Source organism: Stenotrophomonas sp. TWI1151 (genome assembly GCF_039673135.1).
GTDB lineage: Bacteria > Pseudomonadota > Gammaproteobacteria > Xanthomonadales > Xanthomonadaceae > Stenotrophomonas.
The window spans coordinates 113,418-159,054 of sequence record NZ_JBDJLA010000009.1 but is presented as its reverse complement, the minus strand read 5'-3'; the positions used below and the strand labels follow the sequence as shown (position 1 = coordinate 159,054).

General features: G+C 65.3%; 42 protein-coding genes and 1 pseudogene (1 of these 43 running past the window's edge). 19 read left to right on the top strand and 24 right to left on the bottom strand.

Annotation, left to right across the window (positions count from 1 at the left end):
• Window positions 1-186 precede the first annotated feature (186 nt).
• Window positions 187-1,296 (bottom strand): LPS export ABC transporter permease LptG, encoded by a 1,110-nt coding sequence (gene lptG / locus ABE422_RS12650; protein WP_313209226.1) that lies wholly within the window; start codon window positions 1,294-1,296, stop codon window positions 187-189.
• Window positions 1,293-2,372: an LPS export ABC transporter permease LptF gene (gene lptF, locus ABE422_RS12645; protein ID WP_313209225.1), complete on the bottom strand. Its 1,080-nt coding sequence runs from the start codon at window positions 2,370-2,372 to the stop codon at window positions 1,293-1,295. The genes lptG and lptF overlap by 4 nt, the downstream gene beginning before the upstream one ends.
• Before the next feature lie 104 nt (window positions 2,373-2,476).
• Here lptF and ABE422_RS12640 point away from each other — a divergent pair, with 104 nt between their 5' ends.
• The 5 genes from ABE422_RS12640 to ABE422_RS12620 all read left to right on the top strand — a co-directional run bounded on the left by ABE422_RS12640 (window position 2,477) and on the right by ABE422_RS12620 (window position 8,541).
• Window positions 2,477-3,955 carry a leucyl aminopeptidase gene (locus ABE422_RS12640; protein ID WP_346483091.1) on the top strand — a complete coding sequence of 493 codons (1,479 nt, stop codon included), beginning with the start codon at window positions 2,477-2,479 and terminating at the stop codon, window positions 3,953-3,955.
• An 85-nt stretch (window positions 3,956-4,040) separates the two neighbouring features.
• The gene (locus ABE422_RS12635) at window positions 4,041-4,466 is read left to right on the top strand and encodes a DNA polymerase III subunit chi (RefSeq protein WP_019182556.1); all 426 of its coding nucleotides are present in this window, start codon (window positions 4,041-4,043) and stop codon (window positions 4,464-4,466) included.
• Between the two features lie 45 nt (window positions 4,467-4,511).
• Window positions 4,512-4,718, top strand: coding sequence for a YqaE/Pmp3 family membrane protein (locus tag ABE422_RS12630; RefSeq protein ID WP_313209222.1), 207 nt, complete (start codon window positions 4,512-4,514; stop codon window positions 4,716-4,718).
• A 43-nt stretch (window positions 4,719-4,761) separates the two neighbouring features.
• Window positions 4,762-7,530, top strand: a complete 2,769-nt coding sequence (locus ABE422_RS12625; RefSeq protein ID WP_346483090.1) for a valine--tRNA ligase — start codon at window positions 4,762-4,764, stop codon at window positions 7,528-7,530.
• Between the two features lie 186 nt (window positions 7,531-7,716).
• A complete protein-coding gene (locus tag ABE422_RS12620) occupies window positions 7,717-8,541 on the top strand; it encodes a DMT family transporter (protein WP_284128387.1) in 825 nt (274 codons plus the stop codon).
• Window positions 8,542-8,639: 98 nt separating this feature from the next.
• Here the strand turns inward: ABE422_RS12620 and rimI are convergent, their stop codons facing one another.
• Genes rimI through pssA form a run of 3 tightly spaced genes read right to left on the bottom strand, consistent with a single transcriptional unit; the run spans window position 8,640 to window position 10,404 of the window.
• The gene (rimI, locus tag ABE422_RS12615) at window positions 8,640-9,137 is read right to left on the bottom strand and encodes a ribosomal protein S18-alanine N-acetyltransferase (RefSeq protein WP_121042847.1); all 498 of its coding nucleotides are present in this window, start codon (window positions 9,135-9,137) and stop codon (window positions 8,640-8,642) included.
• Window positions 9,134-9,628, bottom strand: coding sequence for a hypothetical protein (locus ABE422_RS12610; RefSeq protein ID WP_346483089.1), 495 nt, complete (start codon window positions 9,626-9,628; stop codon window positions 9,134-9,136). Before ABE422_RS12610 ends, rimI begins: the two co-directional genes overlap by 4 nt.
• Window positions 9,625-10,404 (bottom strand): CDP-diacylglycerol--serine O-phosphatidyltransferase, encoded by a 780-nt coding sequence (gene pssA / locus ABE422_RS12605; RefSeq protein WP_284128389.1) that lies wholly within the window; start codon window positions 10,402-10,404, stop codon window positions 9,625-9,627. The genes ABE422_RS12610 and pssA overlap by 4 nt, the downstream gene beginning before the upstream one ends.
• A 72-nt stretch (window positions 10,405-10,476) precedes the next feature.
• Here pssA and ABE422_RS12600 point away from each other — a divergent pair, with 72 nt between their 5' ends.
• From ABE422_RS12600 to ABE422_RS12590, 3 genes and pseudogenes are all read left to right on the top strand, one after another.
• Entirely contained in the window at window positions 10,477-10,851 is a 375-nt protein-coding gene (locus ABE422_RS12600; RefSeq protein WP_284128390.1) for a DUF4124 domain-containing protein, read from the top strand.
• Window positions 10,852-10,949: 98 nt separating this feature from the next.
• A complete protein-coding gene (locus ABE422_RS12595; protein ID WP_346483088.1) occupies window positions 10,950-12,641 on the top strand; it encodes a proline--tRNA ligase in 1,692 nt (563 codons plus the stop codon).
• 152 nt (window positions 12,642-12,793) lie between these two features.
• Window positions 12,794-13,168: pseudogene (locus tag ABE422_RS12590) on the top strand (H-NS histone family protein); the annotation flags it as partial.
• 90 nt (window positions 13,169-13,258) lie between these two features.
• On the opposite strand, the gene ABE422_RS12585 reads toward ABE422_RS12590, so the two are convergent.
• Window positions 13,259-14,518 carry a threonine/serine exporter family protein gene (locus ABE422_RS12585; RefSeq protein WP_088432072.1) on the bottom strand — a complete coding sequence of 420 codons (1,260 nt, stop codon included), beginning with the start codon at window positions 14,516-14,518 and terminating at the stop codon, window positions 13,259-13,261.
• A 160-nt stretch (window positions 14,519-14,678) separates the two neighbouring features.
• Between ABE422_RS12585 and ABE422_RS12580 the strand changes: the two genes are divergently transcribed.
• The 4 genes from ABE422_RS12580 to ABE422_RS12565 are packed head-to-tail and all read left to right on the top strand — an operon-like array spanning window position 14,679 to window position 18,211.
• A complete protein-coding gene (locus ABE422_RS12580; protein WP_070426576.1) occupies window positions 14,679-15,791 on the top strand; it encodes an ABC transporter permease in 1,113 nt (370 codons plus the stop codon).
• Between the two features lie 3 nt (window positions 15,792-15,794).
• Entirely contained in the window at window positions 15,795-16,625 is an 831-nt protein-coding gene (locus ABE422_RS12575; RefSeq protein WP_346483087.1) for an ABC transporter ATP-binding protein, read from the top strand.
• 3 nt (window positions 16,626-16,628) lie between these two features.
• Window positions 16,629-17,555: an MlaD family protein gene (locus ABE422_RS12570; protein WP_121042588.1), complete on the top strand. Its 927-nt coding sequence runs from the start codon at window positions 16,629-16,631 to the stop codon at window positions 17,553-17,555.
• Entirely contained in the window at window positions 17,552-18,211 is a 660-nt protein-coding gene (locus ABE422_RS12565; RefSeq protein ID WP_284128394.1) for an ABC-type transport auxiliary lipoprotein family protein, read from the top strand. The genes ABE422_RS12570 and ABE422_RS12565 overlap by 4 nt, the downstream gene beginning before the upstream one ends.
• Here the strand turns inward: ABE422_RS12565 and ABE422_RS12560 are convergent.
• From ABE422_RS12560 to ABE422_RS12550, 3 genes are read right to left on the bottom strand one after another with little or no spacing between them, the layout of a single operon-like run.
• Complete coding sequence (locus tag ABE422_RS12560; protein WP_346466146.1) at window positions 18,189-18,779, bottom strand: alpha-ketoglutarate-dependent dioxygenase AlkB; 591 nt, start codon at window positions 18,777-18,779, stop codon at window positions 18,189-18,191. The genes ABE422_RS12565 and ABE422_RS12560 overlap by 23 nt on opposite strands.
• Before the next feature lie 59 nt (window positions 18,780-18,838).
• Window positions 18,839-19,471 (bottom strand): CoA transferase subunit B, encoded by a 633-nt coding sequence (locus ABE422_RS12555; protein ID WP_346462895.1) that lies wholly within the window; start codon window positions 19,469-19,471, stop codon window positions 18,839-18,841.
• A 1-nt stretch (window position 19,472) separates the two neighbouring features.
• The gene (locus ABE422_RS12550) at window positions 19,473-20,207 is read right to left on the bottom strand and encodes a CoA transferase subunit A (RefSeq protein WP_284128398.1); all 735 of its coding nucleotides are present in this window, start codon (window positions 20,205-20,207) and stop codon (window positions 19,473-19,475) included.
• Window positions 20,208-20,367: 160 nt separating this feature from the next.
• On the opposite strand from ABE422_RS12550, the gene ABE422_RS12545 reads away from it, so the two are divergent.
• Complete coding sequence (locus ABE422_RS12545; protein WP_346483086.1) at window positions 20,368-21,717, top strand: phosphomannomutase; 1,350 nt, start codon at window positions 20,368-20,370, stop codon at window positions 21,715-21,717.
• A gap of 16 nt (window positions 21,718-21,733) precedes the next feature.
• Window positions 21,734-23,137, top strand: coding sequence for a mannose-1-phosphate guanylyltransferase/mannose-6-phosphate isomerase (locus ABE422_RS12540; RefSeq protein WP_346483085.1), 1,404 nt, complete (start codon window positions 21,734-21,736; stop codon window positions 23,135-23,137).
• A gap of 138 nt (window positions 23,138-23,275) precedes the next feature.
• Here the strand turns inward: ABE422_RS12540 and rfbD are convergent, their stop codons facing one another.
• The 4 genes from rfbD to rfbB are packed head-to-tail and all read right to left on the bottom strand — an operon-like array spanning window position 23,276 to window position 26,677.
• A complete protein-coding gene (rfbD, locus tag ABE422_RS12535) occupies window positions 23,276-24,166 on the bottom strand; it encodes a dTDP-4-dehydrorhamnose reductase (protein WP_346483084.1) in 891 nt (296 codons plus the stop codon).
• On the bottom strand, window positions 24,163-24,720 hold the full coding sequence (rfbC, locus tag ABE422_RS12530; RefSeq protein WP_019182577.1) for a dTDP-4-dehydrorhamnose 3,5-epimerase: 558 nt from the start codon (window positions 24,718-24,720) through the stop codon (window positions 24,163-24,165). The genes rfbD and rfbC overlap by 4 nt, the downstream gene beginning before the upstream one ends.
• Entirely contained in the window at window positions 24,717-25,604 is an 888-nt protein-coding gene (gene rfbA, locus ABE422_RS12525; RefSeq protein WP_313209212.1) for a glucose-1-phosphate thymidylyltransferase RfbA, read from the bottom strand. The genes rfbC and rfbA overlap by 4 nt, the downstream gene beginning before the upstream one ends.
• Window positions 25,605-25,621: 17 nt before the next feature.
• On the bottom strand, window positions 25,622-26,677 hold the full coding sequence (gene rfbB / locus ABE422_RS12520; protein WP_070471673.1) for a dTDP-glucose 4,6-dehydratase: 1,056 nt from the start codon (window positions 26,675-26,677) through the stop codon (window positions 25,622-25,624).
• 260 nt (window positions 26,678-26,937) lie between these two features.
• On the opposite strand from rfbB, the gene ABE422_RS12515 reads away from it, so the two are divergent.
• From ABE422_RS12515 to ABE422_RS12500, 4 genes are all read left to right on the top strand, one after another.
• Window positions 26,938-27,684: an electron transfer flavoprotein subunit beta/FixA family protein gene (locus tag ABE422_RS12515; protein ID WP_121042567.1), complete on the top strand. Its 747-nt coding sequence runs from the start codon at window positions 26,938-26,940 to the stop codon at window positions 27,682-27,684.
• Window positions 27,684-28,625, top strand: a complete 942-nt coding sequence (locus ABE422_RS12510; protein ID WP_346466142.1) for an electron transfer flavoprotein subunit alpha/FixB family protein — start codon at window positions 27,684-27,686, stop codon at window positions 28,623-28,625. Before ABE422_RS12515 ends, ABE422_RS12510 begins: the two co-directional genes overlap by 1 nt.
• 178 nt (window positions 28,626-28,803) lie before the next feature.
• The gene (locus ABE422_RS12505; RefSeq protein ID WP_346483083.1) at window positions 28,804-29,499 is read left to right on the top strand and encodes an NAD-dependent epimerase/dehydratase family protein; all 696 of its coding nucleotides are present in this window, start codon (window positions 28,804-28,806) and stop codon (window positions 29,497-29,499) included.
• Entirely contained in the window at window positions 29,489-30,445 is a 957-nt protein-coding gene (locus tag ABE422_RS12500) for a glycosyltransferase family 2 protein (RefSeq protein WP_346481403.1), read from the top strand. Before ABE422_RS12505 ends, ABE422_RS12500 begins: the two co-directional genes overlap by 11 nt.
• A gap of 97 nt (window positions 30,446-30,542) precedes the next feature.
• Here ABE422_RS12500 and ABE422_RS12495 read toward each other — a convergent pair whose 3' ends face one another.
• From ABE422_RS12495 to ABE422_RS12445, 11 genes are all read right to left on the bottom strand, one after another.
• On the bottom strand, window positions 30,543-31,379 hold the full coding sequence (locus tag ABE422_RS12495) for a glycosyltransferase family A protein (RefSeq protein ID WP_346481402.1): 837 nt from the start codon (window positions 31,377-31,379) through the stop codon (window positions 30,543-30,545).
• Entirely contained in the window at window positions 31,379-31,846 is a 468-nt protein-coding gene (locus ABE422_RS12490; protein WP_346481401.1) for a GtrA family protein, read from the bottom strand. The genes ABE422_RS12495 and ABE422_RS12490 overlap by 1 nt, the downstream gene beginning before the upstream one ends.
• On the bottom strand, window positions 31,843-34,032 hold the full coding sequence (locus tag ABE422_RS12485) for a hypothetical protein (protein WP_346483082.1): 2,190 nt from the start codon (window positions 34,030-34,032) through the stop codon (window positions 31,843-31,845). The genes ABE422_RS12490 and ABE422_RS12485 overlap by 4 nt, the downstream gene beginning before the upstream one ends.
• A 95-nt stretch (window positions 34,033-34,127) precedes the next feature.
• Window positions 34,128-37,628: a class I SAM-dependent methyltransferase gene (locus ABE422_RS12480; RefSeq protein ID WP_346483081.1), complete on the bottom strand. Its 3,501-nt coding sequence runs from the start codon at window positions 37,626-37,628 to the stop codon at window positions 34,128-34,130.
• Between the two features lie 192 nt (window positions 37,629-37,820).
• Window positions 37,821-39,188 (bottom strand): ABC transporter ATP-binding protein, encoded by a 1,368-nt coding sequence (locus ABE422_RS12475; protein WP_346462906.1) that lies wholly within the window; start codon window positions 39,186-39,188, stop codon window positions 37,821-37,823.
• The gene (locus tag ABE422_RS12470; RefSeq protein ID WP_319206731.1) at window positions 39,178-39,972 is read right to left on the bottom strand and encodes an ABC transporter permease; all 795 of its coding nucleotides are present in this window, start codon (window positions 39,970-39,972) and stop codon (window positions 39,178-39,180) included. The genes ABE422_RS12475 and ABE422_RS12470 overlap by 11 nt, the downstream gene beginning before the upstream one ends.
• Window position 39,973: 1 nt before the next feature.
• Window positions 39,974-41,167: a cystathionine gamma-synthase gene (locus ABE422_RS12465; protein ID WP_346462907.1), complete on the bottom strand. Its 1,194-nt coding sequence runs from the start codon at window positions 41,165-41,167 to the stop codon at window positions 39,974-39,976.
• A 119-nt stretch (window positions 41,168-41,286) separates the two neighbouring features.
• Window positions 41,287-42,657: a pyridoxal-phosphate dependent enzyme gene (locus ABE422_RS12460; RefSeq protein WP_102788976.1), complete on the bottom strand. Its 1,371-nt coding sequence runs from the start codon at window positions 42,655-42,657 to the stop codon at window positions 41,287-41,289.
• Between the two features lie 153 nt (window positions 42,658-42,810).
• The gene (locus ABE422_RS12455) at window positions 42,811-43,029 is read right to left on the bottom strand and encodes a YdcH family protein (RefSeq protein ID WP_019182593.1); all 219 of its coding nucleotides are present in this window, start codon (window positions 43,027-43,029) and stop codon (window positions 42,811-42,813) included.
• 364 nt (window positions 43,030-43,393) lie between these two features.
• A complete protein-coding gene (locus ABE422_RS12450; RefSeq protein WP_167390370.1) occupies window positions 43,394-44,275 on the bottom strand; it encodes a hypothetical protein in 882 nt (293 codons plus the stop codon).
• 14 nt (window positions 44,276-44,289) lie between these two features.
• A complete protein-coding gene (locus ABE422_RS12445) occupies window positions 44,290-44,673 on the bottom strand; it encodes a DUF4398 domain-containing protein (RefSeq protein ID WP_167390367.1) in 384 nt (127 codons plus the stop codon).
• A gap of 98 nt (window positions 44,674-44,771) precedes the next feature.
• On the opposite strand from ABE422_RS12445, the gene ABE422_RS12440 reads away from it, so the two are divergent.
• On the top strand, window positions 44,772-45,637 hold the 5' portion of the coding sequence (locus tag ABE422_RS12440; RefSeq protein ID WP_313212083.1) for a PilT/PilU family type 4a pilus ATPase. The gene runs 268 nt beyond the window's last position; 866 of the gene's 1,134 nt are visible here — the first part of the coding sequence; it begins with the start codon at window positions 44,772-44,774; its stop codon lies beyond the right edge, outside the window.

Here is a 45,637-nt window from a genome sequence, read left to right as displayed (position 1 = left end):
GGCCGGGACCGTGTGATGCCAAGGATGGCAGCACACGAGCCTACATGGACGTACTTGCGGCGGGTCCCGGAATGGCGAGCCCGTCGCGCCTAGCTCGAGAGCACATGGTGGCCGCTTCGGCTTCGGCTTCGGCTTCGGCTTCGGCTTCGATTCTGGACTTTGGCGTATGGCGTTTGAGCAGAAAAATCAGCCCGACTTCCGTCGGAACAACAACCCGGACACCACCATCATCACGATCGGCGGCAACGCATACGCAATCCGGTAATCGAACTTCAACGCACCGGCCATGCGCCCGAAGAACAACTGCAACAACCAGAAGCCCAGCGCGAACAGAATGCCCAGGAACAACCGCTTGCCCATACCGCCACTGCGCAGCGAACCGAACGCGAACGGCACCGCCGCCAGGCACAACGCCAACACATTGATCGGATAGAACCAACGGCTCCAGTACACATCCTCGTAATCGCGCGCATCCAACCCATTGCGCTTGCGGTACTCGATGCTGGTACGCAGATCCATCGCCGTCAGATTGCGTGGCTTGGAGATACCACTGGCCAGCGCCGCCGCATCCAGGCGTGAATTCCACGGCTCGGATTCGGCCGTCTCCCGCGTTGCCGAACGCTCACCGAACGTGTCGCGGCGGACCTTGTTCAATACCCAGCCATCGGCGCCATGTTCGGCGGTGGTGGCGTAGGTCAGCGAGGCCAGGCGGCCGTCGTCGGCGATCTTGTACAGGCGCACATCGTGCAGGATCAGCCGCGTGCCCCCGCCGGCCTGCAACTGCTCGTCGCCGCTCTGGGCGTTGAGGAAGGTGTCGCCTTCGCGCGCCCACACGCCCGAATAGCGGGCCGCGCTCAGGCTGCTGCCCCACTTGGCGCTGATCTTGATGTCGTCGGCCTTGCTCTGGCCCCACGGGCCCAGCGTTTCGCCGCTGAACACCATCACCGCGGTCATCAGCGACAGCGCGATCGCCACCGAGACGCTCAGCCGCTTGCGCGACAGGCCCAGCGCGCGCAGTGCAGTGAGTTCGGAGGTGGCAGCCAGCTGGCCCAGGCCCATCAGCGCGCCGATCACGGCGGCGGTCGGGAAGAAGGTATAGGCGCGGCGGGGCACGGTGTAGAGCACCCAGGCGGCCGCGTGACCGAGGGTGTAGCTGCCCTTGCCGACGTCCTTGAACTCGCCGGAGAAGGCCATCACCACGTCCAGGCCGACCAGCACCGCCCAGGTCAGCAGGACAGTGCCGAACACGGCGCGGCCCAGGTACAGATCAAACCGCATCGGGCGCAACACGTTCATGCGGTCCTCCGGGGACGCGACAGTTTGCCGTCGCGGAAATACATCCACAGGGCGAGGGCCAGCAACGGCAGCGTCAGCCACCACAGGCCCGCCACGGCGGGAATCTTGCCATCGGCGATCCAGCGGGTGCCGATGAACATCAGGTTCATGCCCACCATATAGGCCAGGAAGGCCAGCATCATCCGGCCGTAGCGCTGCTGGCGCGGCGAGCTGCGGGCCAGCGGCAGGGTCATCAGGGCGAAGGCCAGCGCGATCAGCGGCGGGGCGATGCGCGAGTGCAGCTGCGCCTGGGCCTCGGGGCGCTCATCGCCGAACAGCTGGGTGGTGCGCAGCAGTTCGGGGTCGTCGTCCTTGCGGGTCTCGGCGCCGTCAGGCATGGCCACGTCGTTGCGGGCGAAGGTCATCAGCTTGTAGTCCAGCGCACCGTTGGCCGGGCCTTCCACCTGGTGGCCGTCATCCAGCTCCAGATAGCGTTGCTTGGCGCCCTCGAAGTACATCCGGCCGTGATCGGCGGAGATCACTTCGATGCGGTCCTCCTTCTGGCGCTGCAGGAAGACCTTGCCCAGCTGGGTGCCGTCCGGGGAGACCGAAGACAGGTAAACCACGCCGCCATTGGGCAGGGAGGTGAACTTGCCCGCCTCCAGGCCCGCCATGACCACGCTGCGGTTGGCCTCGTCGATCATTGTCTCGCCGGTGCGGTCGGCCCAGGGGCCCAGCCACAGCGAGCACAGCCCGATCAGGCCGACCACCGGCACCACCAGCATCAGCAGGGGACGCAGCAGGCGCTTGGGGCCGACGCCGATGGCGGTGATGACCGCCATTTCCGAGTCCCGGTAGAGCCGGGCCGTGGCCAGCAGCAGGCCCAGCATCAGCGCCAGCGGCAGGATCAGCGGCATATAGACGATGAACTGCAGGCCCAGCTGTGAGAACAGCAGGCGGGCAGGCAGGCGGCCGTCGGCGATGTTGCCGAGGATGTCCACCAGGACACCACCGACGCTCACCACCAGCAACACGATCAGGGTGGCCAGGAAACTCTGGACGAAATCACGCAGGAGATAGCGATCGAGCTTCGACATGGGGCGGTGGTTTAAACTCTCGGATTCGTTCGCGGTGCTGCCCAGTCTACTGACGGGACGTAAACAGCTCGCGATTGTACGGATTTGCCAACGGAATCTGATCAATGGCCCTGGAATTCACCCTGAACCACGCAGCACCGGCCTCGGCCGAGTGCGATTGCGTCATCGTCGGCGCCTATGCCGACCAGACCCTGAGCCCGGCGGCACAGGCCCTGGACACCGCGTCCGGTGGCCGCCTGTCGGCCCTGATCGCCCGCGGCGACGTGGGCGGCAAGACCGGTAACACGACCCTGCTGCACGATCTGCCCGGCGTCACCGCCGCACGCGTGCTGGTGGTCGGGCTGGGCGAACCGGCCAAATTCGGCGTGCCGCAGTACCTCAAGGCGGTCGGCGATGCCAGCCGCGCCCTGAAGAGCGGGGTCAACCACCACGCGCTGTTCACCCTGACCGAGATCGAGGTCAAGGGCCGCGATGCCGCCTGGAACATCCGCCAGGCCATCATCACCGCCGACCACGCCGCCTACCGCTACAGCGCCACGCTGGGCAAGAAGAAGGCCGACGAACCGGGCCTGACCACGCTGGCCATCGCCGGCACCGACCCCCAGGCGCTGGCCCAGGGCCAGGCCATCGCCGCCGGCGTGCAGTACGCCCGCGAGCTGGGCAACCTGCCGCCGAACGTCTGCACCCCGGCCTACCTGGCCGAGTCCTCGGTCGCGTTCGCGCAGGCGCATGAAGGCGCCGAAGCGGAGGTACTGGACGAACAGCAGATGGAAGCGCTGGGCATGGGCTCGCTGCTGGCCGTGGCCCGTGGCTCGGCCAACCGCCCGCACCTGGTGGTGCTGAAGTGGAACAACGGCGGCGACGCCAAGCCCTACGTGCTGGTCGGCAAGGGCATCACCTTCGATACCGGTGGCGTCAACCTGAAGACCCAGGGCGGCATCGAAGAGATGAAGTACGACATGTGCGGTGGCGCCAACGTCATCGGCACCTTCGTCGCGGCCGTCACGGCCAAGCTGCCGCTGAACCTGGTGGTGGTGGTGCCGGCGGTCGAGAACGCCATCGACGGCAATGCCTACCGCCCCTCGGACGTGATCACCTCGATGTCGGGCAAGACCATCGAAGTGGGCAACACCGACGCCGAAGGCCGCCTGATCCTGTGCGACGCGCTGACCTACGCGCAGCGCTTCGAGCCGGCCGCGCTGATCGACGTGGCTACCCTGACCGGTGCCTGCCTGGTCGCGCTGGGCCACCAGACCGCTGGCCTGATGACCAAGCACGACGACCTGGCCAACGAGCTGCTGGCCGCCGGTGAGCACGTGTTCGACCGCGCCTGGCGCCTGCCGCTGTGGGACGAGTACCAGCCCATGCTGGATTCCAGCTTCGCCGATATCTACAACATTGGCGGCCGCTGGGCCGGTGCGATCACCGCGGGCTGTTTCCTGTCGCGCTTCGCCGAAGGCCAGCGCTGGGCCCATCTGGACATCGCCGGCGTGGCCAGCGACGAAGGCAAGCGCGGCATGGCCACCGGCCGCCCGGTCGGCCTGCTGAGCCAGTGGCTGCTGGACCAGGTCGCCCGCGCCTGATGCCCTGCCCGATCGCGGCCGCCTGCGGGTGGCCGCGGTCCCGCCCGGCCTGGCGCCGGGTTCTCCCTCCGCTCCAGGCCCTGCCATGTCCCGTGCTGATTTCTACCTGATCGCCAAGCCCCGCTTCCTGACCGAGCCATTGCGCCTGGTCTGCGAACTGGCCCGCAAGGCCAATGACGCCGGGCTGTTCACCCTGGTGCTGGCACGCGACCAGGCCCAGGCCGAAGAGCTGGACGAGCTGCTGTGGGCGTTCGACAACGATGCCTACATCCCGCACCAGATCGCCGGCGAAGACATGGACGAGGAAGAGGCGCTGGTGCTGATCGCCGTGCCCGGCACCGAGGCCCCGGCCCGGCCGCTGGTGATCAACCTGCGCGACGATCCCTATCTGGCAGCCTGCGACCGCGTGCTGGAAGTGGTACCGGCCGACCCCGAAGCGCGCGAACCGCTGCGCGAGCGCTGGCGCCAGTACAAGGCGCTGGGCTTTGACCTGAACAAGTACGACATGTAACCCGCGCGGCGCCCGTCCGGTCGCCGCCGCCCCCGGAGACCCTTGATGCGCCTGTTGATCGCCCTGATCTTTCCCTGGTTCGCCTTCTTCACCATCGGCCGCCCGATCACAGGCATCCTCAACGTCTCGAAGGTAGAGCCGACTGTCAGTCGGCTGTCCTTGTCTGGCTGGCTGCCCGCCGCGATCTGGGCCGCCTACGCGGTCTCACAGTTCCATACCGACCAGAAGATCCGCCGCGCCTTCGGGCGCTGAGCTTCCGGCACCCCCACTTTCCGTATTCGATCCTGGTTCCCGCATGACCCAACTCGCCTCCAGCTACGACCCGAAAACCTTTGAAACCGCGCTGTACGACGCGTGGGAGAAGGCCGGCCATTTCAAGCCGTCCGGCAAGGGCGAGCCGTACACCATCCTGCTGCCGCCGCCGAACGTGACCGGCACGCTGCACATGGGCCATGCCTTCCAGCAGACCCTGATGGATGCGCTGGTGCGCTACCACCGCATGCGCGGCTACGACACGTTGTGGCAGGTGGGCACCGACCACGCCGGCATCGCCACCGAGATGGTGGTGTCGCGCAACCTGGCCCTGGCCAACACCGGCGAGACCCGCGATTCGCTGGGCCGCGACGGCTTCATCGAGAAGGTGTGGGAGTGGAAGGCGCAGTCCGGTGACACCATCGAGCGCCAGATGCGCCGTCTGGGCACCTCCAGCGACTGGTCGCGCAGCACCTTCACCATGGACCCGCAGCCGTCCGAAGCGGTGGTCGAGGCGTTTGTGCGCTGGCACGAGCAGGGCCTGATCTACCGTGGCCAGCGCCTGGTCAACTGGGATCCGGTGCTGAAGACCGCCATCTCCGATCTGGAAGTGGAGAGCGTGGAGGAAGACGGCTTCCTGTGGTCGATCAGCTACCCGCTGGCCGATGGCAGCGGCACCCTGACCGTGGCCACCACCCGCCCGGAAACCATGCTCGGCGATACCGCCGTGATGGTGCACCCGGAAGACGAGCGCTATGCGCACCTGATCGGCAAAATGGTGAAGCTGCCGCTGACCGACCGCGAGATCCCGGTGATCGCCGATGATTACGTCGACCGCGAGTTCGGTACCGGTGTGGTCAAGGTCACCCCCGCGCACGATTTCAACGATTACCAGGTCGGCCTGCGCCACAACCTGCCGATGATCAACCTGTTCACCCCGGTGGCGGCGATCAACGACAACGCCCCGGAGAAGTACCGCGGGCTGGACCGTTACGAGGCGCGCAAGGTGATCCTGGCCGAGCTGGAAGACCTGGGCATCCTGATCGAGACCCGTGCACACAAGCTGCAGGTGCCGCGTGGCGATCGCACCCAGCAGGTGATCGAGCCGTACCTGACCGACCAGTGGTTCGTGAAGATGGACGTGCTGGCCAAGCGCGGCCTGGAGCTGGTCGAGAACGGCAGCATCCAGTTCGTCCCGGCCAACTGGATCAACACCTACCGCCACTGGATGGAGAACATCCAGGACTGGTGCATCAGCCGCCAGCTGTGGTGGGGGCACCGTATCCCGGCGTGGTTCGACGACGCGGGCAACTGCTATGTCGGCCGCGACGAAGCCGAAGCACGCGCGAAGAACAATCTTGCCGCCGATGTCGCCCTGCACCAGGACAGCGACGTGCTGGAGACCTGGTTCTCCTCGCAGCTGTGGCCGTTCTCCACGCTGGGCTGGCCGAACGAGCAGGCGATGGACGCGCGCGGTTTCGAGCGCTACCTGCCGTCGTCGGTGCTGATCACCGGGTTCGACATCATCTTCTTCTGGGTGGCCCGCATGATCATGGCCACCGACAGCTTCACCGGGAAGATTCCGTTCAAGGACGTCTACATCACCGGCCTGATCCGCGATGCGCAGGGCCAGAAGATGTCCAAGTCCAAGGGCAACGTGCTCGACCCGCTGGACATCATCGATGGCATCTCCATCGAGGACCTGGTCGCCAAGCGCACCACCGGCCTGATGAAGCCCAAGGACGCGCCGAAGATCGAGAAGGCGACCCGCCGCGAATTCCCCGAGGGCATCATCGCCCACGGTGCCGATGCGCTGCGCTTCACCATCGCCGCGCTGGCCACCCACGGCCGCGATATCAAGTTCGACATGAACCGCGCCGAGGGCTACAAGAACTTCTGCAACAAGCTGTGGAACGCCAGCCGCTTCACCCTGATGAACACCGAGGGCAGCAGCTTCACCGGCGTGCCGCAGCCGCGTACCGATGCCGAGCGCTGGATTCTGGCACGCCTGGCCGCGGTCTCGGCCGAAGCGCAGACGCATTACGCCAACTACCGCTTCGATCTGCTGGCGCAGTGCCTGTACGAATTCGCCTGGAACGAGTTCTGCGATTGGTTCCTGGAACTGACCAAGCCGGCCCTCAACGGTGCCGACGCCGATGACGCCAACAGCACCCGCCACACCCTGCTGTACGTGCTCGAAGCGCTGCTGCGCCTGCTGCACCCGCTGACCCCGTTCGTCACCGAGCAGCTGTGGCGCCAGGTCGCCCCGCGCCTGGGCATCACCGACGACACCATCTCGCTGCGTCCGTACCCGACCGCCGAGGAGTTCGCGGGTGATTTCGCCCGCGCCGAAGCCGACGTGGAATGGCTGAAGTCGATGGTCAACGCGCTGCGCCGCGTGCGCAGCGAGTTGAACGTGCCGCCGTCCAAGCTGGTGCCGCTGCTGCTGCAGGGTGGCAACGACGACGACCGCGCGCGCATGACCCGTTTCACCTCGTCGCTGTCGTTCCTGCTCAAGCTGGAGCGCATCGAATGGCTGGCCAACGGCAGCGACACGCCGCCGGCCGCCGCTGCGATCGTGGGCGATCTCACCCTGCTGGTGCCGCTGGAGGGCCTGGTCGATCTGGGCGCCGAACGCGCGCGCCTGGACAAGGAAATCGCCCGGGTGGAATCGGAGAAGGAAAAGAGCGAGACCAAGCTGGCCAAGTTCACCGACAAGGTGCCCGCGGCCGTGGTCGAGCAGGAGCGCGTGCGCCTGGTCGAATGGACCGCCCAGCTGGATGGCCTGCGCTCGCAGCGCGCGAAGCTGTAAGCGCACGGGTAGAGCCACGCCATGCGTGGCTGCCTTCCGGGGCGGGATGGCGTGCAGCCACCCATGGGGTGGCTCTACCCTGGGCCGATAACGTAGGTAGGGCCCGCCCGCGCGGTTACGGGCCCGATGGCTGCCCATCTGCGGCATGATGCGGGTTCGTCCACGGATTGAATGACCGCCGACACGATGTCGCTGTCCCTCTTCTGCATCGTGCTGTTCGCCGCCCTGCTGCATGCCAGCTGGAACGCGATCGTCAAACGCGGCACCGACACGCTGCTGACCACGATCCTGGTCACCGGCTCGGCGGCGGTGATCGCCGCGATCGCGCTGCCGTTCATGCCCACACCCGCCGCGCAGAGCTGGCCATGGCTGGCGACCTCGACCCTGCTCCAGGTCGGGTATTACGTCCTCGTCGCACGTACCTACCAATTGACCGACATGAGCGCGTCCTACCCGCTGATGCGCGGCTGCGCGCCGATCCTGGTGGCGCTGATCAGCACGCTGTTTCTGGGCGAGCGCCTGGCGTGGATCGCGTGGAGCGGAATCGCGCTGATCTGCCTGGGCATCCTGTGCATGACCCGCGGCACCTCGCGCCAGCATCTGTGGCTGCCGTTGCTCAATGCCGGCGTCATCGCCACCTACACCTTGGTCGATGCCTGGGGCGCGCGCCACTCGGGCGCCGCGGTGAGTTACACCCTGTGGCTGTTCCTGCTCTCCGGCCTGCCCCTGCCCCTGTGGGCGCTGTGCACCCGCGCCGGCGCGCTGCGTGACTATGCCCGCCGCAACTGGGCCTACGGCATCGTGGGCGGGTTCGGGACACTGATCTCCTACGGCCTGGCGCTGTGGGCCATGACCGTCGCGCCGGTTGCGATGATCGCCGCGCTGCGCGAAACCTCGATCCTGTTCGGCATCCTGATCTCGGCCTGGATCCTGCACGAACGGGTCACCCGCCAGCGCTGGATCGCCGCCGGCCTGATCGTGCTCGGGGCAGTGGTGCTGCGGATCACGTAGAGCCACCCCATGGGTGGCTGCGCCTGTCTCCGACAGCCACACCCCGTACGGGCCGGATCGAACAGCAGCCACCCATGGGGTGGCTCTACATCGGGACGTCAGAGCGGCGGCATCACCTGGATGTCGTCGTCGACCAGCTCGATCGCCATCACCAGCGCATCCTCGCGCCCGTCGCGGGCGGGGTAATAGCGCGGCCGGCGGCCGATCTCATTGAACCCTTCGCTGTGGTACAGGGCCACGGCCGAGGTATTGGACGGGCGCACTTCCAGGAACACGCGGTGCGCGCCATGGTCGCGTGCCAGCTTCACCAGCGCGCGCAGCAGGTAGCGGCCGTGGCCACGGGACTGGCACAGCGGGTCCACACAGATGTTGAGGATATGGGCTTCATCGGCGGCGATGCTGAGCAGGCCATAGCCCATCAGCAGGCCGTCCTCTTCCATCGCCAGGCCGGGATAACCGGCACGCAGGCAGTCCTGGAAGATGCCACGGGTCCACGGATACGGGTAACCGCGCACCTCGATGGCCATCACCGCATTGAGGTCGCTTTCGCGCAGCGCGCGCAGCGACAACGGCCGCGGCGAGCTCACCGCACTCACGACCGGCCCCGTTTGCGCAGGGCGCGCAGCTGCGGCCACAACGCGCGCTTGGCGGCGGCGCTGCTGCGCAGTTCATCCAGGTTCCAGCTGGCCATCAAGGCCTGGGTGTCCGGCTCGGCCGGGTTGCAGCCGGAGGCGCGTAGCAGGGCGATCTGCAGGCGATCGGGCATCCGCACCGCGGCGCGGCGGCCTCCGCCTGCGCGTGCCGGCGTGGCCGCCGGAACGGGCGGCGGCGCGCCTTCTTCGACCGTGCGCGGCGCGCTTCGGCGCACCGGTGCGGGCGCATCCACCGCCGGTGCCGGCCGCGACTGGCGCACGGGCACGGGCACGGGCACGGACGACTGTGCGAGCGGCGCCGCGCTGAGCTGCACATCAGGTACGGCAGCGGCCTCCGGCTCGACACTGCCGTCGACGAACACCGTATAGCCCATCGCCTGCAGCCAGGACTGCTGCGCCGGCGACCACAATGGCGGCAGCGCCTGCCCGCTCACGCGTTCGGCTCGACCGTCTTGCGGGTGCGCTGCCACGCCCAGTAGCACGGGCCGGACAAGGCATACACCACGCCTACCGCGAACAGCACGCGCGGCAGATCGATGACCATGATCGCGATGGCGATCGGCACCAGGGCCAGCGCCAGGAACGGCACGCGATCGGCGCGCGGTCCTTTCTCGCCACTGCCCTTGAAGCTCCAGAAGCGAATCCGGCTCACCATCAGCAGCGCCGCCACCAGGGTCACGCCCAGCGCGACATAGCGCAGCTGGTTGCCGTCCCAGCCGAGGTTGCCATCGGCGAAGGCCCAGACGAAGGACATCATCAGGCCCGCGGCGGCCGGGCTGGCCAGGCCGATGAACCAGCGTTTATCGACCACGCTGACCTGGGTATTGAAACGGGCCAGGCGCAGCGCGGCGCAGGCGGCATACAGGAAGGCGACCGCCCAGCCGACGCGGCCCATCACCGGGTCGTCGAACTTCAGCCAGGACAGCGACCAGTGGTACATCACCAGGGCCGGGGCCATGCCGAAGCTGACCAGATCGGCCAGCGAGTCGTACTGCACGCCGAATTCGCTGCTGGTGCCGGTCAGGCGGGCCACGCGGCCGTCCAGGCCGTCCATGACCGCCGCGACAAACACCGCGACCGCGGCATTCACGAAGTCGCCGTTGGCCGCGGCGATGATCGCGTAGAAGCCGGCGAACAGGCCTGCGGTGGTGAACAGGTTGGGCAGCAGGTAAATGCTGCGCGAGCGCGGCGGGGGTTTCATCTGATCCATGCGGCCAGTTTAGCTTGCCAGCACCGGCCCGGGGTGCTGCAATCGCGGTTCTGCCCCGTTCCCGGAGTTGCCATGCGTGCCCTGTCCCGTCTGAGCGGCCTGCTGCTGCTCGCCAGCGCCACGGCCAGCGCCGGCACTGTCTACAAGTGGAAAGATGCCAACGGCGTCACCCAGTATTCGGAGAAGCCACCGGCCGGGCAGAAGTACGAGGCCCGCCAGGTCGAGAACCGGGACCCGCTCCCGCGCGAGACCGCCGCCGCCCCGGCCGAGAACAAGGCCTGCACCGACGCCCGCGGCAATCTCACCCTGCTCAACGGGCCGGGCAAGGTCATGCAGGACGCCGATGGCGACGGCACGGCCGATACCGCCCTGACCGACGAGCAGCGCAGCGCCCAGAAGACCCTGGCCGAGGCCGCCATCCAGGCCTACTGCACCCCCAAGGCCTGAGCCACCGGCCCCGTCGAGGCGGCCAAAACCAACCGCAACACCCATCGCGGCGGCCGGACTGGCAGAATATCGGCTTCTGCCGTTCAGCGAAGCCGACGATGCGCCTCTCCCAGTTCCACCTGCACACCACCAAGGAAACCCCCAGCGACGCGGAGCTGACCAGCCACCGCTTGATGCTGCGCGCGGGCATGATCCGCAAGCTGGCCTCGGGGCTGTACACCTGGTCGCCGCTGGGCCTGCGCGTGCTGCGCAAGGTCGAGCGCATCGTGCGTGAGGAAATGGAGCGGGCCGGCGCGGTGGAATTCCAGATTCCGACCATCCAGCCCAAGGAACTGTGGGAAGCCACCGGCCGCTGGGAAAAGTTCGGCCCGCAGCTGCTGAAGCTCAAGGATCGCAAGGAGCAGGTGTTCTGCTACAGCCCGACCGCGGAAGAGGCTGCCGCTGACTTCGCGCGCCAGGAGCTGTCCAGCTACAAGCAGCTGCCGGTCAATTTCTTCCAGATCCAGACCAAGTTCCGCGATGAGATCCGCCCGCGCTTCGGCGTGATGCGCTCGCGCGAATTCCTGATGAAGGATGCCTATTCCTTCCACCTGCACGATGCGTGCCTGGTGCGCGAATACGAAAACATGAAGTCGGCCTACAGCCGCATCTTCACCCGCCTGGGCCTGGATTTCCGCATGGTGCAGGCCGACTCCGGCGCGATCGGTGGCGACGCCTCGCAGGAATTCCACGTGATCGCCGAGTCGGGCGAAGACGCGCTGGTGTTTTCCACCGGCTCGGATTACGCGGCCAACATGGAAGCGGCCATCGCCGCGGCCCCGGGCGAGCGCCCGGCCGCCAGCGAAGCGCTGCGCAGGATCGATACGCCCACGCAGAAGACCTGCGAAGCCGTCGCCGCCCTGCTCGGCCTGGGCCTGGAGCGCACCGTCAAGTCGGTCGCGATCATGAGCGAGGCCGGCTTCGTGCTGGCGCTGGTGCGCGGCGATCACGACGTCAATGAAATCAAGCTGGGCAAGGTCGAGGGTCTGCAGGGCTACCGCATGGCCAGCGAGGCGGAGATCGCCACGCATCTGGGCAGCGAGCCGGGCTTCCTCGGCCCGCTCAATCCGGCCCAGCCGATCCGCATCGTGGCCGACCGCGACGTCGCCGCGCTGGCCGATTTCGTCATCGGTGCCAACGAAGCCGGTGTCCATATCGCCGGCGTCAACTGGGGCCGCGACCTGCCCGAACCGGAAGTGGCGGACATCCGCAACGCCAAGGCCGGTGATCGTGCCGCCGATGGCGGTGAACTCAAGATCGCGCGCGGCATCGAAGTCGGCCATGTGTTCCAGCTCGGCCGCCAGTATGCGCAGGCGTTGAATGCGACCGTGCTTGACGAAAACGGCAAGGCTGCGGTGTTGGCGATGGGCTGCTACGGCATCGGCATTTCGCGCATCGTGGCGGCGGCGATCGAACAGAATCACGACGATGCCGGCATTATCTGGCCGGACGCGATGGCGCCGTGGCAGGTCGTGGTCTGCATGATCAATCCGAAGCAGGACGAGACCGTGTCGTCCACCGCCGCCGAGCTGCTTGCGCAGCTGCAGGCCGCCGGCCTGGATGTGGCGCTGGATGACCGCGGCCTGCGCCCGGGCGCGATGTTCGCCGACATGGAACTGATCGGTGTCCCGCACCGGATCGTGGTGTCCGAACGCGGCGTCGCCGCCGGCACGTTCGAGTACCGCGCGCGCAGTGCCGCCGAAGCGGAGGTCCTCGACAAGGACGCGCTGCTGGCAAAATTGACGAAGTAATGACAAAGGCCGGGTGAATAACCCGGCCTTTTCAATGGCGGACCCGGTTTCAATAACTCCGGTTTGTTTGTGTATTTCGCAAAAGAGAATGTATGCTGTTTCCGACGCCAAGGACCGGCTCACCCTGTCCTTAATATATTGCGGAGTAGTAGATGAGTATCGACCTGAGCGGCCTGTCCGCCAAAGAGCTGGGCGCGCTGATCAAGAACGCCAAGAAGCAGCAGACCATCGTGGCCAAGCGTCCGGCGATCACCAAGGTCCGCGCACAGCTGACCAAGCTGGCCAAGGCCCAGGGCTATTCGGTGGAAGAACTGTTCGGCGGTGCCGCCCCGGCCGCACGTGGCCGTGCCGCGAGCAAGGCCACCAAGGCCCCGGCCAAGGCCGTGCGCAAGCTCGGCAAGGTCGCTCCGAAGTATCGCAACCCGGCCAACCCGAAGGAAACCTGGACCGGCCGTGGCAAGCAGCCGCGCTGGCTGGCTGCGCATACTGCCAAGGGCAAGAAGGTTGAAGAGTTCCTGATCAAGAAGTAAGCCGGTCAGTCACTGCTGCACATGAAAACGCCGGCCTCGCGCCGGCGTTTTCGTACCCGTTGATGGCGCGCGCGGTGACCGGAAGGGTCAAAGATTCTTGCGCGCCGGGATCAGCAGATTGCCGAACAGCAGGCCGGCCACCAGCGCCATCACCACGTTGAGCACGGTCATCAGCACGGTCTGGCCGGCGCTCATGTCCTGCTGCTGGACCAGCGTCAGCACGCCGCGCAGGCTGGTACTGCCGGGCACGAGCATGATGATGCCGGGCAGGCGGATGATCGCGCCCGGGCGCTGCGCCAGCCGGCCAAACAGATTGCCGGCGGCGGTCAGCAGCATCGCGGACATGAAAATGCCGGCCGGAATGCCCCACGCCTGGCCCGCGAATTTGGAGATCGCATAGCCGGCGACGGCCGCCGCCATCACCCAGGGGAAATCGCGGCGGTTGGCCTTGAACAACATCGCGAACGCGAACGCGGCCAGCAGCAGCGCGCCCCACTCGACCCAATCGGCCTGCGGCCGCGAGGCGCGCACCAGCGGTTCCAGCCCGACGATGCCGGACAGGGTCACCGCGATCACCGCGCCCACCGTCAGTTTCAGGATCGTGGTCACCGCACCGGCAAACCGCGCCGTGCCGGAGACCCAGTGCTGGCTGGCCAGCTCATTGACCGCATTGGTCAGCGACATCCCGGGCAGCAGCACCACCAGCGAGGCGATGATCACCGTGTTGAGGTTGAGCGCCCCGATGAAGGAGGCCACCAGCGTCGCCACCGAGCCGGCCAGCAGGGCCGCCAACGCTTCGTTGGCTTCGCGCGTGGCCGGGCGGCGGTCGGTATACATGCCCATGACGCCGATCAGCAGACCGATCACGCCGGCGGTGGCGATATCCAGCCACGGCAGTTTCCACAGGCCGGCCACGCCCGCTGCGCCCAGGCTGTAGGAAAGAATGGTGCGGATCTTGCCCCAGCGGCCGGGATCCTTGTCCAGCTGGCGCAGCGCGGTGTGCCCCTGCGCGATGCTCATGGTGCCGTTGGCCACCGCATCGGTGATCTGGTCGGCGATGCTGAGTTTATGCAGGTCGTTCTCGCCCGGCGCCAGCCGGATCACGCGGGTGATGTCCGACGAACCGATCGCCTTGGTCGGGTCGCTGAAACTCAGGATCAGGCCGGTCGGGTTCGACCACGGCTCGCAATCCAGGTCCAGCCGCTGCGCCAGCGCGACCACGGCGGCTTCCAGCCGCTGCGCGGTAGTGCCATAGCTGTGCAGGCGCCCGGCCATTTCCGAAACGAAGGCCACGCGCTGTGCGTAGGTGGCCGGTGGTGCAACGATGGTGGGGGCGTCGGCAGACATGCGCCGTAGTATTACCCGAACACGCCCCGGCCTGAAGAATCCCGGTGGCATCGCATCGCGGCATGACGCCCCCGGTGTTGCCGAGCAACGCGTTCAGCCCGGTCCGGCGCATACGCGAGCCATGCACCCGGACAGGTTATGCTGCGCGCAGGACGCCTACATGACCTCAGACCAAGCCCCCCATCTCGAGCAGGATGCCCAAGACCCCGGTCTGATCCGGTTGTCTGGTCATTGGACTTTACGCACCGCGCTGGACGCGGCCGAGGTGCTGCGCGGCCTTCCGGAGAAGGTGACCGGTCTGGACGCCAGCGGGATCACCCTGCTCGACTCGGCCGGCGTGCTGCAGCTGCTGCGCGTGGCCCACCGCGCCGATCTCGGCGAGGACGCGGTGACGTTCCGCGAGGAGCATCGTGCGCTGGTCTCCACCATCGAGGAAGTCGCCGACGACCGGCCCAAGGCCAAGCGCGACTTCGGCGTGCTGGCCGCACTGGAACGGCTGGGTGTCAGCGTGCACGGCATGGGCCACAACATCGTGGCGCTGGCCAGCTTCCTCGGCGAGAACCTGGTCAAGGGCGCGCGCCTGATCAAGGAACCGCGCCGTTTCCGGCTCACCGCCACCGTCGCCCAGATGGAACAGGTCGGCCTGGATGCGGTGCCGCTGGTGGCACTGCTGTCGTATCTGGTGGGTGCGGTGATCGCCTTCCTCGGCTCCACGATCCTGCGCGACTTCGGCGCCGAGATCTACGTGGTCGAACTGGTCAGCATCGCCTTCCTGCGCGAGTTCGCCGTGTTGTTGACCGCGATCGTGCTGGCCGGCCGCACCGCCAGTGCGTTCACCGCGCAGATCGGTGCGATGAAGGCGCGCGAAGAAATCGACGCGATGAAGACGCTGGGCCTGGACCCGGTCGATCTGCTGGTGCTGCCGCGGCTGATCGCCCTGCTGATCACCCTGCCGCTGCTGACCTTCATCGCGATGGTCGCCGGCCTGGCCGGTGGCATCACCGTGGGTGCGTTCGATCTGGATATCCCGCCGCAGATGTATATCGCGCGGATGCACGACACCATGGAAGTGCGCAACATGCTGGTGGGCCTGTCCAAGGCGCCGGTGTTCGCGCTGGTGATCGGCCTGATCGGCTGCCTGGAAGGCCTGAAGGTGGAAGGCACCGCGCAGTCGGTCGGCGAGCGCACCACCTCCAGCGTGGTGCAGGCCATTTCGCTGGTGATCATCCTCGACGCGTTCGCCGCGCTGTGGTTCATGAAGATGGGCTGGTAACCGATGATCACCGACACCGCGCCGGCCCCTGACCGCGACGCTGCCGCCAGCGATGACGGCGAATTGCTGATCCGCGTGCGCGGGCTGACCAACCGTTTCGGTGCGCAGGTGGTACACGACGGGCTGGACCTGGATGTGCGTCGCGGCGAGATCCTCGGCGTGGTCGGCGGCTCGGGCACCGGCAAATCGGTGTTGATGCGCAGCATCCTCGGCCTGCGCACGCCTGACGATGGTCAGATCGAGGTGCTCGGCGTCGATGCCCGCTCCAGCGACCCGGCCAACCGCCTGCATATCGAACGCAATACCGGCGTGCTGTTCCAGGATGGTGCGCTGTTCTCCTCGCTGACCGTGGGCGAGAACGTGCAGGTGCCGTTGAAGGAACATCACGGCGAGCTGCCCGAGCGCTGGCATTACGAACTGGCCCTGCTCAAGGTGAAGCTGGCCGGCCTGCCCGCCGATGCGATCAACAAGCTGCCCTCGCAGCTGTCCGGTGGCATGCGCAAGCGCGCCGGCCTGGCCCGGGCGCTGGCGCTGGATCCACCGCTGCTGTTCCTGGACGAACCCACCGCCGGGCTGGACCCGATCGGCGCGGCCGCCTTCGACCGCCTGATCAAGACCCTGCAGGAAGCGCTGGGGCTGACTGTCTTCCTGATCACACATGATCTGGACACGCTGTATGCGATCTGTGACCGGGTGGCGGTGTTGGCCGACAAGAAGGTCGTCGCCAATGCCCCGCTGCACGAGATCGAACAACTGGACCACCCGTGGATCCAGGAGTACTTCCACGGACCGCGCGCGCGTGCTGCGCGCGATGCAAAGCACGAGAGCGAGTAAGCCATGGAAACCAAAGCCAATTACGTCCTGATCGGCGCCTTCACCCTGGTGGTGGGACTGGCGCTGCTGGCCTTCGGCCTGTGGGCCGCCAAGTACTCCTCCGACCGCACCTGGACGGAATACCGCGTGGTGTTCCGCGAGGCGGTCACCGGCCTGTCGGTGGGCAGCCCGGTGCAGTACAACGGCATCGCGGTCGGCTCGATCACCGAGTTGAACCTGGTCCCGGACGATCCGCGCCAGGTGGTCGCGCGGATCCGGCTGAACTCCAATACGCCGGTCAAGACCGACACCCGCGCCAAACTGGCGATCACCAGCCTGACCGGTCCGTCGATCATCCAGCTCAGTGGCGGCACGCCGCAGTCCGCCGCGCTGACCGCGGTCAACAAGGACCCGGCCCCGATCATCCCGACCACGCCGTCGGCGCTGCAGAACATCACCGACGTGGCCAACCGCATCGTCGAGCGCATGGACCAGGTGCTGAGCGACCGCAACGTGGCCAGCATCAACGCGACCCTGGCCAACCTGGAAACCATCAGCGGCGGCCTGGCCGACCGTGACCAGGGCACCCAGGCGCTGCTGCTCAGCGCGCGCGATGCCGCACGCAGCCTGGACGTCACCCTCAAGAGCACCAACGGCACCATCCAGCGCCTGGACAAGAATCTGGTGCAGCAGCTGCCACCGATCCTGGACAAACTGGAAACCACGCTGAGCAAGCTGGACTCCGCCGCCGGCAACGCCGACTCGATCCTTGGCGAGAACCGCGCCGCGATCAACAGCTTCGCCAACGATGGCCTGGCCCAGCTGGGCCCGACGCTGACCGAGCTGCGCGGCCTGATCCGCGACCTGCGCCGGGTCAGCGACCGCCTGGACAACAACCCGGCACGTTATCTGCTCGGCCGCGACGCACCCAAGGAGTTCGAACCCAAATGAGCCGCCCGACCTTGTTCCGGCCTCTGCTGCCGATCGCCCTGATCGCCGCGCTTGGCGGCTGCTCGCTGCTGGGCAGCAACGAGCGCAGCGCGGTGACCATCTATTCGCCCGTGGTCCGCATCCAGGCCGACCCGAGCTGGCCGACCGTCGATTGGCAGCTGGTGCTGGTCAAGCCCAGCGCCGCGCGCGTGGTCGACAGCCCGCGCATCAACGTGCGCCCGACCCCCTCCGAACTGGAGGTCTACAAGGGCGTGAGCTGGGCCCAGCCGGCCACCGACATGCTCGATGACGCGCTGGTGCGCGGTTTCGAGGATTCCGGCCGCATCAACGGGGTGGCCCGGGTCACCACCGGCATCCGGGCCGACTACAAACTGGCCATGGACGTGCGCCGCTTCGAAGCCGACTACCGCGGCCAGGCTACGCCGACCGCGCTGATCGAAGTCAACGCCAAGCTGATCCACGTGATCGACCAGCGCGTGGTCGCCGACCGCACCTTCCGCCAGGAAAACCCGGTCGGCAGCACCGACGTCGCCCAGGTCACCGCCGCGCTGGAACAGGGGCTGCAGACACTGACCACGAACGTGGTGGGCTGGACGCTGGTGACCGGCGAGCAGGATCACGCCCGCAGCGCGGTCACCCCTGCCCGGGTGCGTTGATCCAGCGGAACGTGAGATTCAGGCGCTCGGCCAGCGGCCGGGCGCTCTTCGGCAGCGAATGCTGGTAATGGCGCTGGGTCTGCCCGCCCATCACCAGCAGATCGCCATGGTCCAGCAGGACCTCGGCCTTCTTCGCATGGTCGTCCCGGCGCCGCAGCAGGAACCGCCGCGCCGCGCCCAGACTCAATGACGCGATCACCGGTGCCGGCCCCAGTTCGGGCTCGTTGTCGCTGTGCCAGCCCATCCCATCATCGCCATCGCGGTAGCGGTTGAGCAGCACGCTGTTGAACGCATGGCCACAGCAGGCCGCCAGCTGATCGCGCAGCGGCAGCAGTGCCGGATGCCAGGGCTGCGGCACGAATTCGGTACCGGAATAGCGGTAGCGCGCGGCCGGGTCGCCCATCCAGCAGCTCAGGCGCGGGGAATCGACCTGGCGGCCGAACATCCGGATCGTGTGCACCTCCCATGGGACGTCGTCGCGGAGCGTGCGCTGGAGGGTGTCGGCGGTGTCGCGGGAGAGCCAGTGACGGTGCCAACTCACTTCAGCGTCGCGCAGATGCAGGTCCATGGCCTTCCTCAGGAGCCAGCGTGGTGCCCGTTGAACGGACACCACGGCAGCGATGGCAATCAGGCTTGGACGAAGGCCACGCCGGTCTTTTCCTTCAACTCATCCATACCCACGCCCGGGGCCGCCTCGACCAGCACCAGGCCCGTGTCAGTGACATCGAACACGGCAAGGTCGGTGATGATGCGGTCCACCACGCCGACACCGGTCAGCGGCAGATTGCACTCGGGCAGAATCTTGTGCTCGCCGCTTTTGGCGGTGTGCTCCATCAGCACCACCACGCGCTGCACGCCGGCGACCAGATCCATCGCCCCGCCCATGCCCTTGACCATCTTGCCCGGCACCATCCAGTTCGCGAGGTCGCCCTTGTCGGTCACCTGCATCGCGCCGAGGATGGCCAGGTTGATGTGGCCGCCTCGGATCATCGCGAAGCTGTCGTGGCTGCCGAAGTAGCTCGCACCGGCGCGTGCGGTCACCGTCTGCTTGCCGGCGTTGATCAGGTCGGCGTCGACCTCGGCCTCGGTCGGGAACGGGCCGATGCCGAGCAGGCCATTTTCGGACTGCAGCCAGACATCCACACCGTCGGGAATGTGGTTGGCGACCAGGGTCGGCAGGCCAATGCCCAGGTTCACGTAGGCACCGTCGGTCAGTTCGCGCGCGGCGCGCTGTGCCATTTCATCGCGGGTCCAGGCCATCTCAGTTCGCCTCCTGGCGCACGGTACGCTGTTCGATACGCTTCTCGGGGTGCGGGTTGTGCACGATGCGGTGCACGTAGATGCCCGGCAGATGCACCTGGTCCGGGTCGATGCTGCCCACCGGCACCACCTCTTCCACTTCCACGATGCACAGCTTGCCGGCCATCGCGCAGGCCGGGTTGAAGTTGCGCGCGGTCTTGCGGAACACCAGGTTGCCGGCCTCGTCGGCCTTCCACGCCTTGACCAGCGCGACGTCGGCGCGCAGCGCGGTCTCCATCACGTAGTGCTTGCCATCGAATTCGCGGGTTTCCTTGCCCTCGGCCACCACCGTGCCGTAGCCGGTTGCGGTGAAGAAGGCCGGGATGCCGGCACCGCCGGCACGCAGGCGCTCGGCCAGGGTGCCCTGCGGGTTGAACTCCAGCTCCAGCTCACCGGCCAGGTACTGGCGCTCGAATTCCTTGTTCTCGCCCACGTAGGACGAGATCATTTTCCGGATCTGGCGGGTCGCCAGCAGCTGGCCGAGGCCAAAGCCATCCACGCCCGCATTGTTGGAGATCACGGTCAGATCCTTGGCACCGGAATCACGCAGCGCGGCGATCAGGGCCTCGGGAATACCGCACAGACCGAACCCGCCGACCGCCAGGGTCTGGCCATCGGCGATGGCGCCTTGCAGCGCTTCAGCCGCACTGGCGTACTGCTTTCCACGTCGCCCGGCGTTGTCTGGGGACTTGCTCATCTACGCCCTCACCTCGTTGATGTAAGCGGCCATTGTAGCCATTGCCCGGGGCTTTCCCTGCCCCCGGGGTCCGGCATTGACCCGGCCCGCCCCGGTGAAAACGATTCCCATACACGGCAGCGGCTAAACTAGTGCGCTGACTGTCAGAAGGACTGAATAGATGACGCTCCCCGCATTCAAGGCGTACGACATCCGCGGCCGGGTTCCGGATGAACTGAACGAAGATCTGGCCCGTCGCATCGGCGTGGCCCTGGCGGCGCAGCTGTCGCCCGGCACGGTGGTGGTTGGCCACGATGTCCGCCTCACCAGCGGGGCCCTGCAGGATGCGCTGGCAGCCGGCCTGCGCGGCGCCGGCCGCGAGGTGCTCGACATCGGGCTGTGCGGAACCGAGGAAGTCTATTTCCAGGTGGACCACCTGAAGGCGGCCGGCGGGGTCATGGTCACCGCCAGCCATAATCCGATGGATTACAACGGCATGAAGCTGGTCAAGGAGCAGGCCCGCCCGATCAGCTCCGATACCGGCCTGTTCGCGATCTCCGATGCGGTCGAGGCCGACCAGGCCCCCGCCACCGAGCCGAGCGCCGGCCTGCAGTCGCATCCGGACAAGAGCGCCTACATCGCGCACCTGCTGAGCTACATCGAGCCCAAGGCCCTCAAGCCCTTGAAGCTGGTCGTCAATGCCGGCAACGGCGGCGCCGGCACGATCGTGGATCTGCTCGCCCCGCACCTGCCGCTGGAGTTCATCCGCATCTGCCACGAGCCCGATGGCAGCTTCCCGAATGGCATCCCCAATCCGCTGCTGCCGGAAAACCGCGAGCTCACCGCGCAGGCCGTGCGCGAGCATGGCGCGGACTTCGGCATCGCCTGGGATGGCGACTTCGACCGCTGCTTCTTCTTCGACCATAACGGCCGCTTCATCGAAGGCTATTACCTGGTCGGTCTGCTTGCCCAGGCGATCCTCGCGCGCCAGCCCGGCGGCAAGATCGTGCACGACCCGCGCCTGACCTGGAACACGGTGGAAATGGTCGAGGAAGCCGGTGGCCAGCCGGTGCTGTGCAAGAGCGGCCACGCGTTCATCAAGGAAAAGATGCGCTCGGAAAATGCCGTCTACGGCGGCGAGATGAGTGCGCACCATTATTTCCGCGAGTTCGCCTACGCCGATTCCGGCATGATCCCGTGGCTGCTGATCGCCGCGCTGGTGTCCGAGTCCGGCCGTTCGCTGGCCGATCTGGTCGAAGCGCGCATGCAGAAGTTCCCGTGCAGCGGCGAGATCAATTTCAAGGTCGCCGATGCCAAGCGCTCCGTCGCCCGCGTGATGGAGCATTACGCCGCGCAGGCGCCGGCACTGGACCACACCGATGGCATCAGCGCCGATTTCGGCGAGTGGCGCTTCAACCTGCGCAGTTCCAACACCGAGCCGCTGCTGCGGCTGAATGTTGAAACCCGCGGCGACGCAGCGCTGCTGCGCGCACGCACCGATGAAATTTCCCAATTGCTCAAGGACGCCTGAGGCGAGTACCCCCACCATGCAGAACCTTCTTCCCGTCATCCTTTCCGGCGGCTCCGGCACCCGCCTGTGGCCACTGTCGCGCGAGTCCTACCCCAAGCAGTTCCTGGCATTGGCCGGCGAACAGACCATGCTGCAGGCCACCTGGCAGCGTGTGGCAGCGATCGCCGGCCGCGCGCCGCTGATCGTCGCCAACGAGGAGCACCGCTTCGTCGCCGCCGAGCAGCTGCAGCAGCTGGGCGTGCAGCCGCAGGCAATCCTGCTGGAGCCGATTGGCCGCAACACCGCCCCGGCGATCGCGGTGGCCGCGCTGGAAGCGACCCGCGACGGTGATGATGCGCTGCTGCTGGTGCTGCCGTCGGACCATGTAATCGCCGACGAACAGGCGTTCCGCGCTGCCGTACTGCGTGCGGTACCGGCAGCGGAGTCCGGCAAGCTGGTGACGTTCGGCATCGTGCCGACCGGCCCGGAAACGGGCTACGGCTATATCAAGGCCGCCTCCGGCGGTGATGTACGCGCCGTGGATCGGTTTGTCGAGAAGCCGGATGCGGAAACCGCCAGCGCGTACGTGCAGTCGGGCGAGTATTTCTGGAACAGCGGCATGTTCCTGTTCAAGGCCTCGCGCTTCCTGGCCGAGCTGGAGACGTTCAATCCCGCCATGCTGGCCGGCAGCCGCACCGCCTGGCAGCAGGCGCGCCGCGACAGCGATTTCACCCGCCTGGACAAAGACGCCTTCGCCGCCGTGCCGTCGGATTCCATCGACTACGCGGTGATGGAAAAGACCGCCGACGCCGTGATCGTGCCGCTGGATGCCGGCTGGAACGACGTCGGTTCGTGGACCGCGCTGCGTGACGTGTCCGAACAGGATGGCGAGGGCAACGCGCACCACGGCGACGTGATCGCGATCGACTGCCGCAACACCTTCGCCTACGGCGAGCGCCTGATCGCGCTGGTCGGCCTGGATGACGTGATCGTGGTCGAGACCGATGATGCGGTCATGGTCGGCAAGAGCGACCGCATGCAAGAGATCAAGCAGGTGGTCGCCCGGATCAAGGCCGATGGCCGTCCCGAAGCGACCTGGCACCGCAAGGTATACCGCCCGTGGGGCGCCTACGACTCGATCGACAATGGCGCCCGCTTCCAGGTCAAGCGCATCACGGTCAAGCCGGGCGCAACGCTGAGCCTGCAGATGCACCACCACCGCGCCGAACACTGGATCGTGGTCAGCGGTACCGCCGAAGTCACGCGTGGGGAAGAAGTGCTGCTGCTCACCGAGAACCAGAGCACGTACATCCCGCTGGGCGTGACCCATCGCCTGAAGAACCCGGGCAAGTTGCCGCTGGAGCTGATCGAAGTGCAGTCCGGCAGCTATCTGGGCGAGGACGATATCGTGCGGTTCGAGGACACGTACGGGCGTACCTGATCGACGCCAGACAGATAAACAGAAAACCCGGCCAAGGCCGGGTTTTTTTTATTGCGGGTAGAGCCACGCCATGCGTGGCTGCCCTGCCTGGAATCCTGACACCACGTCAGCCACGCATGGCGTGGCTCTACGCCTGGGTCAGCAGTCCGCGATGACCCGCTTCAGACCGTCCTGCCAGCGTGGCAGCACGACGCCGAAGTCCTGCTCCAGCTTCGCCACATCCAGGTGCGAATAGGCGGGGCGCTTGGCCGGCGTCGGGTACTCGGCCGTGGTGATCGCCTCGACGTTCGGTGCCCGCGGCAGCACGCCTGTTGCTACCGCGTCCGCAAAGATCGCTTCGGCAAAGCCGTGCCAGCTGGTCTCGCCTTTGGCGGTCAGATGCCACGTGCCCGACAGCGCGCCGTCGTGCTGCAGCGCCTGCGCGGTCACATCGGCAATCAACGCTGCCGGCGTCGGCGTACCAATCTGATCCGCCACCACGCGCAGTACGTCGCGCTCCGCCCCCACCCGCAGCATCGTGCGCAGGAAGTTGGCGCTGTGGGAAGCGTATACCCACGCGGTGCGGAAGATCAGGTGGCGTCCACCGGCCGCACGGATGGCTTGCTCACCGGCCAGCTTGCTGGCGCCATACACGCCCAGCGGGGCGGTCGCATCGTCTTCCCGGTACGGGCGCGTGCCCTGCCCGTCGAACACGTAATCGGTGGAGTAATGCACCAACGGGACGCCGGCCTGCGCGCACCAGTGCGCCAGTACACCGGGGGCTTCGGCGTTCGCACGGAAAGCCGCCTCCCGGTCGTCCTCGGCCCGGTCCACCGCGGTGTAGGCGGCGGCATTGACCACCAGCGCCGGCCGGACGCGGTCCAGCAGTGCGGTTAGCGAGGCGGGCTGGTCGAAGTCGGCCACCTCGCACGCGCTGCCGTCGGGCAGCGCGCCACTGCGGGTGGTCGCCACGATCGTACCCAGCGGGGCCAGTGCGCGTCGCAGTTCCTGGCCAAGCTGGCCATTGGCCCCCAGCAGCAGGATCGTCACGGCTGGTAGACCGGCAGGCGGTCCTCGGCGATGTCCTTCAGGAACGGCGCAGACTCGTCCTTGGCCGACAGCGTGGGTGCGCTGATCGGCCAGTCGACGGCTATGTCGGCATCGTTCCAGCGGACGCCGGCGTCGAAGTCCTTCAGGTACACCTCGGTGCAGAGGTAGCTGAAAATCGCCCGTTCGGACAGCACGGCGAAACCATGCGCGAAGCCTTCCGGAATCCAGAACTGCTTCTTGTTCTCCGCGCTCAGCACCACGGCGGCCCACTGGCCGAAGGTCGGCGAGCCACGACGGATATCCACCGCCACGTCGTAGACTTCGCCTTCAAGCACGCTGACCAGCTTGCCCTGCGGCCGCGGCCACTGATAGTGCAGGCCGCGCAGCACGCCCTTGGACGAGCTGGAGACGTTGCTCTGTACGAATTTCGTCGGCAGTCCATGCTCACCGAAGCGGGCCGCATTCCAGGTCTCGAAGAAGAAGCCGCGCTCGTCGCCGAACACGGCCGGCTCGATCACCACGCAACCCGGCAGCTTGGTTTCGACAATCTTCACGGCACCACTCCTCGCACAGCCAGCTTATGGAGATATTGGCCATAGCCGTTTTTGATCAACGGGGCGGCAAGCGCCTCCAGCTGTTCAGCGGTGATCCAACCCTGGCCGAACGCAATTTCTTCCGGGCAGCAGACCTGCAAGCCCTGGCGGGTCTGGATCGTCTCGATGAAGTTGGAGGCTTCCAGCAGCGACTGGTGCGTACCGGTATCCAGCCACGCGTAGCCACGGCCGAGCGGCTCCAGATGCAGCGCGCCCTCGTCCAGGTAACGCTGATTGAGGTCGGTGATTTCCAGCTCACCGCGGGGCGACGGCTTGAGTTCGGCCGCGTAGTCGCTGGCCTTGCCATCGTAGAAGTACAGGCCGGTCACCGCGTAGTTGGAACGGGGCTCGGCAGGCTTCTCGACCAGACCGACAACCTTGCCGTCCTTGTCGAACTCGGCCACGCCATAGCGCTCGGGGTCGTTGACCCAGTATCCGAACACCGTGGCACCACTGTCGCGCGCATCAGCCCGCTTCAGCACGTCGGTCAGACCGTGGCCGTGGAAGACGTTGTCGCCGAGCACCAGGCAGCTCGGCTTGCCGTCAAGGAACTCACGGCCGATCAGGTAAGCCTGCGCCAGCCCGTCGGGACTCGGCTGGGCGGCGTACTGGATGTCCATGCCCCACTGCGACCCATCGCCCAGGAGCTGCTGGAACAAGGCCTGCTCGTGCGGCGTGTTGATGATCAGTACTTCACGGATCCCCGCCAGCATCAGCACGCTGAGCGGGTAATAGATCATCGGCTTGTCGTACACCGGTAACAGCTGCTTGCTGACGCCTTTGGTGATCGGATACAGCCGCGTGCCGGAACCGCCGGCCAGGATGATGCCTTTGCGTTGAGTCATTGGATGTCTTCCTTGATTCAGGCTACGGTGCCGATGCGCTGCAAACGGTAACTGCCGTCAAGCACGCCGTTGACCCAGTCCTGGTTGTCCAGGTACCAGTCCACTGTGAAGCCGATGCCTTGCTCGAAGGTGTACTTCGGCTCCCAGCCCAGTTGGTCCTTCAACTTGGAGGCGTCGATCGCGTAGCGGCGGTCATGCCCCGGTCGATCGGCGACGTAAGTGATCTGGCTGCTGCGCGGCTGGCCATCCTCGCGGGGGCGTCGCGCATCGAGCAGCGCGCAGATGGCGTGCACCACTTCGATGTTCTCTTTTTCGGAGTTGCCGCCGACGTTGTAGGTCTCGCCAACCTGGCCCTTGGCCAGCACGGTGCGGATCGCTTCGCAGTGGTCGCTGACGAACAGCCAGTCGCGCACCTGCTTGCCATCGCCGTAGACCGGCAGCGGTTCGCCGGCCAGGGCCTTGGCGATCACCAGCGGGATCAGCTTCTCGGGGAAGTGGTACGGGCCGTAGTTGTTGGAGCAGTTGGTGGTCAGCACCGGCAGCCCGTAGGTGTGGTGGAACGCGCGCACCAGATGGTCCGAGGCCGCCTTGGACGCCGAGTACGGCGAGTTGGGCGCATACGGGGTGGTCTCGCTGAACTTGCCGGTCTCGCCGAGGGTGCCGTAGACCTCATCGGTGGAGACGTGCAGGAAGCGGAACGCCTGGCCCTTGTCGGCCGGCAGTGCCTTCCAGTAGTCGCGCACCGCTTCCAGCAGCGCCAGGGTGCCGACCACGTTGGTCTGGATGAACGCGCCCGGGCCGTCGATGGAACGGTCCACGTGGCTTTCGGCGGCGAAGTTCAGCACCGCGTCGGGCTGGTGCTCGGCCAGCAGCCGCGAGACCAATGCACCATCGCCGATATCGCCCTCGACGAAGACGTGGTCGGGGTTTCCAGCAAGCGATGAAAGCGTCTTCAGATTTCCCGCGTAGGTCAGCGCATCAAGGTTGATGACGCGCACCCCTTTGGCGACCGCCTCGAGGACAAAGTTACCGCCAATGAATCCGGCTCCGCCGGTGACAAGCCATGTGGGCACTACCCGTTCTCCTGTTCGGTATCCATGCTGAGGCGCACTTTACGGCCACCTGATTAGCTGCACAGGATACAACGCGACGTTGATTTCGACCCGTTTCGAGTTAAACGGACCCTTACGGATGCCGCAGTGCACCATAAAGTCGCCCCACCATACGCATTCGCATGGTAGGCCCGGGCCAGTTAGAATCGCTGTCCCACCCCCGAACCGGTTGCTAGTCAAAGAACCGGACGTTCTCCCGTTATTGAAGGATCCAGCACCAGATGAAAATCCTCGTCGCGTACAAGCGCGTGGTGGACTACAACGTCCGCATTCAGGTCAAGCCGGACGGTTCCGGCGTGGTCACCGACGGCGTCAAGCTGTCCCCCAACCCGTTCGATGAAATCGCGCTGGAAGAAGCGCTGCGCCTGCGCGACAAGGGCATCGCCACCGAGGTCGTGGTCGCCACGATCGCACCGGCCGATGCCCAGGCGCACCTGCGCAACGGCCTGGCCATGGGCGCCAACCGCGCCATCCATGTCGTGACCGACCAGGCGATCCAGCCGCTGACCGCTGCCCGCACCCTGCTCAAGCTGGTCGAGAAGGAACAGCCGGACCTGGTGATCCTGGGCAAGCAGGCCATCGACGACGACGCCAACCAGACCGGCCAGATGCTGGCCACGCTGTGGGGCCGCCCGCAGGCGACCTTCGCGAGCAAGCTGGACATTGCCGACGGCAAGGCCACGGTCACCCGTGAAGTCGACGCCGGCCTGGAAACGCTGGAAGTCGACCTGCCGGCCGTGGTCACCACGGACCTGCGCCTGAACGAGCCGCGCTTCATCAAGCTGCCCGACATCATGAAGGCCAAGGCGAAGCCGTTGGAAACCCTGCAGCTGGCCGACCTCGGCGTGGACGCCGCCGATACCTTCAAGACCACCCAGTACGCCGCGCCGGTCAAGCGCAGCAAGGGCGTGATGGTCAAGGACGCGGCCGAACTGGTCGCCGCACTCAAGCAGAAGGGGTTGCTGTAATGACCAAGATCCTCGTTGTCGCTGAACACCACGACGGCAAGCTCAACGCCGCCACCGCCAAGACCGTAAGTGCGGCCGCCGCGATCAGCGGCGCCAGCATCGACGTGCTGGTGCTGGCCGCGGATCCGGCCGCCGTAGCCGCCGAGGCCGCGCAGCTGGCGGGCGTGGCCAAGGTACTGACCGTGGCCAACGCCGCCAACGCGCAGGCGCTCGCCCAGGTGCTGGCCCCGCAGATCGCGAAGCTGGCCACCGGCTACACCCACGTGTTCGGCCCCTCGACCACCTTCGGCAAAGACCTGATGCCGTGCGTGGCCGCCCTGCTGGGCGTCAACCAGGTCTCGGACCTGATGACCGTCGAAGGCAGCCACAGCTTCAAGCGCCCGATCTATGCGGGCAACGCCATCATCACCGTCGAAGTGCCGGCCGACCAGATCGTGGTCGCCACCGTGCGCGCTGCCTCGTGGCCGGAAGCAGCCAAGGGCGGCAGCGCCAGCGTGGAAGCGGCCAGCGTCGATGCGACCCTGCCGAGCCACACCCGCTTCATCGGCCTCGCCGCCGGTGCCACCGACCGCCCGGACCTGCAGAGCGCCAAGCGTGTAGTGTCCGGCGGCCGTGGCGTGGGTTCGGAAGAGAACTTCAAGGTGATCTTCCAGCTGGCCGACAAGCTCGGTGCCGCGGTCGGTGCCTCCCGCGCCGCCGTGGACGCCGGCTATGTGCCGAGCGACCTGCAGGTCGGCCAGACCGGCAAGATCATCTCGCCGGAGCTGTACGTGGCCGTCGGCATCAGCGGTGCCATCCAGCACCTGACCGGCATCAAGGACGCGGGCACCATCGTGGCGATCAACAAGGACCCGGATTCGCCGATCTTCGAGATCGCCGATATCGGCCTGGTGGGGGATCTGTTCACCCTGCTGCCGGAGCTGGAAGCGGCGCTGGGCTGAGCCCGACCCGCAGGGCGTGATGGCCTCGGCCCTCACGCCCTGCCTCTTTCCGCGGGCCGTCCAGGCCGCGTAAGGTAAGCCCCCCGGGTGGCCGCAGCGCTGCCACCGGCCGCCCAGCATGGACGTGATTCGATATGCCCGTACCTTTCCGCCACTGCCTACCGAACGGGGACCTGCGATGATCGTCGGTTCGGGACTGGTGGCGCGTGCATTCGCGCCCCTGTTCGCAGACGACGCCAGAACCGTCATTTTCGCCTCCGGGGTGTCCAACTCCAGCGAAACAGACCCGGCCGCCTTCGCACGCGAGCGTGCAATGCTGGCGCAGTACCTGGCCGGCGACATCACCCGGCTGGTCTATTTCGGCAGCTGCAATGTGGTCAACCCGCTGCAGGACTCGCCCTATTTCCGGCACAAACGTGCCATGGAAGCGCTGGTCGCCGCGCATCCGGCCGGTATCGTGCTGCGGCTTCCACAGGTGGTCGGGCATACCCGCAATCCGAACACGCTCACCAACTTCCTGCGAGACCGCATCCTGGCTGGCGATCCGCTGACCGTCTGGACACGCGCCTGCCGCAATCTGATCGATATCGACGACGTCGTCCGCATCGCCGCGCAGCTGCTCTCCGGCGCTGGGCCGGTGCCCAAGGTGGCCTCGATCGCTTCCCCATGGTCGCTGCCGATGACGGAGATCGTCGGCCTGTTCGAATCCGTGCTTGGACGCCGCGCGCAGATCATCGCGGTGGACCGGGGCGAGGAGATGCTGATTGATACCGCGCTGGTCGAGCGCACGGCGCGCGACATCGGGCTGGATTTTGGTCCAGACTACCCTCTCCGCGTGATCCACAAGTACTACGGCCAGCCCCATGAATCCTGAAATCTCCGTCGTCATACCTGTCTATGGCAGCGCCGGCATCCTGCCGAACCTGGTGGCCAGACTGGAGGAGACACTGTTCCCGGCGTTTGGGGACGGCGGCTTTGAAGTCATTCTGGTGCATGACGCCGGCCCCGATGACGCCTGGTCCGTCATCGTGCAGCAGGCCCAGGCACGCCCTTGGCTGCGTGGCTTGGATCTACGACGAAACGCAGGGCAGCACAATGCGATCATGGCGGGACTGGGCATAGCGCGCGGCCGATACATCGTGACGATGGACGACGACCTCCAGCACGATCCTGCCGACATTCCTCGGATCGTCGCCAAACTACGTGAAGGCGCAGACCTGTGCTACGCGCAGTTCCCGGAAAAGCAGCACGCTCTATGGAAGCGGCTCGGCAGCCGCTTCAACGACATGGTTGCCGCGCGCCTGCTCAAGAAGCCAAAGGGCCTGTACCTCTCTCCGTTTCGGGGATTCGTCCGCGAACTCGGTGAAGAGGCGCGGAGGTACAACGGTCCTTTCGTCTACCTTGATGGACTGCTGATCCAAAGCACCAGCCACAAACGCATCGCAACCGTCATCGCGCAGCATCATGCACGCGGGGATGGGCAGTCCGGTTACAGCCTGAGCAAGTCCATCTCGCTGTGGTTGCAGATGGCCACCAGCTTCTCGATCGTTCCGCTGAGGTTTGTATCCCTCGCAGGTATCGTGGCCTCGTGCATCGCCTTTCTGCTTGCGATCGTCGTCCTGTGGCAGAAACTGCACTCCCCTCAGGTTGCTGTCGGGTGGCCCTCGCTGATCATCACCATCCTCTTCATGGGTGGTCTGCAGTTGTTGGCGTTGGGTGCGATTGGCGAGTACACCGGCAGAATCCTGCTGAACATCAATAATCGCCCTCAGTACATCATTGGCGAAACCGCCAATGTGGATGACGCGCCGGAGAGCTGACCGCGCTGACGTTGCCGGCGGAACGTCGTCACTGCGCCCCTGGAGACCAAGCAGGTCATCCGCTCATGCCTCAGGGGCTTCCCTCGGGCAGCCGGCCTCAGCCGGCCTGCATTCGGCGACCCAGCCAGACATAGGTCAAGCGGCGCGCATGGGCCATCAAGCGAGCCTTGAGATTCCCCACGCGAAGCGTCAGGCCTGGCAACAAAGTGGGATCTGCCGCAGCCAACGCGTTGTGGAATGCGATAGCCTGATTCGCCTGTTCATGCATCAGACGCACGCTCCACTGCCCGGCGTTGATCCTGAAGCTGGCCAGGCTTTCGCGTAACGCCACCATGTCTCCCTGCAGCATCACGCTGGTGTAGCTTGCCTGATCGATGAGGTAGGGGTGACTGTTGTCCCATCCGCTGGCAGGCAGCAGCTCGCGCCGGAACATCACGCACCCGGGCTCGCCGAACAGATTTGTTCCGGCCATTACTGAAGCGCGCACGGCGTCACGGCCCGAGACCAGGCCATTGAGCGTGCCGAGCCCCCGGGCACCGATCACCACCTTTCCCTGCGCGTCGATGAGATCTCGCTTACAGGCGACGAACACCGCAGAAGGGTGGGCATCAAGCGCGGCGACCTGCTTGCTGAGCGCATCCGGTGCGATGAGGTCGTCACCACACACCAGCTTCAACAGCTCACCACGTGCGGCCTGCGTTACCCGGTCCCAGTTGGCCTTGGCACCGCCGCCTGGCGGGGTCGGTGACAGAACACGTACGCGCGGGTGCTCGGCATACTGCGCCAACAGTGTCTCGGTTCCATCAGCGGATGAATGATCGGCAATGACCAGTTCGTAATCCTGATAGTCCTGCGCCAGGATTGAATCCAGGGTCTGCTGCAGGTAGTCCGCATTCTTGTAGGCAGGTACAACGACCGACACTCGAGGAGTCATCAACGTTCCTCCTTGGAACCAGGCTCCGGGCGTCGCCGGAACGAGAAATACTTGTGACCGACATAATTGAAGATCACCACGACCACCGTGATGAGGATCTGTGTCGGAATGGGGGGCAGACCCAGCACATCCGCGAGGAGTGCCAGGGCTGCCATGTTGATCATCAGACTGCCGAGGTTGACACTGGCGAAGCGGGCGAAGTCACGCCAAGCATGACCCGATACCCGGAACACCAAACGGCGATAGACGAAAAACACCAGCACCAGCGACACAACCCATGCGATCACCAGGCTGGTCACGGAAGGAACGCCGGGGCCAAACAGCAGCACCAAGCCCGCGAACAACGCCGTGCTGAACGCTGTATTTGCTCCACCGACGATCAGGAAGAGGACGCGCTGATCCTTGAAGAAGCGTTGCAGTGGACCGGGAGCGCCCGATCCAGCAAGCGGCGAGCGCTCACCGTTCACTGCTGTCCACCCACGGGCAGCCCGGCAAAGTAATCGGCAAAGCCGGCAGGTCGGCGGATGATGACGCTATGCTTCCCCGCCGCCGGCAATGCGAATGCAGTCTGGAAGCCATTCACGGCCACCCCTGGTCGAACGTCGCCATCGACGATGGCATACCACCTGCCGTCGCTGTCTTCGTTCAACACCAGCAAGGCGGGACCACTGGTCTCCACCATCGCCTGCAACATCACAGCCGAGTTATGCCAGGCAGCGACCGGACGGGCCGAGAATCTCCCTTCGCCGAGCGTCGTCTGCCCTACCCCCAGTCTCTCCACCGCCCTGGGGGTGGCATAGATGTGATCGACCTGAGCGCCGTCCGCTGCCTGAAGCGATGCAGAAGGCGAAGGGACGACCGCCAGGCCACCCTCCGCAAGGAAGAGACGAGGCAGCGCTGCGGGATCGTCGCGGAGCGCGTAGCGATCATCAATGGCGAGCGCGCCCTCGGTCCCTGCCGCAACCACCGTGTAACGGACGCCATACAACCGGGCCACCGCGGGCTTGGGGAAGTAAAGCAGTTCGAACTTTGAACGCCGCTGTGGATTCAAGTCCCCGCGGATCCCCCGGGCTCCGAGATTGGCCAGCTGGTGGCCAAGGATTTTGAAATCAGGCAGCGTCTCGCTGACGGCGACGCGGTAGTTCTCCGGACTCTCCAGGGCTGCGAACACCGTCGCCATCGAATGCCGTTGTTCTATCCGTTCGCCCCGCACGATCATCGATTGCCCCAGGCTCGGCGTCTTGGCAACGACAATCGGTACTGCAGCCGAGACAATGACAACCAAGCTCAGCAGCGCCTTGTTGACCGCGACACCTCTGCTGGCCGACCACCACAGCAGCGCAGCGCCCAGCAACACGGGGATTATCTGCCAATAGAACTCGCCACTGACCAACACACCCAGCAAGGCCATGACGACAATGGTCGCTGCCGCGATCTCGGGCCACCAGATCCACTGACGCTGCTGCTTGCGGCGGATCAACGAGACAAGCCGCTGCAGACACAGCGCACCCACCGGAAGAGCCAGCATGACGACGTACAGCGACCACCAGTTTACTTCGCGCACCTTGTTGGCAATCGGCAACAGATACAGCAGCCAGCCGAACGCAGCAAAGCAGAAGATGGCACTGATTGCGATTGATGCAAGCAAGGCAGTCATCAGCGGCCTCGTCCTGAACAACCATGGATAGGACAGACAGGCCAGTGCAATGGGAGCGCCCAGATAAAGGTTGCCCACCACCATGCTGTACTGATGAGCGAATGCGAAGGGTGCAAAAACAGCCTTCCACCCCAGCCCATGGGCCGTCAACGCGGACAGGGGCAGCTTGTCCTTTCCGCTGATGTCCCGACCATCACCCAGCCACCGGATCGAATCGCTATGGAAGTCCATCACCCCGGACAGGTAGGGGTAACAAGCGACGACGATCACCGCCGCGGCCAACGCAAGTGACGCATAGATGGGACGAAGGTGGACGTGAGCTTTCTGCCAGCCCCGCTGCCTCAGCACGACAACGCTGTAAACCGCTCCGACAATTGCCGAGCCAACGAATGCCAGCACCAGATTCTGCGCTGGCTGTGCATAGATAAGAAGCGTCACCGAGGCCGCAAGGCCGATGGCCGCCACGGGCGCCCAACCTCGCTGGTAGATCCGCGCCTGGAAGAACAGTATCCACGGCAACCATGCCAGTGAAGCCGAAATGGGCGGCCACACTCCAACGCTCTGGAACGCAGGCAGGAAAGGAGCGACGAGGCCGACGGAGATTGCCAGCAGCTGCCGCAGGCCCAGGCAACGCCCGAGCAGATAGCTGCCGACGCCGTAGATTCCCATGTGGAGAAAGAAAACCAGCTTCAGGCGATCCAGCGTATCCAGAATCGTTGAATCACTGCCCAGCCAGTTGAAATACAACGGATACAAGGGATGAAAACTCGGGCTGCCCCAGTACGACAAGCCTGCAACCAGACCGGAGTCGTACATGCCGGCAAACAGCCCGTGCTCACCTATCGATCGGCTGATGTCGAAGTACATCGGTACAAGCACGTCGTCGGCGTCCGGACCATGCAGGATCGCGATGCCCGAGAACCTTGCGACAGCAACCACCAGTACGATCACCGCCACCGTCGCCGCACCCATGAGGTTGCGCGTCGCCTTGTTCATGCCATTTTTTACTCCTGTCACATCAATTCCTGACTAATCGTCAGCCATCACAGCGCGACGTCGCATACCCCGGCCAGCCAATGCGCCCAGAATGGCTACAAGCGCGGCTCGATGGCTGCGGACAGTACACGCCAAAGAGCGTCGTGCGAGTAGAAGCTCCGGATGAACATCCGTTCTGCATCAGAGACCTGCTGCCAAGCCTCGTCATCGCGCAGCAGTTTGACAATATGGGCGGCCATTTCCTCAGCCGCATCACCTACCGGCATGAAAGAAGACGCAGCGCCGAGGCCCTGCATGCCGATCGAGGTGGTGACACAGGGGAGACCATGCTGCAGGCTTTCCAGCACTTTCCCCTTCACACCACCGCCGAAACGCAGCGGGGCCACCGCGACGCGTGCGTGCTGGTATCGCTGGGTTAGGACCTGATCGCTGACGTAACCGGTGACTTCGATATGCGCCGATGCCATCGCCAGGACCTCCGGCCGCGGATTGGAGCCGACCAGGCTCAACCGGACGCCGGGGACCTCACGGTGGACCAGCGGAAGGACCTCGCGAACGAACCACAACGCCGCATCGACGTTGGGCGCGTGAGCGAAACCGGCAACAAAGAGGATGCCCTCGCGGCCCTCCGGCCCGGCCATATCAGCCTCGGGCACAGGGTCATACGCGTACAGCGGAATGGTCTCCGCACGGATGTCGACACCCGGCTCATGCTCGGCCAGCCAACGGCGGACGTGGGCCGTTTCATCAGTGGATGGATACAGCACCACGTCTGCCTGCTTCCACAGACCGTGTTCAAAATCACGGAAGCGGCGAGTCTCTTCTTCGAGTTCACGATCCGGATGCAGCGCCAGCTGCTGCTGCATGCGCAGGTGATGGATATCGTGCCCGTAGTAGACAACCTTCGCACGGCTGTGCCGGCGTACGCTGCCCACCAGGTCGGCGGAGATATGCGGCCGGTTCAGCACCACCGCATCAAGGTAGTTGCCGTGTTCGGTCAGCCATGCGTCGAAGCGACCGACGTACTCCGAGCCGCACAGCACCTCAACGCCGAGCTGTTGCAGCGGCGGGGTATAGATCGGGTCCTGGTACGCATTGGCGGGCCAGAACGACACCTGGCACCCTTGGCGGACGAGGGTCTCGATCACCTGCCAGGTCGCCCGTGATCCCGCATCGCGGTCCGGCTGCGGTACGTAATGGTCCACGACCAGCACGTGTCGGCGGTTGCGGGAGCGGTCGCGCGCCAGGAACACATCCTGGGCGTTCGGGAACTGTTCGTCGCGCAGCGTGTTTTCCCAGCGTGCCAGGAACTTCTCGCGGTTGATCGCCTGGAACGCCTTCACGCCGGTCGTTTCATCGGTGCCGCTGGACAGACCTTCGTAATGGACGACAACCGATGCCGGCTGGAGATAGACCTTCAATCCCTGTTCGCGGATCCGGAAGGCAAGATCGGTATCTTCATAGTAGGCCGGTACATAGCGCTCATCGAAGCCACCCAGCGTCCGGAACAAGGTCGCCGGCAGCATGATCGACGCACCCGAGACGTAGTCGACTTCCTTCAGGTAGGAATACGCCGATCTGCCGGGAACATCCAGACGGCCGAAATTCCAGGCACTGCCGTCGGCCCAGACAATGCCACCGGCCTCCTGCAGCCGCCCGTCCGGATAGACGAGTTTGGAGCCGACCATGCCGGCGTCCGGATGGGTCCGGAAGACCTGCACCAGTGCGTCCAGCCAGCCAGGCGTCACTTCGGTGTCGTTGTTGAGAAGGTAAATGAACTCGCCCTTGGCCAAGGTCAAGGACTGATTGCATGACAGCAGGAAGCCGAGGTTCGTCGGGTTATCGTGGAACCGCAGGCCCGGAATCCGGGCGAGCTTCTTGATGTCCTGATCGCCGGAAGCATCCTCCAGGACCAGCACCTCGAAGGAAACATCCGCACCGGCACGGGCGATCGATGCGATGCAGGCCAGGCTCTGTTCGTAGTTGCCGTAGGTGGGGATGACGATGCTGACCACCGGCGCCTCGACTGACTCGAAGCGGAGCTGCGAAAGAATCGTATCGGGGTCGTTGCGCACCTGCTCAAGCGCCAGACCTTCCACCGGCACGACCACCGCATCACGGCGGCGCATCAGGAACCGCTTGACCGTCGGGACCAGGGGCGCGAGCAGGCTATGCCTGGCAAGGCCGCTGGCACGCAGCGAACTGAAAACGGCAGCGGTGTCCCCCCGGACCACCCGCGAGAAGAAACGCAGTGGCCGGGTCACCTTCCAGGACTTGGACTGCAGCAGGCTGTTGGTGAAGGCCTGCAGCGACGAGAGTTCGCCGCGATAGCGTTGAACGACATCGGCCAGTTCCTGCTCACGCCGCTTCGGTGTGCCGTCGGACACATGGGCGGCAAGCGCGCTCCCCCCGGCCCTCGCCATCAGTTGTTCGATGTCTAGATGGCGCTGCTGCAGATCATTCTGGGCGTGGCCCAGCAGCTCGGACAGCTCCGCCTCGAGCTGCAGCTTCGTCTCCCAGAGCATTGCAATCGCGGCCTCGAGACGACGGGCGCGCGCATGCTCTGTAGTCAAATCAGCTCGGGCCTTTGAGACCTCCTCGTCAAGCTCTCGAGTGCGCTGCAGATGCTGCTGCAGATGCCGGTATTCTCGTTCCGTCGCCAGCGCAGTCGAATCTGCCGCGCTGCGAACGATCTCATCCAGTTCGAGAGCCCAGCGCGTCCGCTCTTTGAACTCACTCTCCAATCTCGCGTAATCGGCCCTGGCACGCGCCAGGTCTTCCTCCAGCGACAACGCCCAACGATACATATCCTGCTTTGCGGCAGTCAGCTCACGTGCTGCTGCCAGAGCTTCGTCGGCCACGACCGTTGCCGTGCAAGACGCCCCCAGCCGTGAGAAAGCTCCTTGCACCCGCTCTTCAGCGTCGGAGGTATGGGCGCAAGCGAACAACGCCGACATTGAGTCACCGATGTCCTCACCAACAGCGATCACGCCCAGTCCGTTGCCGTGGAGGAACTCGAAGCTCGGGTAGCGCTCGCGCAGTGGTGCGAAGAACGCCTGCACACCGAAACCTTCCGTGTGTACATTGGTATCGTGGAAGATCACCACGCCTCGGCGCGACATCTTCGGGAGCCAAGTGGTGAAATCGTGCTTCACCGCATCGAACGTATGCAGACCATCGATGTGAAGCAGGTCGACCGACCCGTCGGGAACTTCATCCAACGCCTGGTCGAAGGTCATTCGCAGCAACGTGGAGAAGTCTCCATAACTGCGTTCGTTGCGTTCCACCACACTCTGATAGATGGAATCGTCATAGAAACCGGCTTGGGAATCCCCCTCCCACGTGTCTACGGCATAGCAACGCGTCTGTCGCTTGAGCGCTTTGACTGCCTGGCAGAAGGCGAAGTAAGAGATACCGCGGTGCGAGCCCAGCTCGACGACCGAACGCGGCTGGTGAGCCTCGATCAGCCAGAAGGCGAACGGTACATGTTCCAGCCAGCCGGAAGTCTCCAGGAACTCCGGCACCATGAACATAGCCCCATGCCGGAATACCGAGATGGTGGGATCGATCCCCACGGCCGTATTTTCGTCGCTCACCGAAACCATCAATTCATTCCCTCTAGTATTTTCACGCCGCGCACTGATTGATTTGATCATCCAACCCGGGGTCTCAAGGAGGACTTCAATCGCGTCTGTAGCAGATATATCGAATCGTGCGCTGAAGCGCGCCGTGCAATAGCAGTAGCAGTAGCAGTAGCAGTAGCAGTAGCAGTAGCAGTAGCATTAACGCTAGGCGACGCCCTCACTTTCCAAAGTAATGGAGAGCATCGGCAGGCCAACCAGGCCGAACCGCATGGTCTCATCTGTCGCGCGGAACTCGAGCGCATCGTGAATCCAATGCTGCTGGGTGTGATCATGCTGATCGCCCGACGCCACCGCTGCATCGATCATGTATGACCCGGACGGCATGATCGGCATGCGGAACAGGAAGGTTCCCACCACCGTTTCACCGGCCACGCCTGACACCGGCTGATCCTTGCAGGCGAAGTGGCTGTTGTCACCAAACAGGCGCTGGCCCAACCGATCCTTGACGTAGAAGCCGACGATCAGGTTTTCCAGCGGCTCCTGCAGTGCCACGCGCAGTTCCAGCCGGACCAACTCTCCGCCTTCAAGCATCGACAGCCGGTTGCCTTCAGTGTCGGTAAGCCGGACGTCGACGATACGCGCGCCCTGTGCGCCGAACTCCTGCCCAACATTCTCCGGATCGAACTCGAACAACGCGATGCGATTCTGCACGCCCGCTTCATTGAAGGCGTCCTGGCGGAAATCGGCATGATCGGTCGACAACCGGCGGGGCTTCTTCTTCGCCGCCACGACGATGTCTTCGGACCCTGCCTCGCGCCGGCCGACGACGTGCTGTTCGGTCATGTAGGCCTCGACCACCTCCTGCGAGGTCCCGGCCAGGCGCATCTTGCCGTTCTCCAGCCATACCGCGTTCTCGCAGAGGTTGGTGACGGCCGCGGCATCGTGGCTCACGAACAGCAGGGTGCCGTGTTTCTGGAACTCGCGCAGGAAGCGCATGCACTTCTGCGAGAAGAACGCATCACCGACCGCAAGCGCCTCATCGATGATCAGGATGTCCGCATCCACGTGGGCGATCACCGCGAACGCCAGGCGCACGGACATGCCACTGGAGTAACTGCGCACAGGCTGATCGATGAACTCGCCGATGTCGGCGAACGCCAGGATGCTCTGCATCCGCTGCTCGATCTGATCGCGTCGCAGCCCAAGGATGGTCGCGTTCAGCAGCACGTTCTCACGCCCGGTGAATTCCGGGTTGAAGCCGCTGCCCAGTTCCAGCAGGGCGGCGACCCGTCCCTTCACCGAAATATGGCCTTCGGTGGGGTTCAAGGTGCCGGCGATCATCTGCAGCAGGGTCGACTTGCCCGACCCGTTGCGGCCAACGATACCCACGGTCTGGCCGCGGCGGATCGAGAAGCTGACGCCGCGCAGCGCCCAGAAATCCTTGTAGAACGACTTGCGCTTGCCGGCCAGCGCCTGCCACAGGCGATGCGAGGGCCGCTCGTACATGTGGTACGCCTTGCCGACGCCCTGGACCTCGATGACGGTTTCTGCCGCAGTGACTTCAGAGGACATCGGCAAACCCCACGCGCAGCTTGGTGAAAATGCGATGGCCGATGAATGCGACCACGCAGGCGATCACCGTGTAGATCGCCAGTCCTGTCCAATCCGGCAGGCGGCCCCAGATCACCACTTCACGCACCTGGTTGATGATGAAGGTCAGTGGATTCAGTTCAAACACGATGCGATAACTCTCCGGCACCGATTCCACCGGAATGATCGCCGAGGAAAGGAACAACATGGCGGTTGCGACGACGCCGGCAATCTGCCCGATGTCGCGCAGGTACACGCCCAGCGCTGATACCGCCCAGCCGACGCCAACGGTCAGGATCACCAAGGGCGCCAGCACCAGCGGCAACAGCAGCGCAGTGGCGTGGATATTGCCTTTCAGGCACAGATACAGAATCAGCAATACCACCATGTTCATGGCGAGGTGGAACAGCGCGGAGAACGTCATGCTCCACACCAGGATATCCAGCGGGAACACCACGCGTTTTACATAACCGGTATTGCCGACGATCAACTGCGGCGCGCGGATGAAGCACTCGGCAAAAAACCCATGGACGGTCAAGCCGGCAAACAGGATCAGCGCGAAATCAGTCGTCGAACCACTCGAGCCTGGCCAGCGCCCCTTCATCACGAAGCCGAACGCCAGCGTGTAGACCAGCAACATCAGGAACGGACTGATCAACGACCACAACAGGCCGAAGCTCGCGCCACGATACCGGCCCAGCACTTCACGCTGGGTCAGTTCGTAGGCAAGCGAGCGGTTCTTTCCGAATACCGACAGGATGCCCATCTCAAGCGGCCTCGGTACCCAGCGCCCGCTCCAGATCCACCTGCAGATCCCCCAACTCCTCAACCCCCACGCTCAGCCGCACCAGCGCATCGCTGATGCCCAGCTTCTCGCGGCGTTCCACCGGGATCGAGGCATGCGTCATCACCGCAGGATGGTTGACCAGGCTTTCCACGCCCCCCAGCGACTCGGCCAGGGTGAACAGTTCGGTCTTCTCGCAGAAACGCTTGGCCGCCTCGAAACCGCCCTTGAGCACGATCGAAACAATGCCGCCGTAGCCATTCATCTGGCGGGTCGCCAGTTCATGCTGCGGGTGCGAGGTCAGGCCGGGGTAGATGACCTTCTCGACGGCCGGGTGCTTTTCCAGCCACTGGGCCAGGGCCAGCGCGTTGGCGCAGTGTGCCTTCATGCGCAGCGGCAGGGTCTTCAGGCCGCGCAGGGCCAGGAAGCTGTCGAACGGCCCCTGCACGGCGCCGATGGAGTTCTGCAGGAAGGCCATCTGCTCGGCCAGTTCGGCGTTGTCACCGACCACCACCATGCCGCCGACCATGTCCGAGTGCCCGTTGAGGTACTTGGTGGCCGAGTGCAGGACCAGGTCCGCGCCCTGCTCCAGCGGGCGCTGCAGCATCGGCGAGGCGAAGGTGTTGTCGACCACCACCAGCAGGTTGTGGCGCTTGGCGATCGCAGCGACTGCGGCGATGTCCACGATCTTCAGCATCGGGTTGGTCGGGGTCTCGATCCAGACCATCTTCGTCTGCGGGGTGATCGAGGCCTCGAACGCGGCCAGGTCGGTCAGGTCGACGAAGCTGAACTGCAGGCCGGCGGTGCGCTTACGCACGCGCTCGAACAGGCGGAAGGTGCCGCCATAGATGTCGTCCATCGCCACCACGTGGCTGCCGGCATCCAGCAGCTCCATCACCGTGGAGCTGGCGGCCATGCCCGAGGCGAACGCGTAACCGCGGCTACCGCCTTCCAGGGAGGCCACGCAACGCTCGTAGGCGAAGCGGGTGGGATTGTGGGTACGCGAGTACTCGAAGCCCTGGTGCTCGCCGGGGCTGGACTGGGCGTAGGTGGAGGTCGCATAGATCGGCGGCATCACCGCGCCGGTGCTCGGATCCGGCGATTGGCCGCCGTGGATGGCCAGGGTAGCCAGGGCGAGCGAACGGTCGCCGTGCCCGGAAGAAGCGTGATCGGACATGTTGTTTCCCAGCAAGAGGAGCCCCCATGGGGGGCCCCGCAAAAGGAGCGGAAGTCTATCAGCGGTGGCTTAATCGGCCGTTGACGCGGATAAACATGGGTTCATTGCGACACAGACGCTTACTGTACGCGCCGGCGCAGGTAGTTCAGCAGGTCGATGCGGGTGATCAGGCCGAGGAAGTTGGCGCCATCCATGACGATGGCGACCTGGCCACGGTCGAACACCGGCAGCAGGGCCTCGATCGGGGATTTCACGTCCAGGCGGTCCAGCTTGCTGACCATCGCGGTGGCGACCGGGTCGCGGAAGCGGGCTTCGTCGCCGTACACATGCAGCAGGACGTCGCTTTCATCCACGATGCCGACCAGCTGGTCGCCGTCCATCACCGGCAGCTGCGACACGTCGTACAGCTTCATGCGCTGGTAGGCGGTGGTGAGCAGGTCGTTCGGGCCGATCACGACAGTATCGCGCTGGCCGTACGGGCGCAGGATCAGGTCGCGCAGGTCGCCGCTCTGCGGGCGCTCCAGGAAGCCGTTGTCCAGCATCCAGTAGTCGTTGTACATCTTGGACAGGTACTTGTTGCCGGTGTCGCAGACCAGCACCAGCACCTTCTTCGGGGTGGTCTGCTCTTTGCAGTACTTCAGCGCCGCGGCCAGCAAGGTACCGGTGGACGAGCCGCCGAGGATGCCTTCCTTGCCCAGCAGCTCGCGCGCGGTATGGAAGCTCTCGGCATCGCTGATCGCGTAGGCCTTGGTGACGCGGCTGAAATCGGCGATCGAGGGCAGGAAGTCCTCGCCGATGCCTTCCACCAGCCAGCTGCCCGACTTGTCGTTGAGCACGCCGTCATTGATGTACTCGGCGAGGATCGAGCCGACCGGGTCGGCCAGGACCAGTTCGGTCTTCGGCGAGAGGGTGGAGAAGGCGCGCGACAGGCCGGTCATGGTGCCGGAGCTGCCACAGCCGAACACGATCGCGTCCAGGTCGCCGTCCATCTGCGCCAGGATTTCCGGGCCGGTGCCGAACTCATGCGCGGCCGGGTTGTCCGGATTGCCGAACTGGTTGATGAAGTACGCGCCGGGGGTTTCCTCGGCCACGCGCTTGGCCATGTCCTGGTAGTACTCGGGGTGCCCCTTGGCCACATCCGAACGGGTCAGGCGCACTTCGGCGCCCATCGCCTTGAGGTTGAAGATCTTCTCGCGGCTCATCTTGTCCGGCACGACCAGGATCAGCTTGTAGCCCTTCTGCTGGGCGACCAGCGCCAGGCCCAGGCCGGTGTTGCCGGCGGTGCCCTCGACCAGGGTCGCGCCCGGCTTGAGGTCGCCACGCTGCTCGGCGGCTTCGATCATCGACAGGCCGATGCGGTCCTTGATCGATCCTCCGGGATTGGCACTCTCGAGCTTCAGGTAAAGCTCGCAGACACCGGTATCCAGGCGCTGGGCCTTGACGATCGGGGTCTGGCCAATGAGTTCGAGTACGGAGGAGTGGATTGCCATCGGATCACATCGATTCGCGCCGCAATGCGGCCGGACCGGTGATTATCCGACGGTTGGCGGCGAAAGTCAGGTTGCCGCGTTCATCAAGCGGCGCGGACGGCACCGGTCGACGAGGAGACCGGAACCGCCCGCGACGTAGGGCAGCAAGGGGGGTCAGTGCACGGGGGAGGCGTACATCCGTTCCAGTTTCTGCTTGGCCAGCAGCTTTTCACGCTTCATCTGTCCCAGGGTGAGGCTGTCTATCGGAAGCACACCCAGCTCGGCATCCATGCACTTCTTGTTCAACTTCTGGTGCCGTTCGTAGAGCGCCTTGAATTCAGGATCCTGCTTGCGCCGTGCGTCGATATCGCTCTGGGGCTGACCTTCAAACATGATGAACCTCCTATCGCTTCTGCAGAAACAAGAACGCCCCGGCCTGACGGCACGGGGCGCTGCTTGGGGCGGAGTGCCGGACAACCCTGACCTGCGAACCCGCAGCGGCGGCCAGTAGAGACTGGACCTCGGACTGCTGTGATTCGTGGCGCTGGTGCATTGCCGGCCCTCCTATCGTCCGGGACGCGGAAGGCGACCCGGACAACTGACCCTACGCTTGCTTCGGGGCCGGTTCAACCCTTTCAAACGATATCGTCGACCCCGCCTAAGCGGGGTTCAGGCTGAACGCGCAGAACAACGAAAATTAAACAAAAACAACCAGTTGCGTCATGACCCCTGCGCATGACGCAGCACCGGTCCGGCATCAGGGCGCGATGATGACCTCGGCCGAGCGGGCCTTGGTCGCGGCGGCCTTCTTGCCGCTGACCTGCAACCGGCTGGCACTGACACCAGCCGCCACGAGCGCATCGCGCAGGGCCTCGGCGCGCTGCTGGCCGACACCGGCCGCGGCGTCGTACGCCTCGATCCGGACCCGGCCCTTCTTGCCGATGTTCAGGTACTCGGCCAAGGCCTTGGCCTGGCCCTTGGCACCGCCGGACAGGCTGCCCTTGCCGGCCGCGAAAGCATCGCCGTTGAAGGTGAACACTTCGCCGCGGCTGTCGAACTTGGAGCCCGGCAGCTTGCTGCCCGCCACCAGCTCGGCTTCCTCACGGGCCAGCTTGGCCGCGTTCTGCTGGGCGGCGCTCAGTCGCGCGGTCTGCTTGCCAGCCACGCTGGTCAGCGCGGTTTCGGCATCCTGGCGGGCCAGCGCTTCCTGCTCGGCCGCCTGGCGCAGGCGCTCGCTTTCCTCGGCCTGGATCTGGGCCTGCACGCGCAGGCGCTCGGCTTCCTGGCGGGCACGCTGGGCATCGCGGCGGCTGGCTTCGATCAGCAGCTCGCTGCGGGTGCGTTCAAGCTGATCCACCTCACGCTGGGCCAGCGCGGCACGGACACTGGTCTCGGCGATCTCGACCCGGCGCTCGGCCAGGTAACGGGCCTGGTCCTGGTCGCGGCGCTTGGCCTTGGCCAGATCGGCCACGGCCTGCTGGGCCTGCAAGCGCTCGAAGGCGGCCAGCTGGGCCGCATCCGGGTTGGACTGGATCGCCATCAGACGCTGGGTCAGCTGGGCCACGGCCGGGTCATCGGCGGCCTGGACCATCAGCGGCAGGCTGAGGCTGGCGGCCAGCAGCAGGCAGGGCATGCGCATCTTGGTGGACATCATCAGCGGTCTTCCCCGGTGGCCAACTGGCGCTGCAGCTGGCTGACTTCATTGCGGCGCAGCTGCAGCTGCGCGGTGGCGGTGGCTTCTTCGCTGCGGGCGCGGGCCAGGTCGGCATCGACCGTGGCGCGAACGGCCAGTATCGGCGCGTTCTTGCGCTCGCGGCGGTCGCCAGCGGCACGCTGGGCCTGCTCCAGGCCCTGGCGGGCCACGGCGATCAGGTCCGGGGCGTACTGGTCGGCATCGGCCTGGGTGGCCTTGTCGACCGCCTGCTGGGCCTGCATCAGCTCCAGGGCGCCATCCTGCGCTTGTGCGGCACCAGAGAGCGCGAATGCGCACACCGTCACATACAGGGCCCGTCGTATTTGTGCGAAGCTAGGTTTCATTGGGGGTGCCGTCGCCAGAAGTTGTGTGCACGGCCATTGTCGGAAGCCTGCGGTGCGCTTGCAATGGCAAGCCGCTGATTGTTGGGGAAACATTTCGCATGGATATCGGCTATTTCCTGAAGCTGATGACCGAAAAGAACGCGTCGGACATGTTCTTGACGACCGGAGCACCGGTATACATCAAGATCGAGGGGAAACTCTATCCGCTGGGCAATACCGGGCTGCCGCCCGGGATGGTCAAGAAGATCGCCTACTCGTTGATGGATGAAGGCCAGGCCCCGCAGTTCGAGCGCGAGCTCGAGCTCAACATGGCCATTGCCCTGCCCGATGCCGGGCGCTTCCGCGTCAACGTATTCAAGCAGCGCGGCGAGGTCGGCATGGTGATCCGTGCGATCCGCAGCAAGATCCCCAGCATCGAAGAGCTCAACCTGCCGCAGGTGCTCAAGGACGTCATCATGACGCCACGCGGGCTGGTGCTGGTGGTCGGCTCGACCGGCTCGGGCAAGTCCACCTCGCTGGCCTCGATGATCGACCACCGCAACAGCACCACGACCGGGCACATCCTCACCATCGAGGACCCGATCGAGTACCTGCACAAGCACAAGATGTCGATCGTGAACCAGCGCGAGGTCGGGCTCGACACGCACACCTTCCACGACGCGTTGAAGAACGCGATGCGCGAAGCGCCCGATGTCATCCTGATCGGCGAAATCCTGGATGCGGAAACGATGGAAGCGGCCATCGCCTTCGCCGAAACCGGGCACCTGTGCCTGGCTACCCTGCACTCCAACAACGCCGACCAGACCATCGAGCGCATCCTCAACTTCTTCCCTGAGAGTGCACATCGCAACGTGCTGATGAACCTCTCGCTGAACCTGCGCGCGGTGGTCTCCCAGCGCCTGGTCAAGGGCAAGGACGGGCGCCGCCTGCCGGCCACCGAAGTGCTGATCAATACGCCGATGAT

Excerpts from the sequence above, each read along its gene's own strand:
- ABE422_RS12580 (WP_070426576.1), top strand. The coding sequence starts at position 14,679 with ATGACCTCAGACCAAGCCCCCCATCTCGAGCAGGATGCCCAAGACCCC.
- ABE422_RS12550 (WP_284128398.1), bottom strand. The coding sequence starts at position 20,207 with ATGAGCAAGTCCCCAGACAACGCCGGGCGACGTGGAAAGCAGTACGCC.
- ABE422_RS12565 (WP_284128394.1), top strand. The coding sequence starts at position 17,552 with ATGAGCCGCCCGACCTTGTTCCGGCCTCTGCTGCCGATCGCCCTGATC.
- pssA (WP_284128389.1), bottom strand. The coding sequence starts at position 10,404 with ATGGATCAGATGAAACCCCCGCCGCGCTCGCGCAGCATTTACCTGCTG.
- ABE422_RS12475 (WP_346462906.1), bottom strand. The coding sequence starts at position 39,188 with ATGTCCTCTGAAGTCACTGCGGCAGAAACCGTCATCGAGGTCCAGGGC.
- lptG (WP_313209226.1), bottom strand. The coding sequence starts at position 1,296 with ATGAACGTGTTGCGCCCGATGCGGTTTGATCTGTACCTGGGCCGCGCC.
- ABE422_RS12640 (WP_346483091.1), top strand. The coding sequence starts at position 2,477 with ATGGCCCTGGAATTCACCCTGAACCACGCAGCACCGGCCTCGGCCGAG.
- ABE422_RS12595 (WP_346483088.1), top strand. The coding sequence starts at position 10,950 with ATGCGCCTCTCCCAGTTCCACCTGCACACCACCAAGGAAACCCCCAGC.
- ABE422_RS12460 (WP_102788976.1), bottom strand. The coding sequence starts at position 42,657 with ATGGCAATCCACTCCTCCGTACTCGAACTCATTGGCCAGACCCCGATC.
- ABE422_RS12455 (WP_019182593.1), bottom strand. The coding sequence starts at position 43,029 with ATGTTTGAAGGTCAGCCCCAGAGCGATATCGACGCACGGCGCAAGCAG.
- ABE422_RS12485 (WP_346483082.1), bottom strand. The coding sequence starts at position 34,032 with ATGAACAAGGCGACGCGCAACCTCATGGGTGCGGCGACGGTGGCGGTG.
- rfbA (WP_313209212.1), bottom strand. The coding sequence starts at position 25,604 with ATGACTCAACGCAAAGGCATCATCCTGGCCGGCGGTTCCGGCACGCGG.
- ABE422_RS12625 (WP_346483090.1), top strand. The coding sequence starts at position 4,762 with ATGACCCAACTCGCCTCCAGCTACGACCCGAAAACCTTTGAAACCGCG.
- ABE422_RS12450 (WP_167390370.1), bottom strand. The coding sequence starts at position 44,275 with ATGCGCATGCCCTGCCTGCTGCTGGCCGCCAGCCTCAGCCTGCCGCTG.
- ABE422_RS12500 (WP_346481403.1), top strand. The coding sequence starts at position 29,489 with ATGAATCCTGAAATCTCCGTCGTCATACCTGTCTATGGCAGCGCCGGC.
- ABE422_RS12555 (WP_346462895.1), bottom strand. The coding sequence starts at position 19,471 with ATGGCCTGGACCCGCGATGAAATGGCACAGCGCGCCGCGCGCGAACTG.
- ABE422_RS12570 (WP_121042588.1), top strand. The coding sequence starts at position 16,629 with ATGGAAACCAAAGCCAATTACGTCCTGATCGGCGCCTTCACCCTGGTG.
- ABE422_RS12540 (WP_346483085.1), top strand. The coding sequence starts at position 21,734 with ATGCAGAACCTTCTTCCCGTCATCCTTTCCGGCGGCTCCGGCACCCGC.
- ABE422_RS12620 (WP_284128387.1), top strand. The coding sequence starts at position 7,717 with ATGTCGCTGTCCCTCTTCTGCATCGTGCTGTTCGCCGCCCTGCTGCAT.
- lptF (WP_313209225.1), bottom strand. The coding sequence starts at position 2,372 with ATGTCGAAGCTCGATCGCTATCTCCTGCGTGATTTCGTCCAGAGTTTC.
- ABE422_RS12495 (WP_346481402.1), bottom strand. The coding sequence starts at position 31,379 with ATGACTCCTCGAGTGTCGGTCGTTGTACCTGCCTACAAGAATGCGGAC.
- ABE422_RS12635 (WP_019182556.1), top strand. The coding sequence starts at position 4,041 with ATGTCCCGTGCTGATTTCTACCTGATCGCCAAGCCCCGCTTCCTGACC.
- ABE422_RS12600 (WP_284128390.1), top strand. The coding sequence starts at position 10,477 with ATGCGTGCCCTGTCCCGTCTGAGCGGCCTGCTGCTGCTCGCCAGCGCC.
- ABE422_RS12465 (WP_346462907.1), bottom strand. The coding sequence starts at position 41,167 with ATGTCCGATCACGCTTCTTCCGGGCACGGCGACCGTTCGCTCGCCCTG.
- ABE422_RS12445 (WP_167390367.1), bottom strand. The coding sequence starts at position 44,673 with ATGAAACCTAGCTTCGCACAAATACGACGGGCCCTGTATGTGACGGTG.
- ABE422_RS12515 (WP_121042567.1), top strand. The coding sequence starts at position 26,938 with ATGAAAATCCTCGTCGCGTACAAGCGCGTGGTGGACTACAACGTCCGC.
- ABE422_RS12470 (WP_319206731.1), bottom strand. The coding sequence starts at position 39,972 with ATGGGCATCCTGTCGGTATTCGGAAAGAACCGCTCGCTTGCCTACGAA.
- ABE422_RS12585 (WP_088432072.1), bottom strand. The coding sequence starts at position 14,518 with ATGTCTGCCGACGCCCCCACCATCGTTGCACCACCGGCCACCTACGCA.
- ABE422_RS12575 (WP_346483087.1), top strand. The coding sequence starts at position 15,795 with ATGATCACCGACACCGCGCCGGCCCCTGACCGCGACGCTGCCGCCAGC.
- ABE422_RS12560 (WP_346466146.1), bottom strand. The coding sequence starts at position 18,779 with ATGGACCTGCATCTGCGCGACGCTGAAGTGAGTTGGCACCGTCACTGG.
- ABE422_RS12545 (WP_346483086.1), top strand. The coding sequence starts at position 20,368 with ATGACGCTCCCCGCATTCAAGGCGTACGACATCCGCGGCCGGGTTCCG.
- ABE422_RS12510 (WP_346466142.1), top strand. The coding sequence starts at position 27,684 with ATGACCAAGATCCTCGTTGTCGCTGAACACCACGACGGCAAGCTCAAC.
- ABE422_RS12630 (WP_313209222.1), top strand. The coding sequence starts at position 4,512 with ATGCGCCTGTTGATCGCCCTGATCTTTCCCTGGTTCGCCTTCTTCACC.
- ABE422_RS12505 (WP_346483083.1), top strand. The coding sequence starts at position 28,804 with ATGATCGTCGGTTCGGGACTGGTGGCGCGTGCATTCGCGCCCCTGTTC.